51 protein-coding genes (1 of these 51 running past the window's edge) are annotated in these 57,671 nt (G+C 63.1%); 23 read left to right on the plus strand and 28 right to left on the minus strand.

Annotation, left to right across the window (positions count from 1 at the left end):
- The 14 genes from F4Z81_08625 to argG all read right to left on the minus strand — a co-directional run.
- The coding region (locus F4Z81_08625) for a Gfo/Idh/MocA family oxidoreductase (protein ID MXW05112.1) at positions 1–928 on the minus strand (928 nt) is incomplete at its 3' end.
- Between the two features lie 39 nt (positions 929–967).
- Entirely contained in the window at positions 968–1,960 is a 993-nt protein-coding gene (locus tag F4Z81_08630; GenBank protein MXW05113.1) for a hypothetical protein, read from the minus strand.
- Between the two features lie 14 nt (positions 1,961–1,974).
- Entirely contained in the window at positions 1,975–2,373 is a 399-nt protein-coding gene (locus F4Z81_08635) for an amidohydrolase family protein (protein MXW05114.1), read from the minus strand.
- A 12-nt stretch (positions 2,374–2,385) separates the two neighbouring features.
- The gene (locus F4Z81_08640; GenBank protein ID MXW05115.1) at positions 2,386–2,724 is read right to left on the minus strand and encodes an amidohydrolase family protein; all 339 of its coding nucleotides are present in this window, start codon (positions 2,722–2,724) and stop codon (positions 2,386–2,388) included.
- Positions 2,721–3,482, minus strand: coding sequence for an amidohydrolase family protein (locus F4Z81_08645; protein MXW05116.1), 762 nt, complete (start codon positions 3,480–3,482; stop codon positions 2,721–2,723). Before F4Z81_08645 ends, F4Z81_08640 begins: the two co-directional genes overlap by 4 nt.
- An 18-nt stretch (positions 3,483–3,500) precedes the next feature.
- Positions 3,501–4,403, minus strand: a complete 903-nt coding sequence (locus F4Z81_08650; GenBank protein MXW05117.1) for an aldo/keto reductase — start codon at positions 4,401–4,403, stop codon at positions 3,501–3,503.
- 12 nt (positions 4,404–4,415) lie between these two features.
- Complete coding sequence (locus tag F4Z81_08655; GenBank protein ID MXW05118.1) at positions 4,416–5,837, minus strand: cupin domain-containing protein; 1,422 nt, start codon at positions 5,835–5,837, stop codon at positions 4,416–4,418.
- Between the two features lie 21 nt (positions 5,838–5,858).
- Complete coding sequence (locus F4Z81_08660; GenBank protein ID MXW05119.1) at positions 5,859–7,016, minus strand: CoA transferase; 1,158 nt, start codon at positions 7,014–7,016, stop codon at positions 5,859–5,861.
- Positions 7,013–7,660 carry an AMP-binding protein gene (locus F4Z81_08665; GenBank protein MXW05120.1) on the minus strand — a complete coding sequence of 216 codons (648 nt, stop codon included), beginning with the start codon at positions 7,658–7,660 and terminating at the stop codon, positions 7,013–7,015. Before F4Z81_08665 ends, F4Z81_08660 begins: the two co-directional genes overlap by 4 nt.
- A gap of 2 nt (positions 7,661–7,662) precedes the next feature.
- Positions 7,663–8,409, minus strand: coding sequence for an SDR family oxidoreductase (locus tag F4Z81_08670; protein MXW05121.1), 747 nt, complete (start codon positions 8,407–8,409; stop codon positions 7,663–7,665).
- Complete coding sequence (locus F4Z81_08675; GenBank protein ID MXW05122.1) at positions 8,406–9,368, minus strand: nucleoside hydrolase; 963 nt, start codon at positions 9,366–9,368, stop codon at positions 8,406–8,408. Before F4Z81_08675 ends, F4Z81_08670 begins: the two co-directional genes overlap by 4 nt.
- An 84-nt stretch (positions 9,369–9,452) precedes the next feature.
- The gene (locus F4Z81_08680; GenBank protein ID MXW05123.1) at positions 9,453–11,039 is read right to left on the minus strand and encodes a peptidase M14; all 1,587 of its coding nucleotides are present in this window, start codon (positions 11,037–11,039) and stop codon (positions 9,453–9,455) included.
- Positions 11,040–11,059: 20 nt separating this feature from the next.
- A complete protein-coding gene (locus tag F4Z81_08685) occupies positions 11,060–11,482 on the minus strand; it encodes a VOC family protein (protein MXW05124.1) in 423 nt (140 codons plus the stop codon).
- A gap of 54 nt (positions 11,483–11,536) precedes the next feature.
- Positions 11,537–12,781, minus strand: a complete 1,245-nt coding sequence (gene argG / locus F4Z81_08690; GenBank protein MXW05125.1) for an argininosuccinate synthase — start codon at positions 12,779–12,781, stop codon at positions 11,537–11,539.
- A 288-nt stretch (positions 12,782–13,069) separates the two neighbouring features.
- On the opposite strand from argG, the gene F4Z81_08695 reads away from it, so the two are divergent.
- From F4Z81_08695 to F4Z81_08720, 6 genes are all read left to right on the plus strand, one after another.
- A complete protein-coding gene (locus F4Z81_08695) occupies positions 13,070–15,958 on the plus strand; it encodes a 2-oxoglutarate dehydrogenase E1 component (protein MXW05126.1) in 2,889 nt (962 codons plus the stop codon).
- 173 nt (positions 15,959–16,131) lie between these two features.
- Entirely contained in the window at positions 16,132–17,535 is a 1,404-nt protein-coding gene (gene odhB / locus F4Z81_08700; protein ID MXW05127.1) for a 2-oxoglutarate dehydrogenase complex dihydrolipoyllysine-residue succinyltransferase, read from the plus strand.
- Between the two features lie 47 nt (positions 17,536–17,582).
- Positions 17,583–18,017 (plus strand): NfeD family protein, encoded by a 435-nt coding sequence (locus F4Z81_08705; protein ID MXW05128.1) that lies wholly within the window; start codon positions 17,583–17,585, stop codon positions 18,015–18,017.
- Positions 18,018–18,089: 72 nt separating this feature from the next.
- Positions 18,090–19,034, plus strand: a complete 945-nt coding sequence (locus F4Z81_08710; protein ID MXW05129.1) for a paraslipin — start codon at positions 18,090–18,092, stop codon at positions 19,032–19,034.
- A gap of 9 nt (positions 19,035–19,043) precedes the next feature.
- Entirely contained in the window at positions 19,044–20,237 is a 1,194-nt protein-coding gene (locus F4Z81_08715) for a hypothetical protein (protein ID MXW05130.1), read from the plus strand.
- A 1-nt stretch (position 20,238) separates the two neighbouring features.
- On the plus strand, positions 20,239–21,441 hold the full coding sequence (locus tag F4Z81_08720; GenBank protein ID MXW05131.1) for a hypothetical protein: 1,203 nt from the start codon (positions 20,239–20,241) through the stop codon (positions 21,439–21,441).
- Between the two features lie 71 nt (positions 21,442–21,512).
- Here the strand turns inward: F4Z81_08720 and F4Z81_08725 are convergent, their stop codons facing one another.
- The 3 genes from F4Z81_08725 to F4Z81_08735 form a co-directional block, all read right to left on the minus strand.
- Positions 21,513–22,976, minus strand: coding sequence for a radical SAM protein (locus tag F4Z81_08725; protein ID MXW05132.1), 1,464 nt, complete (start codon positions 22,974–22,976; stop codon positions 21,513–21,515).
- Between the two features lie 29 nt (positions 22,977–23,005).
- A complete protein-coding gene (locus F4Z81_08730; GenBank protein ID MXW05133.1) occupies positions 23,006–23,281 on the minus strand; it encodes an oxidative damage protection protein in 276 nt (91 codons plus the stop codon).
- Positions 23,282–23,473: 192 nt separating this feature from the next.
- Positions 23,474–24,994, minus strand: coding sequence for a hypothetical protein (locus F4Z81_08735; GenBank protein MXW05134.1), 1,521 nt, complete (start codon positions 24,992–24,994; stop codon positions 23,474–23,476).
- A gap of 303 nt (positions 24,995–25,297) precedes the next feature.
- Between F4Z81_08735 and F4Z81_08740 the strand changes: the two genes are divergently transcribed.
- The 3 genes from F4Z81_08740 to F4Z81_08750 all read left to right on the plus strand — a co-directional run bounded on the left by F4Z81_08740 (position 25,298) and on the right by F4Z81_08750 (position 27,043).
- On the plus strand, positions 25,298–26,149 hold the full coding sequence (locus tag F4Z81_08740) for a helix-turn-helix transcriptional regulator (protein ID MXW05135.1): 852 nt from the start codon (positions 25,298–25,300) through the stop codon (positions 26,147–26,149).
- Between the two features lie 145 nt (positions 26,150–26,294).
- Positions 26,295–26,720: a VOC family protein gene (locus tag F4Z81_08745; protein ID MXW05136.1), complete on the plus strand. Its 426-nt coding sequence runs from the start codon at positions 26,295–26,297 to the stop codon at positions 26,718–26,720.
- Positions 26,717–27,043 carry a hypothetical protein gene (locus tag F4Z81_08750; GenBank protein MXW05137.1) on the plus strand — a complete coding sequence of 109 codons (327 nt, stop codon included), beginning with the start codon at positions 26,717–26,719 and terminating at the stop codon, positions 27,041–27,043. The genes F4Z81_08745 and F4Z81_08750 overlap by 4 nt, the downstream gene beginning before the upstream one ends.
- Before the next feature lie 66 nt (positions 27,044–27,109).
- Here the strand turns inward: F4Z81_08750 and F4Z81_08755 are convergent, their stop codons facing one another.
- The 5 genes from F4Z81_08755 to F4Z81_08775 all read right to left on the minus strand — a co-directional run bounded on the left by F4Z81_08755 (position 27,110) and on the right by F4Z81_08775 (position 33,542).
- Positions 27,110–28,939, minus strand: a complete 1,830-nt coding sequence (locus F4Z81_08755; protein ID MXW05138.1) for an ankyrin repeat domain-containing protein — start codon at positions 28,937–28,939, stop codon at positions 27,110–27,112.
- 71 nt (positions 28,940–29,010) lie between these two features.
- Positions 29,011–30,234, minus strand: a complete 1,224-nt coding sequence (locus F4Z81_08760) for an ankyrin repeat domain-containing protein (GenBank protein ID MXW05139.1) — start codon at positions 30,232–30,234, stop codon at positions 29,011–29,013.
- A 195-nt stretch (positions 30,235–30,429) separates the two neighbouring features.
- Positions 30,430–32,214 (minus strand): hypothetical protein, encoded by a 1,785-nt coding sequence (locus tag F4Z81_08765; protein ID MXW05140.1) that lies wholly within the window; start codon positions 32,212–32,214, stop codon positions 30,430–30,432.
- A gap of 5 nt (positions 32,215–32,219) precedes the next feature.
- Positions 32,220–33,101 (minus strand): hypothetical protein, encoded by an 882-nt coding sequence (locus F4Z81_08770; GenBank protein MXW05141.1) that lies wholly within the window; start codon positions 33,099–33,101, stop codon positions 32,220–32,222.
- A gap of 30 nt (positions 33,102–33,131) precedes the next feature.
- On the minus strand, positions 33,132–33,542 hold the full coding sequence (locus tag F4Z81_08775) for a hypothetical protein (protein ID MXW05142.1): 411 nt from the start codon (positions 33,540–33,542) through the stop codon (positions 33,132–33,134).
- 338 nt (positions 33,543–33,880) lie between these two features.
- Between F4Z81_08775 and F4Z81_08780 the strand changes: the two genes are divergently transcribed.
- Entirely contained in the window at positions 33,881–34,963 is a 1,083-nt protein-coding gene (locus F4Z81_08780) for an aminotransferase class V-fold PLP-dependent enzyme (GenBank protein MXW05143.1), read from the plus strand.
- 15 nt (positions 34,964–34,978) lie between these two features.
- Positions 34,979–36,079 (plus strand): DNA/RNA nuclease SfsA, encoded by a 1,101-nt coding sequence (gene sfsA, locus F4Z81_08785; GenBank protein MXW05144.1) that lies wholly within the window; start codon positions 34,979–34,981, stop codon positions 36,077–36,079.
- A 35-nt stretch (positions 36,080–36,114) separates the two neighbouring features.
- On the opposite strand, the gene F4Z81_08790 is transcribed toward sfsA, so the two are convergent.
- Positions 36,115–36,726 (minus strand): hypothetical protein, encoded by a 612-nt coding sequence (locus F4Z81_08790; GenBank protein MXW05145.1) that lies wholly within the window; start codon positions 36,724–36,726, stop codon positions 36,115–36,117.
- A gap of 97 nt (positions 36,727–36,823) precedes the next feature.
- Between F4Z81_08790 and F4Z81_08795 the strand changes: the two genes are divergently transcribed.
- The 5 genes from F4Z81_08795 to F4Z81_08815 all read left to right on the plus strand — a co-directional run bounded on the left by F4Z81_08795 (position 36,824) and on the right by F4Z81_08815 (position 41,138).
- Positions 36,824–38,044 carry a DNA polymerase IV gene (locus tag F4Z81_08795; protein ID MXW05146.1) on the plus strand — a complete coding sequence of 407 codons (1,221 nt, stop codon included), beginning with the start codon at positions 36,824–36,826 and terminating at the stop codon, positions 38,042–38,044.
- Between the two features lie 95 nt (positions 38,045–38,139).
- Positions 38,140–38,829, plus strand: coding sequence for a hypothetical protein (locus tag F4Z81_08800; GenBank protein MXW05147.1), 690 nt, complete (start codon positions 38,140–38,142; stop codon positions 38,827–38,829).
- Positions 38,759–39,274: a DUF1761 domain-containing protein gene (locus F4Z81_08805; protein ID MXW05148.1), complete on the plus strand. Its 516-nt coding sequence runs from the start codon at positions 38,759–38,761 to the stop codon at positions 39,272–39,274. Before F4Z81_08800 ends, F4Z81_08805 begins: the two co-directional genes overlap by 71 nt.
- A gap of 113 nt (positions 39,275–39,387) precedes the next feature.
- A complete protein-coding gene (pdxH, locus tag F4Z81_08810; protein MXW05149.1) occupies positions 39,388–40,026 on the plus strand; it encodes a pyridoxamine 5'-phosphate oxidase in 639 nt (212 codons plus the stop codon).
- Between the two features lie 50 nt (positions 40,027–40,076).
- A complete protein-coding gene (locus tag F4Z81_08815; GenBank protein MXW05150.1) occupies positions 40,077–41,138 on the plus strand; it encodes a Gfo/Idh/MocA family oxidoreductase in 1,062 nt (353 codons plus the stop codon).
- Positions 41,139–41,161: 23 nt separating this feature from the next.
- Here F4Z81_08815 and F4Z81_08820 read toward each other — a convergent pair whose 3' ends face one another.
- From F4Z81_08820 to F4Z81_08830, 3 genes are all read right to left on the minus strand, one after another.
- Entirely contained in the window at positions 41,162–42,019 is an 858-nt protein-coding gene (locus F4Z81_08820) for a hypothetical protein (protein ID MXW05151.1), read from the minus strand.
- A gap of 85 nt (positions 42,020–42,104) precedes the next feature.
- Complete coding sequence (locus F4Z81_08825) at positions 42,105–42,854, minus strand: SDR family oxidoreductase (GenBank protein MXW05152.1); 750 nt, start codon at positions 42,852–42,854, stop codon at positions 42,105–42,107.
- Between the two features lie 84 nt (positions 42,855–42,938).
- Positions 42,939–43,733, minus strand: a complete 795-nt coding sequence (locus tag F4Z81_08830) for a hypothetical protein (protein MXW05153.1) — start codon at positions 43,731–43,733, stop codon at positions 42,939–42,941.
- Between the two features lie 161 nt (positions 43,734–43,894).
- Here F4Z81_08830 and F4Z81_08835 point away from each other — a divergent pair, with 161 nt between their 5' ends.
- A complete protein-coding gene (locus tag F4Z81_08835; protein MXW05154.1) occupies positions 43,895–44,404 on the plus strand; it encodes a hypothetical protein in 510 nt (169 codons plus the stop codon).
- The gene (locus F4Z81_08840) at positions 44,401–46,110 is read left to right on the plus strand and encodes an ankyrin repeat domain-containing protein (GenBank protein ID MXW05155.1); all 1,710 of its coding nucleotides are present in this window, start codon (positions 44,401–44,403) and stop codon (positions 46,108–46,110) included. The genes F4Z81_08835 and F4Z81_08840 overlap by 4 nt, the downstream gene beginning before the upstream one ends.
- Positions 46,111–46,155: 45 nt before the next feature.
- Here the strand turns inward: F4Z81_08840 and F4Z81_08845 are convergent, their stop codons facing one another.
- On the minus strand, positions 46,156–47,328 hold the full coding sequence (locus F4Z81_08845; GenBank protein MXW05156.1) for an exo-alpha-sialidase: 1,173 nt from the start codon (positions 47,326–47,328) through the stop codon (positions 46,156–46,158).
- A 660-nt stretch (positions 47,329–47,988) separates the two neighbouring features.
- Between F4Z81_08845 and F4Z81_08850 the strand changes: the two genes are divergently transcribed.
- Positions 47,989–49,221, plus strand: a complete 1,233-nt coding sequence (locus F4Z81_08850) for a hypothetical protein (GenBank protein ID MXW05157.1) — start codon at positions 47,989–47,991, stop codon at positions 49,219–49,221.
- On the opposite strand, the gene F4Z81_08855 is transcribed toward F4Z81_08850, so the two are convergent.
- A complete protein-coding gene (locus tag F4Z81_08855; protein MXW05158.1) occupies positions 49,205–50,773 on the minus strand; it encodes a hypothetical protein in 1,569 nt (522 codons plus the stop codon). The genes F4Z81_08850 and F4Z81_08855 overlap by 17 nt on opposite strands.
- Before the next feature lie 283 nt (positions 50,774–51,056).
- On the opposite strand from F4Z81_08855, the gene F4Z81_08860 reads away from it, so the two are divergent.
- The 4 genes in view from F4Z81_08860 to F4Z81_08875 are tightly spaced (at most 49 nt apart) and all read left to right on the plus strand, a layout consistent with a single transcriptional unit that may run on beyond the window.
- Complete coding sequence (locus tag F4Z81_08860) at positions 51,057–52,013, plus strand: nucleotidyltransferase domain-containing protein (protein ID MXW05159.1); 957 nt, start codon at positions 51,057–51,059, stop codon at positions 52,011–52,013.
- A 49-nt stretch (positions 52,014–52,062) separates the two neighbouring features.
- Positions 52,063–54,984, plus strand: a complete 2,922-nt coding sequence (uvrA, locus tag F4Z81_08865) for an excinuclease ABC subunit UvrA (protein ID MXW05160.1) — start codon at positions 52,063–52,065, stop codon at positions 54,982–54,984.
- The gene (locus F4Z81_08870) at positions 54,962–57,487 is read left to right on the plus strand and encodes a DNA polymerase II (protein MXW05161.1); all 2,526 of its coding nucleotides are present in this window, start codon (positions 54,962–54,964) and stop codon (positions 57,485–57,487) included. The genes uvrA and F4Z81_08870 overlap by 23 nt, the downstream gene beginning before the upstream one ends.
- Positions 57,488–57,512: 25 nt before the next feature.
- On the plus strand, positions 57,513–57,671 hold the start of the coding sequence (locus F4Z81_08875) for a hypothetical protein (protein MXW05162.1). The gene runs 435 nt beyond the window's last position; the window shows 159 of its 594 coding nt (coding positions 1–159); its start codon is at positions 57,513–57,515; the stop codon falls past the right edge of the window.

A 57,671-nucleotide genomic window follows, 5' to 3' on the forward strand; every position in this document is an offset into this window, starting at 1 on the left:
TTTCCACCCCGCGAATGGCATTGATGAATTCCTCTTCCACCCGCCATTCCCCGTGGTCCTCGGGCCGGATCTCGATTTCGGTCAGGGCGTCGTCGCCCCGCTGCGCTCCGTAAAGTTTGCCGTCGCCCATGCGGATGGTGCCTTCGCTGCCGTAGATCGTGGCTTCACTTTCGTCGGCGAGGCCCTGGACGACTGAAATCTTGACATAGGCCGACGCGCCGCAGATCATGTCCATCACGATGTCGATGTGCTCCGGCACCCTGACGGCGCGCATCACGCCCGTTTCGGCGTCGCGGCGCATCTTCGTGAAGGTCTTGCCCTGGGCGAAAACCGAAAGCGGATCCCCGACCCAGCGCCGCATGGCCTCGTACCAGATGCCCATGGTCATGACGTTCATGCCGCTGTAGTCCGTATTGTGCCGCCAGTGCAAAGGGCCGTCGCTGTCGATGAAGTCGCTTCCCGAGGACCGGAGTTCCACGCTGAGGATCTCACCCACGTATCCTTCCGCGATCAGTCGCTGAATGGTCTTGTCCGCCCACAGCGTCATGGGGGAAGGCACGATCTGGGCGACGAGGTCCGGGTTGTTCTGCGCAGCGTCGTGCATGAGCTGGGCCTCTTCGTAGTTCATGGCCATGCGCGCTTCGCACAGGATGTGCTTGCCGTTCGCCAGGGCCGCCATGCTCGTGGCGCAGTGAAGATAGGGCCAGGTCCCCACGACGATGGCGTCCGTGTCTTCGGCCTCGATCAGTTCGGTCCACGTTTCGTAGGTCTTCGGGATGCCGAACTGCTTCGCCACCCGCTCCGACGACGCCCGGCTTCGGTTGCACACGCTGACGATCTTCACGCCTTCAATGGCCTGCAGCTTCGGTATGTGCATGGTCACGGTATTGGTGCCGGCGCCGACCACGCCTACCCGGATGGTATCCATTCGTTTCCCCTTTTGGTCTGCTGGATGAAGTTAAAAAAACTACGTTCTGCGTGCACGGATGATGTCCGCCAGGTTCCGCGCCATCTCCTCGAAACCGGCGGGCGCCGGATGCACGAGGTCCACCGTGAGGCCGGTGTTGGACCGGAGCATGGCGTCTCCCGGAACATGCACGAGCTTCGGGCGGTTCAACTCCAGCACCCGTTCCGCCACGATGGACCGGAAGGTCTGGCATTTTTCGACGCCCGTAAAATCATACCGGCACGGGAATATGTCAATGCAGAAGATCCAGTCGTCGGGATGGGCGTCGGCGATCGTGGTCACGAAGTACGCGACGCGGTTATAAAACTCGTCCACGGTGAAGGACTGCACGACGTTGATACCCATCTCCAGCGTGGCGAAGTGCCAGTCCGTGCGTCCGGCGATGTATTCCGCCATGCCCGCTTCCAGGTGGGCGCCTCCGCCGAATCCCAGGTTGAAGAGATCGGTGCCCAGCAGCTCTGCGGTCCGGGCAGGATATGTGCCCGTGGGCCGGACGGCCGTGCTGCCGTGGGTGATCGACGAACCGTAGGCCAGGTACCGGGTCTGCGGCGCCTGGTCCGGCCTCGGCAGGGACGTGTCGCCTTCAATGGAGAACAGGCGGACCGCAGGCCGCCACGGCAGGACCACCCGGGTGAGGCCGGTATCAAACCGTGCATCGGACGGCGTGACCCGGCGCATGTCCGCTTCGGACTCGGGGCACACAACGGTGATTCGCGTCGGGGTCTCGTCGACGATATGCAGGGCGCTGAAAAAGTCGCCCTGGTACACTTCCGCGAGTGTCGGGCCATCGGGGCTCTGGAGCGTGATAGCCGCCTCCGGTCCCTCCAGGTTGAACCGGATCTCGCACCCGGTGGCCTGCAGGGCGTTGTTCTTCGCCGACTCGTTCAGCGTCACGCGCAGGTCGTTCGGCACGCGGCAGCATATACTTCCCGCGCCGCCGGGGTCGTCCAGCAGTTCGTGTACGTTGTGCAGTTCAGCCTGGCCGAGAATCACGTGAACCTCCTGTCCTAGATATTCAGCAGCCGGGACGCGTTTTCGCCCAGTGCCATGCGTTTCGCTTCGTCGGATATCCGGGCCGTGATGATCTTGCCGATCTGCGGCCTGGGGTCCATCAGGGGCATGTCCGATCCGTAGAGCACGCGGTCGGCCCCGCCCTTTTCCACCAGTTCCTCGATCACGCCGGGCGTCCGGTACGTCGAGCAGGTCTCCAGGTAGACGTTCGGGTACTTCTGCGCGGCGGCGATGGCCTCCGCACGGGCCTCGGGCACGTTGCCGCAGTGGGCGGAGACGAAATTCACCCGGGGGTAGGCCGGCGCGAGGTCTTCGAAGTAACGGGGCCGGCTGTTGATGAAATGGTCCGTGTGGAAGATGATGGCCAGCCCCCGGTCCTGGGCGAACTCGTAGATCGGATGCCAGGGTTACACGTTGAAGCGCCAGGGCGTATAGGGCGGGTAGAGCTTGATGGCCGGAAAACCCAGTTTGTCGATCGCCCTCTCCAGTTCGGGAACCATGCGTTCGGGCATGGTCGGCGAGACATAGGCGAAACCGACGAAGCGGTCCGGGTTCCTGGCGACGAATTTCGCCGTCAGGTCGTTGCCCGTGGTCCCGTCCGGATGAAATATGTGGAACAGGCACGCGATATCGATGCCGACGGCGTCCATGGCCCCCAGGAGGAGTTCCGGATCGTCCACCATGCCGTACCGTTCCCACCGGCCTGTGTGACCGTGGTAGTCGATCACCCTCGTGCCTTCTATCATGACCCCTCCCCGAGTCCGAGCAGCCGCTCGACGTTTCCCGCGCAGATCCGCGCGAGTGCATCCTCGTCCATGCGCGTGTGGTGCAGGTAGAACAGGATCGGCCCCATGGCGTACCGGGGATACCACGAGCCGTAGACGAACCGTTCCGCGCCGAACCGTTCCACGAGGGCCTCTACTTCACCTATGGGTTCGTAGCGGCTGAGTTCCAGCACGGAACGGGAACTCGCTTCCAGCAGCCCGCGAACGACCAGCGCGTGGGTATAGTGCGCGCCGACGAGCACGGCGTGCAGGTCCGGATAGGCCTTGAGCGTCGTGACCAGGTGGTCTGTTTCCACGTCCATCAGCGGGATCCAGATGGGGATCCCGGCGTTTGAAAGAAAGGTCAGGAGATCGTCGTAACCCCATGGGAGAAAGGGAAGTCCGGCGGACTGGCAGTCGTGCAGCCGGACGGAACGCACCCGGCCCCGGCCGTGGAGTTCCGCGATCTGCTCCCGGGAGGTTTCCACCGGCGCGACCGACCACTGGGGGATCAGGCGTCCGTCCTCGTCGAGCCAGTCCTCGAGGTACTCGTTGCCGTCCGTCGGACTGATCTGTTCACCCTGGGCATGGTAGATCACGGCGCGCCCGACCCCGTGGAAATCCATTTCGTCGAGCAGTTGCGCGGGGCTCTGGCAGGGCGATGGTCCGGTATGATGATTGCCCACGCACACATTCGCGTCGATGACGGGCACGCGGGGCGAGAAGGTCAGTGAGGTCACGTGGACGGGTTCCTGTTGCTAAGATGATCCGGCATCCATGCCCGGACGGATGCCGAAAGTACGGTCGAACGCTTCCCAGAGTTCGTCCGGAATCGTCTCGGTGGCGGCCTCGAAGGCGTCGTGGACGTGCCGGATGCTCGCCGGCCCGAACATGACGATGCTGTCCACCGGCGCAGCCAGGCAGAACTGTATGGCCAGGTGGCGGATGTTGACACCGTGCTCGCGGCACCAGGTCCAGATTCGATGGGCGCGCGGCTCGGACCCGGGATGCATGCCCCGCTCGCGATCCGGATCGGGCTCCTGCCCGGTCAGCAGGCCCATGCCCTGCACGCTGGCCAGGATGACGCCCGTTGACCGTCTCCTGGCCGCCGGGAAGATGGTAGCGGCGGCCGTCTGGTTGACCAGGGTGTAGTCCAGGAAGGTCAGGGACACGTCGCTGATGCCTTCGTCGATCAGCCGTACGTGCCAGTCATGGGAACGGGCGCCGAGCCCTATGTTCCTGACCACGCCCTGCGATTTCATCTCGAGCAGCACGTCGAAAACCGCGCCTTCGCGCAGCAATTCCTCCACATCGGCCGGATCGTGCACGAGTACACAGTCGAGGTAGTCTGTCTTCAGGGATCGCAGACTCTGGTCCAGGCTCCACCTGGCGCCTTCCCCGGAGAAGTCCTTCCTGCGTTCGGGATGGGTGCCGATCTTGGCCTGGAGATAGTAGGAGGACCGGGGAACGCCGGAGAGCGCGTCGCCCCATTTCTCTTCGTGGTGGCCCGGATAGGTATCGAAATAGTTGACGCCCAGTTCCAGGGCGGTCTGGATGGCCTCGACCGCCTCGGGGCTTTCGTGCAGAAAGGCGGCTCCCATGGCCAGTGCCGCCGGACGCATGCCGGTTCGCCCGAACGAGCGGGCGGGTAGGTTGTTCACGTACGCTTTCGATTAACGTCTGTCCGCATCAGGGGATTCGTCGTCGTCCTCCCCTGTTTCGTCCTCCACGACGGTTTCATCTTCGTCTTCGATATCGAAGTCCGCATCGTCGTCATCCAGGTCGAATTCGTCGTCGTCCGCTTCGGCTTTTTCTGAGGCTTCGGCCTGGTCCGTTTCGGCCACGTCTTCTGCTTCCGCGTCCTCGGCGTCTTCTGCGACCACGTCTTCTTCTTCCGCTTCCGCGTCCTCGGTGTCTTCTAATGTTGCTTCCGGTTCGCTATCATCGTTCACCTCGGCGACTTCCGCTTCATCTTCCTCCACGTCTTCCCCATCTTCGCCGGCGACTTCCTCCGCAACTTCGATATCCTCGTCGGCTTCGTCAGCTTCATACTCTTCGTCGGCGACTGCCGATTCGGTCTCATCCTCGACTTCTACCGATTCCGTATCTTCATCGGCTGAATCGACAGCCACGGCTTCATCTTCGGCCTCTGCCGACTCCACGTCATCGTCGGCCGCATCGTCTGCCCCGTCCTCCTCGATTTCCTCTTCGGTCTCCACGGTGTCGGCGTCATCCCAGTCGACATCCGCTACCACGGCGGCCTCGGCGACTTCTTCCACACCGTATTGCATAGCCGGCTCCTCGGACTCCTCGACCTCGTCGGATTCGTCCGGCGCTTCGACCTCGCCTACCTCGACGGCAAACGTAACGTACTCGAGCCAGCCCTCGCCCTCGTTGGAAAATCGATGCGCAACCCCGGGCAGCACGTGGGCCGCGGAACCTTCCGTGACCAGTTGGCGGTCCCCGTCCAGATCCTCGACGATGCCATATCCGCTGAGTACGTAGTGGACCAGTTCGATGCCATCCAATTGCTCCCAGGCGGTTCCCTGGCGTCCCTGGACCGCGTAGCGGGTCACGCTTTGCACACGCTGGAGCACGCCGCCTTCTCCGGCCGGGGCATCCTCCTCGCGCCGCAGCAGCGGCCAGGAAACGGTACCGCCTTCCAGTACGACCGGATGGACGTCGCGCCAGTCCCGCACCGCGGGCGTGCCCTCCCGGATTTCTTCGAGCGGGCAACTGACGATCAGGTGCTCCATCCAGCCTTCGCCGTCGTTGAACGCCTGGTGGGGCACGTTGACGGGCATGTAGACGGCCGTGCCGTCCCGGACGTCCACCTTGTCGTCCCCGATCAGCAGCTGGCCGCGCCCACGGAGGATGAAATACAACTGCTCAATGGCGTCGTGCTGGTGGTGGTCCGAGTGTTGATGGCCCTGCAGACCGTGCTTGACGAAGCTGTTGATGCCGTGCAGCCGGTTGATTTCCGGCGGAGAGGTTTCGTCTTTGTCATGGGACTGGTACAGCGTCCAGACCAGCGCGCTGATATGCCCGACATAGGGCGCCTGGTCACGCCAGTTTCGCACGCGGATGCTCATCATATCTCCTTTGGGATTCGGCTGCTACTCCCCGATTCGGAATGCGTGAACTGCGCCAAGTTGTATCAGTCGGTCGATCTCGTCATCGTCGTATCCTGAATCCGATAATACCGATCGCGTATGTTCGCCTTTGACTGGAGGCGGAAGCGGGGCTTCGGACTCCGGCGAATCCGTACGGTACGGCGCCCTGACCTGACGGCTTTCAGAACGGTCGGAAGCGACGAGATGGTAAAACGGGTTTCGATACTGTATATAAGGGTCGTCCGGTAACTCGTCAAGATGGTAAATGGGTGCGCAGGGCACGTCGGCTTCGCGTAGTCTCCGGTCCCATTCCCGGCAGGATGCCGTGGCGAAAACGGCACGGAGTTTCTCCCTGATTTCGGTCGCCCGTTCCAGCCGTTTCTTCGTAGGCCAGCTCCGCCAGCCGTCCAGTCCCATGACGTCGCAGAGACGGACCCAGAAATGGTCCTCGTGGACGATCCCGATGCTGATGCACCGGCCGTCCGAGGTCTCGAAGATACCGTAATGGGGGATGTTCCCGAGGAACTGCCCCCGGGCTGCTTCCGGGTCCTGCGCAGCGGCGGCGATGTCGAGCGCCATCCAGGACAGGACGCAGTCGGTCATGGACAGATCGATGAAACTCCCCTCCCCGGTGGCCGCGCGCCCCAAGAGGGCGGCGGAAACGGCCAGCGCGGCGTACTGACCGGAGGACAGGTCCGATATCAATACGGGAGGGACCGCGGGCGGATCGACGCGTCCGAGCAGGCCGCCAATCGCGAGGTAGTTGATGTCGTGGCCGGTACGGTCCCGGTAGGGACCTTCCTGTCCGAATCCCGAGATAGCGCAGTACACGATGGCGGGGTTCAGACGTTTCGCCGCGGGGTAGTCCACGCCGAGCCGTTCGGCCACACCCGGCCGGAATCCTTCCAATACGACGTCCGCCCGGCCGATCAGGCGGCTCATTACCGCCCTGCCCGCGTCCTTTTTGAGGTCGATCACGATGTTCCGCTTGCCGCGGTTGACGCTGGCGAACGCCGGGGGGAAACCGCGGAGGGGATCCCCGCAGGGCGGTTCCACCTTGATCACTTCGGCGCCGAGATCGGCCAGCAGCATGGCGCAGTAGGGACCCGGCAGTTGCGTGGTCAACTCCACCACCAGGCAGTCGGTCAGCGCGCGTATCATGGTTTCTCTGAGGTTTCGTGCAATGCGATGGCCAACCCGTCGCGCCACGCGTCGAGCTGCTCCAGGTCATATCCATCATCGCCGTGACAGTGCGTGGTTTCGATGGCCGACGATCCCTGGTCGTACACGACGATGCACGGATCGGTCCCTTGCGTTTCCACCGCCGTAAAACCGGACGGAGCGAGGGAGACGCGGCGGTCGAAATCCACCCACCCCTCACGCTCCCAGCCCACGGAAAGCCAGTGGGTGATCCGGCCGCAGTCGCCCATGATCAGGCCGATCACCTCCGCAACGGCGTCGGACGCGATCACCAGCGTGGACCGGGACTGGTTGATCTGGTCCTTCAGCACCTGTGACGTGGACGCGTCCTGGCCCAGTACGGCCACGGCGCCCGCGCGCATGCAGCCGAGTACGGACTCCCACCAGGCCGTGGAGGGCGGCAGCAGGATGAACACCCGCTGTCCCGGGCGCACGCCATGTTGGTGCAGCACGTAGGCGACCTTCTCGGAGCGTATCTTCATGTCCAGAAAGGTCACGTCCGTCGTGACGCCGCCTGCGTATTGCCATCGCAGGGCGATCCGGCCCGGCTCCCGCGCATGCCGGTCCACGATGTCCAGGGCGAAATTGGAAATGGATGCGGTCATGGTCAGTCCATCAACAGGCCGCCGTTGACGTCCAGGATCTCGCCGGTGATATGCCGCGACCTGTCTGATGCCAGGAAAAGCGCCGCCTCGGCCACGTCTCGCGGATCCCCTTTGCTGCCGCCCAGGGGGATCGCGTCGACGAACGCCGGATCGTGATGGGCGGTCAGGGCGGTATCTATAATCCCGGGCGCGATGGCGTTGACCCGGACCCCGTGCGGCGCCAGTTCGCGGGCCAGCGACTTGGTCAGGCACTCGATTCCGGCCTTGGAGACCGAATAGGGCGCGCCGGACACCACGCCGCCGGTCTTTCCCGCAACCGAGGCCAGGTTGATCACAGCGCCGGATTGCTGGGCGATCATGGTGGGCAGCAGGGCCTTTGACAGCAGGAACGGTCCCTTAAGGTTGACCGCCATCACCCGGTCCCATTCTTTCTCCGTGCACGCTTCCACCGACCTGAACAGGGCCAGTCCCGCGTTGTTCACGAGAATGTCCACGCGGCCATACTCCTCGACGACCCCGTCGACCAGGGCGCTTATCTCCGCCGCGACCGAGATGTCGGCCCGGACGGCCCGCGCAGACCGTCCGGCATAACCTTCCAGGTTCAGCTGCCGGGCAGTCTCCTCGGCGGCGGATTCGTTGATGTCCACGACCACGACGGCGGCGCCTTCTTCGGCGAAGATACCGCATATCGCCCGGCCGATGCCCTGCCCGCCACCGGTTACGATGGCCGTACGGTCCTTCAGGATCATGCGAGCACCCTTTCCTCGAACAGCGTGGTGAATGCCTGGACGTCCACCGCGGTGCAGACCCTCGCGTTGGGTTCGTCCCACCGGTCGGAACGGAGATCGGCCACGGTCATCCCCGTGGTGAGATCGCCGGCGGTTTCCACGTCCACCCTGGCCGGCACCGTCGTGACGAGGTCTTCCCGGACGGCGACAGCCACGGCGAGGGGATCGTGGAGAAAGCAGCCGTTGACGCCCCTGTTCTGCCGGTGAAAGGCCACGTAACGGGACGTGCAGTCGCGAACGAAGACGGCCCTGGCGCCCGCCTCAGCGGCGAAACGGTCGATCGTTCCCGCATCCAGGAACGCCTGCCGGGTCACGTCCAGGGGTACGAAGACCAGGGGGATCCCGGAATCGCAGACGATTTGCGCGGCATGGGGATCGGCGTGGATGTTGAATTCCGCCACTGGGGATACGTTTCCGCCGGTCTCGAAGGCGCCGCCCATGATGATGATTGCCCGCAGCCCGCGCATGCGGTCCGGATCCTTCATGACGGCCCGCGCGACGTTGGTGAGCGGCCCCACGGCGATCAGGATAAGCTCACCCGGGTACCGGTCGGCGAGGTCCGTGATCAGATCGACTGCGTGCTCGGTACCCGGCGGCTGGTCGGGATCAGGGTATACGCGGCGCCCGTCCGCGTCCACCTGTCGGGACACGCCGCCCAGTCCGTCCTCGCCGTGTATATCCCCGGCGAAGGCCAATTCGCGGACCAGCGGCCGGTCCTCGCCCGGGGCCACGACCGGTGTTTCACGGGCATCGAGTACGCTCAGTGTAAGGTGAATGTTGCGTACGCAGTTTTCGAGAGACGTGTTTCCGCACACTCCCGTGATGGCCTCGACGCGAAGCTCGGGCGACCGCATGGCCAGCAGGATGGCCAGGGCGTCGTCGACCCCCGTATCGGTGTCCAGGATTACGCGTACGGGCATTCGGGCTCCGTCGGGAGTAGATTCCGGGCCGTCGCAGGCCCTTCCGAACGGCTAAGGTTCGGCTACCGGTCGGCTATCGATCAGCTATCGATCGGCCGGTTCGCGCAGGATGGGGTAGTGCTCCGCGCCTTCGAGCACATCGTCCATCAGTGCCCACGCGACCAGGCCGTCGTCGGACCGGGGTTCCAGCAGGTAGTATACCAGCCTGCCCAGCTTCTGATCCACCGGTACGACCAGCGTGCCGGGTTCCAGCGTTTGGACCACGGGTTCGTAGACGCCCGACAGGGTCCGCTCGTGTCTACCCTGGAAGGGCCGATCGGCGGCCTGCGAAGCGTCTATCCTGAACCGCTCCAGCGCCAAATCGCGCGGACCGGAGAGTTCCTCGTACCAGATGCCGTGGGCGCCAAGCCGTTCGATAACGATGGAGAGGGAGGGGGGTACGAAATATGTCCGGGGCGCGCGCTCCGTCTCCGTCGCGGAGAATGTCCCGTACTCGTACATCGAAGTCGGCTTCAGGACTTCCTTCCGGAGATACATGACCTCGCCCGTGTAGGGGTTGCGCATCTCGTCGACTTCACCCAGCAGGATTTCCACCGGTTCACCGGACCGGGCGAATGCGGAACGGACGGCCAGGTCCAGGCCCACGACCGATTCCAGGTCCACGGTCTCCAGGATCGCGCGTATCGAAGACGCGTTCCGGTGGGCGAAGTGGACGTTCTCCTTCACGAAGGCCAGGGTGGCCATGATGCGATCTTCGAAGGACGCGTAGGCATAGGCTTCACTCAGTATGGCGATACGGTTCCGGAGCCCCACGTAGTTGTTGTTGAACCGGGGCCGGTGATCGAAGGTGTACCATCCCGGCTCACGGGCCGACCCGGCCCGGGGCACGTTGCCGTAGTAGTAGAACTCCCATCCGTAGTTCTCCCGGACGGTGGTTCGCACCTCGGGCAGCCACCGTCCCCGCAGCAGTTCGATAATCCGGCCGTCGGTATTGGGGTTGAGTGGAGGCGAGTAGGTAAGGTGGTAGCCGTGGACGGTACCGTTCGTGGTGTGGAGATCGATCAGCACGTGGGGATCGTATTCGTTCATGAGCCAGACCAGGGACCGCGCCTCGGGGGAGTCCAGCTTCATGTGATCGCGGTTCAGGTCGAAACCCTGGGCGTTCGGCCGCTGCCCCATGCCCCCCACGGGACCATGCTGGCGTGGACGGTTGTACAGGCTGATCCGCTCGTTGCCGTCGGCGTTGTAGATCGGCGCCATCATCAGCACCAGGGAATCGGCCCAGTCCGCATACGCTCCGGAGGCCAGTTCCCGGATCAGCATGAGCAGGGCTTCCTTGCCGCACACCTCTCCGGCGTGGATGTTCGCCTGGACGAACACCCTCGTTTTGCCGGTCCGGGCGATTTCCGCCGCGGATGCGTCCCAGACGTCGCCGTATACGAGCAGGGGCAGGGTCCGGCCTTCCGTCGTATAGCCGAATTCGGTCAGATGAAGCCGGTCGGACGCGAGCACGGCGGCCCGGAGGTAGGACATGACCTCCGCGTACCGGGTCGTCTCGTCGTAATCGGAGAACTCGGCGCGCGTCTGGAGCTCGGATACGTCATATTCCTGGGCGATGGCGGGGCAAGCGGCCGCCATGACCAGGACGAGGGTGGCGAAGATTCGGTACATCGGGTCCCTGCGTTGCTCGGTCAATGTTCCTGGAAGAACTCGATCACCTCGCCGCACGGGCCTTTGAAGAAAGCGACGGTCACTTCCAGTCCACCCAGATTGACGTCCTTCGGTTCGATCGTCACCTCGTATCCATGGGACCGGACGTGTTCGATCGCGGTCCGCGCGTCCGTCGTGGCCAGCGCGATATGGGTGACCGGGTCATTGGGCGAGGGGCCGCCCGGCAAAGGGGTATCGTTCGTGGGCTGGAACAGTTCGATGTGACTGCCGTCCCCGGCGTCGAGGAGCATGATCCTCCGTTCGGCGGGGCCGAATTCCGCCACGGGCTGCATGCCCAGGACCTCCTGGTACAGCCGCAGCGATGCGTTCCAGTCCCTCGTCTGAACGGCCACGTGATGCGTGCCGCATCCGGGAACCAACTGGTTTTTGCTGCCTACCGGCATGAATGTAGTCTCCAGGTTTTCAACGTGCGCTGTCTTCAACGTGCACGGTTCGGCCTACTGTGTACGGCTAGTCTGACCGGATGATTTGAGTGCCCGTGCGCTGACCCCCAGCACGCCCAGGAATCCCTCGGAATCCTTGTGGTCGAAGTCGCCCACGCCCTCCATGGAAGCCGTCGTTTCGGAATAGAGCGAGTTGGGGACGTCCTCGGCCGAAACGAAGGACACGCCGCCCTTGTACAATTCGACCTGGATGGTCCCCGTCGCGACCCGGTTGAACACGTCGACGGATGCTCGCAACGCCTGGGTGGCGGGATCGTACCAGTAGCCCTGGTAGATCTGCTCCGCGATGACTACCGAGGCCTGGTCGAAGGAACGCCGGGCGCGGCGGTCGAGAATGAGCTGCAGCAGGAACTCGTAGCATTGACCGAGGAGCGTCATGGCCGGCGACTCGTAGACGCCCCGGCTCTTGATGCCCACGAAGCGGTTTTCCACCGTGTGGATCCCGATTCCGATGCCGTTTCTGCCGCCGATCCGGTTGGCCGTCTCGATGGCCGACAGCGACGTCACCGGATCTCCGTTTATCCGGACCGGTACACCGTGTTCGAAGCGGACGGCAAACCGTTCGGGCGCATCGGGCGCTTCCCGGGGATGGACGCCCATGCCGGGCGTGATGAAACCGGCCGGGGTTTCGAGCGACTCGAGGCGGCCGGCCTCGTGGGTCAGCCCGAGGATGTTCGCGTCCGTGGAATAGGGTTTCTCGTGGGAAGCCTGTATCGGCAACTCGCGGTCTTCGCAGAAGTCGATCATTTCTTTGCGTCCGGGAAAATCGTCCAGGAAAGCCTGGTCTCTCCACGGGGCGTAGACCTCTACCGAAGGGTCGATCATGTTGGCCACGAGCTGGAACCTGACCTGGTCGTTCCCGCGGCCTGTCGCGCCGTGGGAGAGGATGTCGATGCCGCGCTTCTTGAGCTCGGGCAGCAGGGTCCGCACCGTAATGTGACGGGCTATGCCGGTCGTGTTCCAGTAGTTCCCCTCGTAGGCGGCCTGGCACTGGATGACCTCGATCCCGGCCTGCGCCAGTTCATCCTTCGCGTCTACGATTACGGCGTCTTTCGCGCCGCACCGCATCATACGTTCGGCGACGTAGTCGATGCGTTCTTCATCCGGCTGGCCCAGATCGGCGGTCACGCAGACCACGTCCACGTCGTGATCCGCCAGCCACCGGGTGACGGTACAACTGTCCAGTCCGCCTGATACCGCGGCGCCGACGGTCCTGCCCTTCAACCTACTCAGGTCCATGAGGTCGAAACTCCTCGAAACAACCGGTTAATACGGATTAAGATCGAAATCTGGAAGTAATGCATACGCAAGTCAAAAGTCAAGGCACTAATCGGGGAAGGGGACCTGCATCCGGCGCTTCAGCGCTCACCCGGAACCCCTACAATTCATTTGCCTTTCCCCGGTGGCGCCTCTATCTTCGTATGCGGGTTGAAACGGCGATGAACCGGAGTCTGAGAGGCCTTCGCCAGGCATTGATTCCCCGCCCGCCAGCCACGTCGAATTCAGTCGCCCGTGGGAGGATTCGAGTTGGATCTCTTGCGCGAGTTCCATGGCCCAAACGCCGGATACGTGATCGCGTTATACGAGCAATACCTCGAAGATCCCGAATCTGTCGACGCGGAAACCCGCGCGCTGTTCTCCCGCCATGCAGCTGACCTCGACGGAGATTCAACTGCCAGCACCGACGGCACCTCAAGCGCCGCCAGCCCCGCCAGCACCGACGGCAGCGCCAGTCCGGCCGGTATCGACCAGATCGTCTTCATCGCCAATCTCGCCCAGAACGTCCGCGAGTATGGACATCTCGGCGCCCACCTGGACCCCCTGGCCGATCCCAGGTACTTTCCCTATTCCGTCTTCGCGACCGAGGACGACGCCGCACTGGGCGACCCACTGACCGAGCTGGAACTGGAGGCGCAGGGCGTGACCGAAGTGACCATGCGGCAACTGCCCTCCTCCCTGATCGGCGGTCCGGTGGGCCAGCAGTGCGACAACGCCTCCGAGGCCCTCAAGAAACTCAAGCGCGTCTATTCCTCTACCACCGGTTACGACTACATGCACATCGAGGTGCCTGGAGAGCGGGAATGGCTGCAGGAGGCTGCGGAAACCGGGCGGTTCAGACCCTCGGAAGATGACGAGAGCGCACTGGCCATCCTTGACCGTCTCACCGAGGTGGAGGTTTTCGAGCAGTTCCTGCACCGGACTTTCCCCGGCAAGACCCGGTTCTCTATCGAAGGCCTGGACACCATGATCCTCGTCCTGGACGGGGTGATCGGCGAGGCCGCGGAGAACAACACCTGCAACATCCTCATCGGCATGGCCCACCGGGGCCGGCTCAACGTGCTGGCCCACATCCTGCACAAATCTTACGAACACATCCTGGCCGAATTCCGGGACCCGGTGCAGCGGGTCAACAAGACCGGCAACGACACGGGCTGGACCGGCGACGTGAAGTACCACAGCGGCGCCCAGCGCAGATACCAGGACCGGCAGGGCAAGGAAGTGGACCTGCATATCCACCTCGCACCGAACCCCAGCCACCTGGAAGCGGTCAATCCGGTGCTCGAGGGCATGGCCCGCGCCGCGGGGACGATCGTCAACCTGCCGGGGGACGTCCGGCCCCTGCCCGAGCGGAACCTGCCCATCCTGATCCATGGCGACGCGGCGTTTTCGGGACAGGGCGTCGTCGCGGAGACCTTTACGCTCTACCGCGTCCCGGGTTTCAGGACGGGCGGCACGATCCACCTCATCACCAACAACCAGCTCGGATACACCACCCCGTCGGAACAGTCCCGCAGCACGCTGTACGCCAGCGACATCGCGCGGGGATTCGAAATCCCTATCATCCATGTGAACGCCGACGACCCGGCAGCCTGTCTGGAGGCCGCCCGCATCGCCTACGCCTACCGCGTCAAGTTCCGCAAGGACTTCCTGATCGACCTGATCGGGTATCGCCGGCACGGCCACAACGAGGGAGACGATCCTTCGCTCACCCATCCCAGTCTCTACCGGCGGATCGACGCCCATCCGACGGTAAGGAAGCTGTGGGCCGATCGGCTCGTGGCGGAGGGCCGGCTCGAAGCGGGTAAGCCGGAGGAATTGGTCGCCGGCCGCATGGGGGCCATGCAGACGATGCTGGATGAATTGAAACCGGAAGAAGTGCTCGAGGAACCCTATTACAAACCGCCCAGATCCGGCACCGCGAAGCGCACACGCTCTTCCGTCTCCATGCGGCGTCTGAAGAACCTGAACAAGGCGCTGTGGACGTTCCCGGATGGTTTCAACCTGCATCCCAGGCTCAAGCGGGTGATCGAACGCCGGCGGCGGACACTGGACGACGTGGACGCCAGTAAAATCGACTGGGCCCATGCCGAGACCCTGGCCTTCGCCACCATCATCGAGGACGGCGTGCCGGTCCGCTTAACGGGCCAGGACGTGGAGCGAGGTACCTTCAGCCAGCGGCACAACGTGCTGCACGACTACGAGACCGACCGGGCCTGGACGCCGCTGCGGCGGCTGCCCCAGGCGAACGCCTCCTTCGAGACGCGGAACACGCCGCTGACCGAATACGCCGCGCTGGGGTTCGAATACGGGTACAGCATCCAGGCGCCGGAGCGGTTCGTACTCTGGGAAGCCCAGTACGGCGACTTCGTGGACGGCGCCCAGATCATCATCGACGAATTCCTCGTTTCCGGCCGGGCCAAGTGGGGGCAGACCTCGTCCCTGACCATCCTGCTGCCGCATGGATTTGAAGGGCAGGGGCCGGATCACTCCAGCGGGCTTATGGAGCGATTCCTGTCCTTCGGCGCCGATTTCAACATCCGCATCGCCAACTGCACCACGGCGGCCCAGTACTTCCATCTGCTGAGGCGGCAGTCAAGGCTCCTCGAATCCGACCCGCTGCCCCTCATCATCATGACACCCAAGAGCCTGTTGCGTCATCCCGACGTGGCTTCTTCCGCCCGCGAACTGGCCGAAGGGAAATGGATGCCGATTATCGAAGACGAGCGTGCGGAGGAACATCCGGAGAAGATCAGGAGACTGGTGTTCTGCAGCGGCAAGGTGTACGTCGACCTGATGAACGACGAGCTGTGGGAAAGCGCAACTCATGCCGCGGTCGTTCGCATCGAACAACTCTACCCGGTGGCGGAGGACCAGGTGGCCAGGATCATCGGGCAGTTCCCCCGGCTGGAGGAAGTCGTCTGGCTCCAGGAAGAACCGGAAAACATGGGCGCATGGGACTACATCCGCAAGGTCCTGGAGACGGTCCTGAACGGCCGGTGCCCGATCTACTGCGTATCCCGCCCTCCGAGTGCGGTGCCCTCGGAGGGTTCGACGGCCATTCACAACCAAAACCAGAAAAGTCTCGTTAAAATGGCCTTTGACATGGGCGCGTCGGGAAATATCGAGATGCATTGACAGATCGCCGCATCCGGCGCATTTTGTACGATTCGGGCATGCGTCTGGAAACCGGAACTCGCAGGCTCGAGGCAGCCGCTTCAGTCTGGTCGAAAAGAGTCTGAATCACGGTTGTCCTGATCGGAGCGTGAAGAGAACGTTCGTAGATTGAGGTGAAAACCCGGGGAGTTTGAATGGCCATCGATATCACCGTGCCGCAACTGGGTGAATCCATCGTAGAGGCAACCGTCGTCCAGTGGTTCAAGCAGGAAGGCGACCCGGTCACGACCGGCGAAGCCCTCCTGGAGCTCGAGACGGAGAAAGTCACCCTCGAGGTGAACGCCAACGACAGCGGTATACTTTCCCGTATCGAACGGACCGCTGGCGAGGACGTCCGCATCGGCGACCTGCTCGGTGTACTGGACGAAAGCGGTGAAGCGGCGGGCGCGGACGCTACCGTCGACGACGCTACTGCCACGGAAAGCGCGGATGCTTCAGCAGATGAGCCCGGTTCCGTGGATGACCCTGGTTCCGCGGATGAATCCCCTGAACCCGCCCGGGAAGCGTCAGGACCGTCCGATGCGGTCACCGACGACCGGGTAACGCCTGTGGCGCGGCGCATGGCGGATGAAGCGGGGATTTCCCTGTCGGACGTGGAAGGGACCGGGATGGGTGGCCGGATCCGCAGGGAGGACGTGGAACGGGCGGTGGCGGCGAGAAGAGAACAGGACATGTCCGCGCAGACCGAGACGACCGGCGAAGTATCGGGTGCAGGGGCAGCAGCGGTGTCGCAGGAGGATGCGGCAGGATCCAGCGGAAGTCCGGCATCCGAACGAACGGTTGACCCGACGACGCCCGCGGCCGACCCGACGACGCCCGTGGCCGATCCGGCCGGTGACGACCGGGAGGAAATCGTGCCCATGTCCCGGCGCCGGCGCACCATCGCCAGCCGGCTCGTGGAGGCGCAGCAGACCGCGGCGATGCTGACGACCTTCAACGAGATCGACATGAGCACGGTGATGACGATACGCCGCAGGAACCGGGAGGCCTTCGAGGAACGGCACGGCGTGCGGCTGGGATTCATGTCCTTCTTCGTCAAGGCCGTGATCGGCGCGCTCAGGGATTTCCCCGAACTCAATGGCGAGATCCGCGGGGACGCGATCGTCAGGAAGCACTACTACGACATCGGGATCGCAGTGGGCGCCGAGGACGGACTCGTGGTGCCGGTCCTGCGGGACGCGGACCGCATGTCATTCGCCGAGATCGAAAGCAACATCAGACAGTATGCGGCAAAGGCGGGCGAGGGCAAACTGTCGCTGGAGGACCTGCGCGGCGGCACCTTCACGATCACGAACGGCGGGGTTTTCGGTTCGATGCTGAGCACGCCCATCCTGAACCCGCCGCAGGTCGGCATACTGGGGCTGCACCGAATCGACGACCGTCCCGTGGCCGTCGACGGAGAGGTCGTGATCCGTCCCATGATGTACGTGGCGCTGAGTTACGACCACCGGATCATCGACGGCCGGGAAGCCGTGCGATTTTTAGCCAGGGTCAAGTCCCTGATCGAGGTACCCGCGGCTTTGCTGCTCGAAGTGTGACGTACGGTGTGACGTTCTGTCGGCGATTTACCTGATTCCGGGAGGAAATGATGGCCTGGTGGGTCTGGATTGTTGGCGGCGTGTTGCTCTGCCTGGCCGAGATGGCCACGCCCGGCGCATTCTACCTGCTGTTCTTCGGCGTCGCCGCGCTCGTGGTCGGCGTGCTGGCCTGGTTGGGACTGGTGGAAACGACCTGGGTCCAGTTTCTCCTGTTTTCGATCGTCTCCATCGCCTCGCTCGTCCTGTTCCGCCGGATGCTGACCGAAAGACTGAATCCCGAAGAGCCCGCCACGAAGATCAACACCCTGGAGGGCGAATCAGGAACGGCCCTCGAGGATATCCCTTCCAATGGCACCGGCAAGGTGGAAGTGCGGGGATCGAGCTGGAACGCCGTAAACAAGGGAGATTCGCTTATCGAAAAGGGACAGGCCTGCCTGGTCGAACGTGTTGAAGGCGTCTCGCTCTGGGTAAGGAGCGCGTAAACTCAACCCGGATGGCGACGAGGGATTCGTAAAGGCCTCGTCCGTCGCTAATCACGCTGGAAGGAACTTGTAATGGAAACCTTGATCGTAACCATCGTCGTCGCGATCGCCGCGATTATATTCCTGAGAAACCTGATCATCGTCGTGCCGCAGCAGGAAGCCCGCGTCATCGAAAGGCTGGGGAAGTACAGCAAGACGCTGAACGCCGGTTTCTACATCCTGCTGCCCTTCGTGGACCGGGTGGCCTACCGGCACACGCTGAAGGAACAGTCCATCGACATCCCGGAACAGCTCTGCATCACACGGGACAACGTCCAGGTCGGCGTGGACGGTGTGCTCTACATGCAGGTGCTGGACGCGGAGCGGGCTTCTTACGGTATCGCCGATTACGACCTGGCCATCACGCAACTCGCCCAGACGACCCTGAGGAGCGAGGTCGGCAAGATCGACCTGGACAAGACTTTCGAAGAGCGCGGCGCCATCAACTTTGCCGTCGTCAGTGAACTGGACAAGGCGTCCGATCCCTGGGGCGTTAAGGTCCTGCGGTACGAAATCAGCAACATCAGTCCGCCCCGGGACGTCCTGGAAGCCATGGAGAAGCAGATGCGGGCGGAACGGGAGAAGCGGGCGGCCATCCTGAATTCGGAGGGGCTGCGCGACTCCAACATCAACCAGGCCGAGGGCGAGAAGCAGAAGGTAATCAAGGAGTCCGAGGCCACGAAGCAGCAGCAGATCAACGAGGCCGAGGGCGAAGCCCAGGCCATCCTCACCGTCGCCAACGCCACGGCCGAGGGTGTTCGCGCTATAGGCGGCGCCATCAAGTCGGACGGAGGCGACGAGGCCGTGCAGCTGCGGGTGGCCGAGCAGTACATCGAAACCTTCGGCAACCTGGCCAAGTCGGGCAACAGCCTGATCATTCCGTCTAATCTCAGTGACGTCAGCTCCATCATCGCGTCGGCCATGTCCGTGATCAAGCACGACCGGACCGCGGACAACGGCGATCGGGGGCGCGTCTAGCTTACGACCATGCCCAACCGACCGAAGATCGCCGCGATCACGACCATCTACCATCCCTACGCCCACACCCAACACATCGTGGACCGCTTCCTGGAGGGGTACGGCTGGGCCGGACGGCACCACCACCCTCCCATGGACCTGGTCTCCCTGTACGTGGACCAGGTGCGGGAGAACGATCTAAGCCGGGACCGGGCTGCCCGGTTTCCCGGCATGAAGATATACCCCACGGTTGCCGACGCCCTCACCCTGGGCGGGGATTTGCTGCAGGTGGACGGCGTCCTCCTGGTGGGCGAGCACGGCGAGTATCCGACCAACGAGAAGGGGCAGCGGCTCTATCCGCGCTATGAACTGTTCCGCGAGATCGTGGAGGTCTACGAGGCTAGCGGCCGTTCCGCGCCGATCTTCAACGACAAGCACCTGTCGTGGAACTGGGACTGGGCCCGGGAGATGTACGATACCTCGCGGCGGCTGGGGTTCGCCTTCATGGCGGGGTCCAGCCTGCCGGTGACCTGGCGGACGCCCTCGATCGACATGCCACTGCACGCCGAGGTGGAGGAGGCCGTGTGCGTATGCTACGGCGGGGTCGATAGCTACGACTTCCACGGCCTGGAGACCCTGCAGTGCATGGTCGAGCGGCGCAGCGGAGGCGAGGCGGGCGTAGCCTGGCTCCACGCCCGGCGCGGCGAGGCCTTCTGGGAAGCCTACCACGACGAAGCGTGGTCCCGCGAACTCTTCGAAGCGGCGCTCTGCCGCAGCCACACGCTGAAACCTTCCCGCGACGGATTCAACAACATCTTCCCGACTATCAACGAAATGAAGCGGATGGTGGAAGATCCGGTGGCCTACACCTACGAGCACCACGACGGGCTCCGGTGCACCATGATCCTCTTCAACGGACTGGTGGAGGACTTCAACTTCGCGGCGCGCCTCGCGGGGCGTAGCGAACCGCTGTCGACCCAGATGTACCTTCCCATGCCGCCCGCGCGCACCTCGCTGGCCAACTTCTTCTCGCCGCAGGTCAACAACGTGGAGCAGATGTTCCTTACCGGCGAGGCCGCCTATCCCGTGGAACGTACCCTGCTGACGACGGGCCTCACCGCGGCGGGGGTGGACAGCCTGCACGAGGGACAGGTACGCCTCGAAACGCCTCATCTCGACGTCGCCTACCCGGCGCCCGAGCGCTCCACGTTCTGGAGATACTGACATTATGGCAAAACGGCTCGCCGTCATCAGTTCCATCTACACCTATCTGTCTCACACGCAGCATTTCGCGGACCGCTTCCTCGTGGGCTATCCGCGGTCCGGTCGCTGGCACCGGCCGGACGTGGAAGTGGTGTCGCTCTACGTCGACCAGCGGCCCGAAGGCGACCAGAGTACCGGCCGCGCCCGAGAGTTCGGTTTCGAGGTCTATCCCACTATCGCCGAAGCGCTGCGGTGCGGCGGGGATACGCTGGCGGTGGACGGGATCCTGATCATCTGCGAACACGGCGATTATCCGAACAACGAAAAAGGACAGAAACTCTACCCGCGCTACGAGATGTTCAAGGCCTGCGTCGAGGTGTTCGAACGGGACGGCCGCTCGGTGCCGGTCTACAACGACAAGAACCTGTCCTTCAGCTTCGATCGGGGGCTGGAGATGGTGGCCGATTCGAAGCGACTCGGCTTTCCGGTGCTCGCGGGCTCGAGCCTGCCGGTCACCTGGCGGCTGCCCGACCTGGAACTCCCGCTGGAATGCGACATCGAGGAAGCGTTGATGGTGGGCGTTGGCGGTTCGGACGCCATGGACTACCACGCCCTCGAAGCCATGCAGTGCATGATCGAGCGGCGCAGAGGTGGTGAGACGGGGGTCAAAGCGGTGCAGATGATCGTGGGCGACGCCGTGTGGGAGGCTGGCGAGCAGGGACGCTATTCCGCGGCACTCCTGGAATCGGCGCTGTCCCGCTGCGACAGTCCGAAGGGGCTTACGGACGAGGACGGCCGTACCCAGGACCTGCTGGGCACGGGCGAGTTGCAACGGCTCGCTTCTGAGCCGGCCGCCTACTTCATCGAACACGTGGATGGACTGAAGACCACGCTGCTCATGCTCAACGGCACCATCGGGGACTACTGCTTCGCCGCCCGACTGAAGGACGAACCCGAGCCACAGTCGACCCAGTTCTTCCTGCCGCCCACGCCTCCGGTCACCTATTCCGCCTGCCTGGTGTCGAAGATCGACGAGATGTTCGAGACCGGCGTTTCTCCGATCCCGGTGGAACGGACGCTCACCGTCTGCGGCATCCTCGACCATTGCCTCACGTCGAAGCAGCGGGGCGGCATCCGCCTGGAGACCCCCGATCACCGCGTGCAGTACCGGGCGCCGGTCCGGTCGCAACACTGCGGTCCCGCCCAGGACGGATACACTTCCTGAATCCGATTTACGAAGATTAGATTAAACGAAGATCAGATGAACGAGCCTTTCCGGCTCGCCGTGGGCTCCGCTCAGCAGAACCAGGCCTCGGTCAGCCTGGGGACGCGCCGCCGTTTGAGCGGGATGTCGTGAAATGGCTGCTCCGAAGGCGCCTCGACGCCCGCCATTTCCGCCGCCAGGCACCGGATCCGGTGGAACACACGCCGGTTGTCCCTTTCCTCTCCAGCCGCGTCTGCCTCCTCCACGAGTCGGGAAACCCGTTGATGCAGGCGGTCCATGCGTGCATCGCCATGGCGCCACGTGTAGGTGAAGCCGGCCTCATCCAACGCGCCGATCCATGACCGGGTATCCGGTTCATCCAGCAGGGCCGACCCGGGTGGCACGAGCAGGCGGATGGTGTACTGCACCGGGTCGATGTGGTCGACCAGTTCGTGGACTTCGACGAAATCCAGCAGATCCAGGTAGTCGTCCAGGGTCGTCCAGGGCGTGAAGGCCACCAGCGAGGGCCGCATGGGCAGGTCCGCGTCGCGCAGGATGGCCAGCGCCCGGACGACGTCGGCGCGGGTGTGTCCTTTCCTGAGGCGCTCCAGCACCAGATCGCTGACCGATTCCACGGCCGATACGACGAAGATGCCGCCCAGGTCCCGGGCTTCCGGGAAAAAGGATGGGTGCTGGAGGATGTGTTCGGTCTTGGTGGTGAAATCGAAGGTGAGGCCGGGGTGGGCCTCGCTCATCCTGCGCAAGATACGCAGGACGTGGGTGGGACCGTTCAGGAAATCCGGATCCCCGAAGGTGATGTGCCGGGCCCCCATGCGCACCTGCTGGTCCACGTCGGCGAGCACCACGTCGGCAGGCACGGCAAAGAACCGGCCGTGGTACACCGGCGTGATCGGGCAGTGCAGGCAGGTATGCAGGCAGCCGCGCGTGGTCTCGGCGTAACCGGCGGGAAGCAGTTCAATGCCGTTGTCCAGCTGGGCGTACCGCTTCAAACCGGGCAGCGTATCGCGGTCCGGGACGAGCCACTCCTGGCGCGCGAGATGCGGAGCGGTAGCCGCACTGCCGGCCAAAGCGTTATTCGTGGTGGCAGCCGCACGTCTTGCCAAAGCGGCACCGCCGGTCGATGCGGGACCCCCGGGCGCCGCTGCCGGTTCGTCATCGCACAACCTGCCGACCAGGTCGCAAAGCGGCTGTTCGAATTCGCCGCCAATCACCGAGTCGGCCCCGTGGGACAGGAGATACTCGGCGTTCAGCGTGGCGTAGAGTCCGTAGAAGCAGAGATGCGCGCCGGGATTGAGATTCCGGATACGGCGCGACAGGTCCATCCCGACCCGCATGGCCGTGTGCATGGGCACCGAGATCCCGATGAAGCCGGCCCGGCGGACGACATCCTCCGGGACCGGTTCGATCGCGGCGTCGACGACAGATACTCTATATCCTTCGGATTTCAGGCGGGCGGCGGGGGAGGCCAGGCTGAAGGGCTGATGGCCCAGTTCATAGCAGGAGATGAGCAGGATATCATCGTCACGCTTCATGATGGAACCACGGGACGGCGAAGGCTGCCGGGTTATTTCGTCTGAGGGGGACGGTATCCCGGCGGCATTTCGGCGCCTTCGCCGAAGAAGAACTCTTCCAGGTGCCGGTCGTAGACTTCCTGGCCCTCGGTCGTGGCGAGATTCAGGCGGTACTCGTTGATGACCATGACCGAATAGTTGATCCACATCTGCCAGGCCTGTTTGGATATGTTATCGTAGATGCGCTGTCCGAGTTCGTTGGGAAAGGGGACGAAGTCGAGTCCTTCAAGTTCCTCTTCGAGCTTGGCGCATTGGACCATGCGAGCCATGCCGGGCCTCCTCGTAACGTGCGTATTCCTGGCTGAACATATGCCGGTTGGTGTCGCGTGTGCTACAACACAGGCTATATACCCGCCTGCCTGGTGTTTGTCAAGTTGGCCGTTTGCCGGTGTCGAAGCGAGGCTCCCGGGCGAGGAACCTGCCTTCTCGTCCGGATCCTGCGCATTCCCGCGAAGACCTCCTCAGTCCTCGATGTACTGTGCCAGCACCGCATCCATGGCGGCGTTGCCGCTGGGATAGCGTCCTTCCGGAACGCCGAGACCGTGGTCGAGCAAAAGACCGAGCGCGGCAGGATATCCGCCGTTATCCCGATTCCACTGGCAGTGCATCACGGCATGGACCGGGTCCTGGAAATACCCGCCGATGGGCTCAGTTGAGGCGCCCAGCCGGAGGAGGAAGTCGACCATTTCGGAGTGTCCCTTGCACAGGGCCCAGTAGAGGGGCGTGGCCTCCATCCAGCCACGGGCGTCGATTGGCCAGCCCAGGTCCGCCATGAGACGGACCGCGGCCCAATTGTCCACCTGGGCCGCGTGGCTGATCAGGGTTTTGTCGTCGTCACTCAATTGGTTCAGGTGACGACTTCTAAGTCTCTGCACGACTTCGAGATCCGTGTTCGCACACGCGATCACGAACCGGTCATATTCGGTGGTAGGGGACGGCTCGGCGCCATGCTGCCTGAGGCGTTCGGCCACATCGCGTCGGCCGAGGCGATGGGCAAAGTCGAGCGGCGTCCACCCGACGATTCCGAGCGCCGTGCTCTTCCCGGTCGAGGTGCGCGCATTGGGGTCCGCGCCGGCCTCCAGGAGCGTGCCGATCAATTCTACCGTGTTGTTTCTCTTTACGGCCCAGTGCAGGGACGTTTCCCCGTCGGCGGGATGTATGGCGTTGGGATCGGCGCCCTGGTCGAGAAACCACCGTATGCCCTCGGTCCAGTTCATGTCCATGACATGCTTGATGCAGTAGGAAACCGCTTCCGCGTCCAGCCCGTTCGCCGCGACCGTATCCAGCAGTTCCAGGTTGAACTTCTCGCAGGCGTGGTACAGGGACTCGTTGTCGTTGGGGTCGGCGCCCGCGTCCACCAGCACCCGGGCCGCCGGCACGCAGTTGTTTTCCACACATCCGTAGAGGGCAGACTCCTTCCAGTCGTCATCGTTCACCCAGTAGCTGTCCGGGTCGGCGCCGTGCCGCAGGAGCAGTTCCAGGATGCGGACCATGGCGTCGGCACGTTCGGTCAGATAGCAGGACCATGTCGCATGCAGGATCGGGGTCCAGTCTCTCGGGCCGCCCTTTGTCGTGGCCGCGGTAGGATCAGTCGCCAGCATGTCTGTGACGGCATCCAGGTCCCCGGCGGCGCAGGCAGCGTGAATATCCCCCCGGGTAAGTTCCGGTGACGATTCGAGCACTGCCTCGGCGCGTTTCCGATCGCCCCATAACCAGGCCGAGGACAGGAACATCTCCCGCTTCTCTTCCAGGTTGCCGGCGGCAATTTCGAGGTGGATCTTCAGGTGGGGCCAGGATTTGAACCCATGTTCCCGGGCGATGGCATGATAGGCGTCCGACAGCACGACGCGGTCACGCCGCGCACCGGTGGCCGACTGGATTCTTTCTACGGCGTCTTCTTCGCCGCTGCGCGCGGACTTCAGCAGCGTTTTCGCCTGCAGCCTGAGATGGCGTATATCGGGATGGGATGGCAGGGACGGCATGGAACCTCCTTCGCACGGCCATGAGACCGCCGGAACACCCGTGTGTCCGCCGTACGGGCAGGAAGAAGGTTGCCAGTACAGATAGGAACCGACGCAGGTGAACTTTTGTTCTTTCCGCGGACGGGCGGCGTCCTGCACACGCCGATTATGGATAAATGTACAGGCTTCGCGGGAGCGCGTCAAGAGAAAGCAGCCGGTGGAATCCGGGCGGATCGAGGGCGGAACGACGGCCGGGTTTCAGAGAGGCAGACCCGCGCTCCGGCTTGACGCGGGCGACTATTCCCGTTACCTATCGCATCAGTCATGATCTATCGGGAATTCGAAACGCACGCCGCCCTCGCGCCTTACGTTCAACTCGTATGGATGATGGAATCCGAGCACGAGGACGACCACGCGTCCAGGTCGCTCATCGTTCCGGACGGCATCGTGGAGATCGCCTTCCATTCCGGCGATCCGCGGATCACGACCGTGGCGGGCGTGAAGCGCATGGTCCAGCCGCGGAGCTTCGCGATCTCCCAGATGCGCAAGTATATCGAAATCGAGTCCAACGGCCGGACCGGCTTCGTGTCGGTGCGCTTCTATCCGTGGGGCGCTTATCACTTTTTCGACAAACCCGTCCACAGTTTTCTGGATGATACGGTGAGCACCGCGACCCTATGGCCTGGCCATTACGAGGATTTGATGCAGAGACTCCGTGCGGCAGCGGACGGCGCGGGCGGCGCGGGTGGTGCGAGCGGCGCTGGTGACGCGGACGGGGCGGGCCTCGCCGCTTTCGTTCAGGGGTTCCTGCTGGATCGGTTGAAGGAGCATTACCAGGATGACGTGGCGCTCGACGAGGCGGTCAAGCTCATTCGGTCCACGGGCGGGCAACTGTCCGTCGAAGAGGTCGGTGAACGCGTCGGTCTCTCCAGGAAGCAGCTGGAAAGGAAGTTCGTGGCTACGGTCGGTACGACGCCAAAAACCTTTGCCCGCATCAGCCGGTTCCTGAACATCTGCCATCACCTGGACAGGTACCGGGACAGTACGCTGACCCGGCTGGCCCACGAATGCGGGTATTTCGACCAGGCCCATTTCATCCGGGAATTCAGTGTTTTTACCGGGTTTACCCCGAAGGCGTTCTTCGCGAAAAACAACGTTAAATTCGCGGAACTCTAGACTTGTGTCTCATTTTTACAATTTTAACACACCAAGCGTTGTATCTTTAGTCATGAAAGTGATCTGACATCGACGAATCCGCCATCCGCGCGGCGGCCTGGCGAACTTGCCACCCGCTCGGTGGCTTTCCGTAAGGAGACTTATTATGAAACTGGTACCCTATCTGGCATTCAATGGTCAATGCGAGGAGGCGCTCGAGTTTTACCGGGACTGTCTGGGCGGCTCAGTCGTGAACCTGAGTCACTACAGCAAAGACCAGGACATAGGCATGGAAATCCCCGACCACATGGTGGGAAAGGCCATGCACATGTCCATCCAGTTCGGCGAGAACATGCTCATGGGTTCCGACCATATTGAAACGGTTCCTTCGGACACCAACATCTCGCTCTCGATCGACTTCACGAGCGTGGATGAACAGGAGCAGGCGTTCAACGCCATGTCCGCAGGCGGCGAGGTGACCATGCCGCTGCAGGATACGTTCTGGGGCTCCCGTTTTGGAATGATCACGGACAAATTCGGCATTAACTGGATGTTCAACTGTCACCTGAACACACCGGAGCAATCGTCATGAAGCGCGTACCATTGGGTTTAGTTGCCGGCGGCGTACTCGGCCTGCTGGACGGGCTGTCCGCGTTCCTGATTCCCGAGGCCCAGGGCATGATGACCGAGATCATCATGTGGGGAACGGCGAAGGGCCTGGTCACGGGTCTGCTGGTTGGCATGATAGCGAACAGAATAGAGGGAGTAGGCAAGAACGTGCTGGCCGGCGGCGCGGTGGGTGCGGTCCTTTCACTGCTCGCGGCGGTCTCCACGGGATCCTATGTCGAAATCGTGCCTCCGGGGATCGTCGTCGGGTTGCTGGCGGGCCTCGTCGTTTCGAAATGGGGTAAATAACCCCGGGACACGATTGGGTTTCATTTTGGACGGGACGTGGTTGACTCCGCCACGGTGCGTGCCGGATCAGGAGACCGGGCGGTCCTTTGACGTGTTGGCGGCGTCTGATCCCACGCCCCCGTATCCTCGCAGCAATTCTGCCAGGTCGTCTCTTCGGCTGAAACCGGCGAGACGTTCCAGCCTGTCGAGTGGCGTCAGGCCCTCTTGGTTTCTGGCATTGACTTCGGCTCCGTGCGCTACGAGCAGCTGAAGAATCTCCTCAGTATCTTCCATCCGGTTGTCCACGTCGAGAACGTGCAGCGGCGTGTTCCCCGATTCGTCCCGTTTGCGGGCGTGGGCGGGGTCGTTCTCGAGCAGATCCCGCACGCGGGCCAGCAGATCCGATTTTACGGCCCGGTGTATCCCGGCGAACTGTGCCAGGTATTCGACCACGTGGTCCTGCTGGTAGTGGCTGGCATGACCGATCGCGTCGATGCCGTGTCCCCCGTCCCGGTGCGACGGATCCGCCCCCAGCTCGACCATCAGCTTGATCATGTCCAGGTGGCCGTACCGGGCCGCTTCGTGCATTCCGCAGGCATTCAAGTCGAATCCAAACTGGTCCATCAATCGGACCGCGTCCCGGTTGTCCGATCCAAGGGCGTTCTCCATGAGCGCTTTAACGCGATCTCCGAGTTTTTCGATTAGCATCGGATCAAGGGCCAGCAATGCGCGGGCTCGGTCCCGGTCTCCGCTGATGCATGCACACGCGAACCGGTCCAGGTCGTCCAGCGGGAACGTACGCGCGCCGCAGGCCGCCAGGTACTCGGCGATGGCCTCATTCCCGTGGTAGACGGCTTCGCCGTAAGGGGAGCGTGCACCAGGCCGGTTGGACGGCCGGTTCACGTCTGCCCCGTTCTCGACCAGCAGGCGAACCCGGTCCGGATAGTTCCACCTTGCGGCCCACTGCATTTGATAGGCCAGCATGTCCGCCGGACTACTCACCCAACCCCGCGATTGCTCACCCAGCAACCGGTGCCACGGCCGGTTCCCATCCTTTCCCAGTCCGTGGGCGAACAGGAACCGCAGGTGCTCGTCGTCACGGCTGAACATCCGGTTGTAGAGGGTCTGTGCATCGTTGGGATCGGCGCCGGCCTCGATCAGGATCTCCGCCAGTTCATAGCAGTTCCGGTGCGGCGGGCACCTCGCCGGGCCGTTTTCCCCCTCGCCGAACAGTCCGGTAAGGACGGTGTAAGGACAGGGGAAGCCGGCCCAGAGATAGCCCGCGTTCGGGTCGGCGCCATGGGCAAGCAGCAGCCGAGCTGTTTCGACGGCCGCGTGTTCCGATGTCCCGGCGTCCAGACGGGAAAACGCCACGTAAAGCAGCGGTTCCCAGTCGTGGGGGCCGCCCGGAGTCTTCGCAAGTTCCGGGCTTGCGTTCAGAAAAGCGGACACGGCGGGTATGTCACCGGCTGCGGCTGCGGCGTAAATACTCATCCGGGCAAGTTCCGGGTGGGCATCCAGCATGCTTCTGGCCCTTGCCCGCCTCGACGGGTGGTCCTGGGCACCCTGCGTCAGACAGGCGAGACGGATGAAATCGTCGGCGAATCCGGTGCCGTCACTCGGCTTCGACGGCGTGGGATCCACGTTGGGACTGCGGGAGTGGCTCTCGACCGTGCGGAAGTATCGTTCGACACGGCTCCAGTCCGGGAATCCGTAGCTTCGGGCCACGGCGTCGCGGGTGTCCCGCAGGGTGAGGTTGGGCGGATCCGGGTTGGGCTGGTTCCGGGCCGCCTTGCCCGGTGCTGCTTCCGTCCCGGTCCGGTGTGCCGCGAACAACTCGCGGGCTTCGCCGGCGATATCGCTCAGATCGACCGGATATGGCCATTGCCTGGGTGGGACTCGATCCAAATGCGCCATTCCACATGTTCTCGTGTTCGGTTCAGTCGCCCGCGGCCCCGGTCTAGCCGCTCGCGGTCCTCGGCCTTGGTTCAGCCACCCGCCTCCGTAACGCGACGAAGCGCGTCCTGGTTGACGAGATCTGGATAGACGAACTTCCGGGCGTACTCGGCCGCCGTCACATCTCTCCACGTGTATTCTCCGCCCTCCGTCGTCGGTTTGCGGAGGGATGCGCGCACCGACGGGTCGGCGCCGTGTTCCAGGAGCAGGTCCGCCATGTCCGTGAAGTTGCGCGGTACGTGCAGCGAGGCCATGGCGTGGAATAGCGGCGTCCAGCCCCCGTACCCCTCGTGGTCGGTTCCGGCAGGCGCATTAACGTCGGCGCCTTGTTCAAGCAGCCACCGGGCCATTTCCGCGTCGCAGAACTCGACCGCCATGTGGAGCAGGGTAACGCCGCCCGACAAGGGAGTCACACAAGCGTATGGATTTGGGACTTCAATGCTGTATCCAGGCGGGAAGATGTCTTTTTCCGAGAACAGTCTCGAAGTCATTTGGGAGTCCCTGCGCAGATGCGCTTCCAGCAGGCGAGTGTCCCGCAGATGCAGGGCCAAGGGCGGCGTGTCCGGCAACTCGACACCCGCTTCCACCATGACACGGAGGCAATCGGCCTTATTCCCGGGATTTCGCTCGTTGGTCGCCAGGATCATGCCCGCGTTGTCCGGCAGCAGCCTGCCGCCCTTCGAAGAGAGGTGGCGCAACATCCCGGACGCCAGCGTCATACAGGGGTAATCGATTACCCGGAATGGCCTACCGGACGGCGATAGGGTCGTCGCATTCGGATCGGCGCCATAGAGGAGTAGCAACTCCGCGGCGTCAAGGTTGTGATCGAAGCACGCCGCGGCCCGTAAAGCCCTGTCGCCCCCTTCGTGCACATCCGCGCCGGCGGCGATCAGGACTTCCATAGCCTTCACCTTGCCGAAAAACGCGGCGTATGCGAGCGGCCGGTACCCATTGTGTCGGCGCCGCCTGATCCAGTGCCCTTCCCGGTGAATCAGGCCGGGGTCTTCGGCCAGCAGGTCGTTCAGACGGCCAGCGTCGTCATCGAGGATCGCCTGTTCCAGCGCTCCCATGGATCCGACGGACTCGACGTAGGCCTTCAGTTTCGGCCAACTGGGAAAACCATACCGGTGCGCGACGTGGAACAGCGCATTGGCAAGCGTCGGACAGGAACCGGCGCTCACCAGGTCTTTCGCCTGGTCTTTGAGGTGGCGCAGGTCGGGCTGATCGGGAAGTTGTACTAGGGTGGATTCTGACATGGCTGACCTCCTTGACTGGCTGCCCGGTGTCCGTATTTTCGGGCCAAAGGAAGTACAGCGGTATGATAACTGACCAACAGGTGGGCTTCTACCCTGTCCACGGACCGGAGGCGGCCTGTCCCGCACCGAACTCAGGATAATTCATGCGGGAACGGCGGTCAAGGGTAATTGATGTTGGCGACAGGCGGTTACGATTCAAGGTCCCCCGCGTACGTGTCGCCGAATAACTTCGGCTATGGCCGTGTTGCCGGATTCATCCGCAATCGAAAGCGGCAGGGTCCAGGGCCAGTCGGCCAGACCAGGTTCGGCGCCGTGTTTCAGTAACAGGCGAACCATGCCGGCCTGGTCGTGCTCGACCGCGACGGCCAGGGGCGTGCGGCCTTCTTTTTCATCCAGCACGTTCACCGCCGCGCCTATTTCGATCAGGGACCGGGCGGTGGATGCCCAGCCATGCCGGGCGCAGACGTGTAGGTAGGTCTGACCCTCGAAGGTGCGGCGGTTCGGATCCAGGCCCGCCGCGACCAGTTTGCGGGTGATCGCGGCGTTGTCGCCCCATCCCGGCAGGTATTGAAGATCAACCAGGCGTCCGGGCGCTCCGGGATCCTCGGCCAGCAGTGTATCGATCAGCCGCTCGTCTTCCGAACCGATCACTTCGGCGGCCACGTAAGGATCCCGGACCCGGTGCGACTTGCCGTCCACCAGGTTCCGGAGCGATTCGCGGTCCAGGCTCCAGGACGGTGGGTACACCGCGCCGTGACGTACGAGCAGATCCCTTATGGATTGATCGTTCGTGCCCGCGGCGCATCCGCAGGAGTCCAGTTCCACGTTGGGATTGGCGCCGCTTTCCAGCAGCAGGGCGACCAGATCCGCCTGCTTGTGCCACACGGCCACGAAGAGCGCTTCGTCCACCGCGTGTCCGTCGGTGCCCGCTTCAAGCAGCAGCCGAACGATGCGTTCGTGTCCTGCGCGCACCGCATAGGACAGGGGGGACCTCATGGCGGCATCGCGGTGCTTTTCGGCGGGTTGCGCTTCGAGGATCGACGCTGCCCTTTCGAAGTCGCCCAGGTGGCAGGCCGCCGTGATGGCGTAATGCGCACCGTTCTCCAGCAGGTACACCGTGAGGCCGAGTTTCGGATCGGGCGGATCGAGTCCGAATCCGACATCGAAGGACAGGGTCAGCGGGGTCTTGCCGTCCGCGCGCCGGGAATCGATGGGTACGCCGCGGTCCAGAAACAGCTCGATCAGGTCTTTCCGGCCGTTCAGTACGCCCAGGTGAAGTCCGCTGTTGCCGTCTTCGTCCGTTCGCCGGGCCAATTCGGGCTGTTCGTGCAATACCGATGCAACACGCTCGAATGCAACGCGCTCGAAGCCGCCTGCCTTTATGAGATCGGCGATCTCCCTGAACGCGGGATCGTAGCCGAACCGGGCGTTCATCGCGTTTTCGAGAACGTCCACCACGTCGTCGAAGCCGCGTTCCCGGGTGCTTTCGAGGAGACTCGCCCAGGTCGAATTGAATATATTGAGTCCAGGATCGGCGCCCCGGTCGAGCAGCAGTTGCACAGCGTCGGCATGTCCGTGGCGCGCGGCCAAATGGACCGGCTGGGCGTACCAGTGCAGGGCATTCACGAGTCGCGGATCGTCATCGAGTAGCGCCTCTATGGCCACCCGATCGCCGGCAGCGCCGGCCTTGAACAGGGACCAGGCGGCTTCTCCGTCGATCCAGTCAGTCTCGTCGCCCCAACGGTCGTCGTAGTAGGGCCGCCCGTATTCGGGACCCAGGCCCGGGCTGATCATGAACCCGGTCCGGCAGGCATCCAGGTGCACGCGCCCCCGGAACTTTCCGGGAAACGCCATGCGCGCGGCGCGGTCGGGGTACTTTCCTTTGATTTCCACCGTGTTGCTCCGAACCGATTTCTGATCGACGTCAGTCGGCCGATCGACACCGGACCGTTCGTTGATCGTCTCGTTCCGCCCGATCATAATTTTCAACCGGTGTGAGCACCAAGTTCAACCAGCGCGTGGAACGCCGTCCGGCTCCTTGCGGAAGCGGCACAGTCCAGCGGCGTTCTGCCTCCGTGGTCCCGCGCGTCCGGGTCGGCGCCGGCTTCGATCAAGGCGCGGACCGTATCGGTTCCCGTTCCTCTCGCGCAGACCAGGTGCAGCCCGGTACGGCCTTCACCATCCTGGAGGTTGGGATCGGCCCCGAGTTCCAGGAGCAGGCGGACCCGCTTGCCATGGCCGTGATTGGCGTCGTGGTGCAGGAGGGCGCGTCCGTCCACCCGCTCGTTGATGTCCCATCCGTGCCCGACCAGCAACTGGAGTCCCTCGGCCATCGACGCGCTCGGCGTATGCTTGAGTCCACCCCGGTTCGGTTCCGCGCCGTTTTCCAGCAGGAATCGCACGCCATCCAGGGTGCCGAATCGCAGTTGCATCATAAGCGGGGTTTCCCCGGCGCACCCCACGGTAGTCAGGGCGTTCACGTCGGCCCCAGCATCCAGCAGCAACCTGCCGACGGGGACGGACCGCCAGTGATGCATCGCCCGGGCGATCCCCCGGCCTCCGGTGAATTCGGCATGTACGAGTTCAGGATCGTCCGTCAGCCCGGACCGGACTGCTTCGATCCGGTCCGCCATCACGGCATCCCTGAAGGCGCGCACCCGGTCGGGAATCAGCAGGTCCGCGATCGCCCGGTGGACCGGCTTATAGCAGTGGCCGCAATTCCGGCGGACGAACTCCCGCAGCAGAGGGTGGACCGCGATCCCGTCGTAGCCTGCGAGCCGTGGCCGGCTTTCGACAGCGGTCTGCGCGGCTTTCAGATCCCCTCGTGCAAACGTCGCAAGGAAGGCTTCGTCAGATTCGGACTCCATACCGGTTGGACCCTCCGGTTACGTCATGTCTCAATCCCTGGCCGCCAACCGCCCGCCGATCCATGCCATGGGCAGATACCCGCCGACCAGGTCCACCGCGATGAACCAGCCCGGCGCGGGCAGCATCATGGCGTTGGCGATGCCGCCGAGGAGGAACAGCGATCCGATGAGCATGGATAGCTTCAGCCGGTGCCCCGACGCAATCTTCACGGCCAGGTACGCACCTGCCAGGGTGCCGGCCGCATGGGCCAGAAAGGGAAATACGAAATGCCGGAACTGAAACAGGTGCATGGACGACGCCAGGGATTCCATATCCGTTACGTCGACGCCGGACGGCGGCGGAATGACCATGGGGCCCAACAAAACCAGGCCCATGTTGACCGCGCCGCCGACCACCATACCCAGAACCACTGCAAGGATGATTCTGATCGTTTTACCCATGGTGTGCCCTTCTGGTCAGGTGAGGAAAATGGCTGCCTATAGAAATCTTATAGACACGAATTGACACGTATATACATCGTATAGACTTCTATACCTGAAATCGCTTGTTCCACCCACAGTCCACAACCGGCCGGGTTCCGACCGGATCCACGCCTGGCGCGAATTCCGGTTGCTGAGAAATCTATCCCCAACTGGACGTGCAGGCAAAGCAAATCACCGGCAGATAATGGCCTTGTCCGGCTTTCGTCCCGGAAGTACGTTGGTTTTCGTCGTCCGAATCCAGTCGGACCACAGCGTGCCATCCGCGTAAGACAGATGAAGCTTGCAAGGGAGCATACATGGGAGTTTACGAGGAACTGGGCATCCGGCCGTTCATCAACGCCGCGGACCACTACACGCGGTACGGCGGGTCGATCATGTGGCCCTGCGCGGTGGAAGCCATGGTCGAGGCGTCTCGACAGTACGTCAACCTGTTCGAGATGCAGACCCGGGTCGGCGAGGCCATCGCCGAGTTGACGGGGAACGAAGCAGCCTACGTGAGCTGCGGCGCCACGGGCGGAATCGCGCTGGCAGTCGCGGCCTGCATGGCCGGCACGGATCCGGAAAGGATCGAACAACTGTCCGATACGACGGGCATGAAGAACGAGGTGATCGTGCACCGGTGCGCGCGGTTCTACGAAGATATCGCCATCCAGGTTCCCGGGGCGACGATCGTGGAAATGGGCGACGAGCGCGGCGCAACCGAAGAACAGCTTGCCGCCTGCATCAATGAACGCACGGCCGCGGTGTTGACCCTGTCGCCGTGGGGCCGCATGCTGCCCATTGACCGGATCGTCCACATCGCCCACGGACACGGGGTACCGGTACTCGTGGACGCGGCGTTCAGTATCCCGCCCAAGGCCAATTTCCGGTACTTCACCAGCGAGTTGGGTGTCGATGCCATCATCGCCAGCGGCGGCAAAGCCATCCGCGGCCCTCAGACCACCGGACTAGTCATCGGTAAGAAACCCATCGTGGAAGCATGCGCCGCACACGGCAATCCCAACCGGGCCATCGGCCGCACGATGAAGGTCGGAAAGGATGAACTGGCCGGCATCTACGCGACGGTGAAGTACATCATGGAACGGGACGAGGACGTGGTCCGCAGGGAAGTCAACCGGATGGGACTGGATATCCGAAAGGGATTGTCCCCGTCATCCCTGGTGAAGTCGGTCAAGCGAAGCGGCGACGTGGTCTCAATCGAAATCGACCTCGCACGGCCGGGGTGGTCGGACCAGGAGTTCGAACGGCGGCTGCTCGACGGCGAGCCCTCGATCGTGACCTGGTGCAGAAACGGCCGCTTCCGGGTGAAACTCGGTACGCTGCAACCGGGCGAGGTGGACCGGGTGATCCGGCGGCTGCGGGAACTGTTATGCGATTGAGCGCGCAGGGTCGGCATGCCACCTGAACCTTCGTTCTACCCGCCCATTACTTCCCTCTCCCTCGTCGAGGGGATGTATCTGTCCCGGCCCAATCGATTCAGCGTAGAGTGCCTGATCGACGGCATGGAGGAGTACGTCTTCATGCCGAATCCCGGCAGGATGAGAGAACTGCTTCTGCCGGGTGTAAAGTTGATCCTGGCCGATCACGGCTTGCATGCAAACCGAAGGACGCGGTATACGGTAATGGCCGTGCGCTACCGGGAACGAATCGTGTTCGTCCACACCCACCTGAACAACCTCGCGGCACGCATCCTGGTCGAAGGCAGGGCGGTCCCCGGATTGAGGAGCTACGCGGTCGTGGGATCGGAGGTGGCCTTTGGCCCCCACCGGTACGACCTCCTCCTGCGGGACAACGCGGCAGACCTGTACCTGGAAGTGAAATCCTGTACCCTGTCCGCGAACGGGATCGCCATGTTTCCCGACGCGGTCACGGAACGGGGGCGCAGGCATCTGCTGGCACTGGCACAGATGCACGCGGAGGGAAAGCGGGGCGCCCTGCTGTTCCTGGTTCACCACGAAAACGCCAGGGCATTTCTGCCGGATTATCACACGGACTTCGCATTCGCAAGGGCATTCTGCGAAGTGGAGGACCGGCTGCCCGTCTTCGCGGTTGCGCTGGAGTGGACGTCGGACCTGCGCTTCCGTGTCTCGAATCCGCGGTTAGTCATCCCGTGGGACGTTATTCGCAAAGAATGCGTGGACCGGGGCCACCTGGTCTGCGTCGCGCGTGGTGGGACGGGATACCGGGTGTCGCTGACACGCTATATGGGCGAACTGTCGCGGATGGCGGGGATGCGTGCAGCCCACGCAACTCGCGCAGGTCACGCAGGCCGCCCAGGCCGCCCAGGCCGTGCAGGTGCGGTATACCCCGTTCGGTCCTCCAACGACGCATCGGAGGGTATGACGGGCGTGCTGTCAGGGCTTTATGGAAACCCGTCAGAAGACTTCGACGGCTGGACGTTCAGGTGTGCAACCGACCCGGCACCTACGCCCGAGTTTCAAGAGGCGCTATTGAACTTTCGCATGCCGCGCCGGCTGCTGCCGGATCCGCACTGAAACACCTGTCATCGAAGTCGCCGCGTACTAAAGGCTCAACTGAGCAACTGCTGCACGTCCGGCGACCGGCCGTTTCGGACCGCGTAGTCCAGCGGCGTTTCTCTTCGGGAGGATTTCGCCGACCGGTCCGCGCCGTGGACCAGGAGCGTTTCGATGATTACCCGGTCGGCCCCCGCGGCGGCGAAATGCAGGGCCGTCTCACCGTATACGTGTCCGGGATCGGTTGTCGGCGCGTCATCGTGGCAGGCCTGGTCGACGTTGGCGCCGTTCTCGAGGAAGAAACGCACGACGTCCGGGAGGTTGTGCTGGACCGCCACGTGCAATCCCGTGACGCCGTTCATGGGCTGGGCGAGATTGATGTCGGCGCCCGCTTCCAGGTAGAGACGCAGGTACCGCAGCTGGCCGCGGTAAGCCGAAAACGTCATGAGGATGCCCTCGTCGAACCCCGCGAAGTTCACGTCAGTACCCACGGAAAAAAGGTATCTCATGATCACGTAGTGTTCATCGGTTTCCTGCTGAGGCGGAATATGCGCCGGGGTAATGCAGGCCGGATCGGCGCCCTGTTCTACCGCCCTGTACACCATCGCCGTGTCGCCGTTCTCCACGGCGTCGATCAAGGTAGCGTTCAGGTCTTTCTTGTCGGACACGATTACCTCACTTCCATCGGCAGCCCGTGTAAAAGACGCCCTGAACCCGCCGGTCAACAAAGCCCTTGTATGCCAGCCGTGCGTTTAGTTTAATTGAATGTACAGTATTCAGTCAACGTATTCACATCCACAGTGTTTTGCATCTGCCGTGAATCGTCCACGCACCATCCTGCACGCGGATATGGATGCCTTCTTCGCGGCCGTCGAACAGCGGGACCGTCCCGAGTTGCGCGGCAAACCGGTCATCGTCGGAGGCGACGGACCGCGGTCCGTTGTGTCCACCTGTTCCTACGAGGCACGCAAATTCGGCGTACATTCCGCCATGCCGGGCACGACGGCGCGGAAGCTGTGTCCACAGGGGATCTTCCTGCCCGTCAGATCGGAGGCCTACGGAGCGGTTTCACGGCACGTCCAGGAGATCTTCCACCGGTATACGCCTCTCGTCGAGCCGTTGTCGCTCGACGAGGCGTTCCTGGACGTCACCGGTTCGTCGCAGCTGTTCGGAGACGGCGAAGCGATCGCCCGGTCGATCAAGGCGGACGTGCTGAAGGAAACGCGCCTCACCATATCCGTCGGCGTGTCGCCGTGCAAATTCGTGGCCAAAGTGGCCTCCGACCTGGACAAGCCCGATGGCCTGGTGATCGTCCCTCCGGACCGCGTACCGGATTTTCTGGCGCCTCTGCCCGTTTCTTGCCTATGGGGCGCGGGCAGGGACATGCAGGAGCGCATGGTCCGTCTCGGACTCCGGACGATAGGGGACGTGCAGCGGCGGTCATCGGAGGAGCTGCAACGGCTGCTCGGCAGCGCCGCCGGCGCTCATTTCGCACAGATCTCCCGGGGGCAGGACGACCGGCCCGTGGTGACCGGGCATCCGGCGAAGTCGGTCGGCCACGAAAACACGTTCGGCACGGACCTGGTGGACCGGGAGGAATGTCACGGCGTGCTGGTGGACCAGAGCGACAAGGTGGGACGCCGGCTGCGGAAAGCGGGGCGGCTGGGCAGGACGGTCCGGGTCAAGGTCCGGTTCGGGGATTTCAAGACCCTCACCCGGCAGGCGGCCGTGGCGCCGACCGACAACGATTTCGTCATCGGCAAGGCGGCCGTGGAATTGTTCGACGGTGTATGGGACGGCAAGACGGGCATTCGGCTGCTCGGCGTGGCCGTCGGCAACCTGGTAAGGCCAGCGGAGCCCGTGCAAACCGATCTCTTCACGGAAGGCGACGGGCAGTCGGATCGTCTCGTGCGCGCGCTCGACACGATCAGGGACCGTTACGGCCGCAGCGCCATACGGCACGGCGCATCCGCGATGAAAGCCTGATCCGCGATGAAAGCCTTATTGTACGTGATGAATGTCTTATCTGCGATGAAGCCTGATCCGCGTTCGGACGCGCGAATAACGGAGATGGGAGGACTATGATAAAAAAACTGTTGCTGGTCTTTGTCGTCGCGGTCGTGGCCGGTGTGTCCGTGATGGGTTATTACCTGTGGAAGGGCCCCGACCTTTCCTCCTATGGCCATCTCGTCGAACCTGCGATTTCAACCATGCCGCCTCAGCGGATGATCGTGGTCGAGGTCAGGGGCGACCCGGACCATGTGGCATCCGAAGCTTACGAAATGTTGTACGATCTGTACTACAGTGTCGGTGGCGTGGATTACTGGCCCCTTCCGGCGCCCAGGGCCCGCTGGCCGATCTCACCCGATCTCCCCAGGGCAGAATGGGTCGGTATCTATGGCATCCCCGTTCCCGATTCGGTGGCGGAACTGCCGGAGTACGTCCACATACCGGGCATGACGGTTTCTCTCACGACCTGGGATTACGGAGAAGTCGCGGAACTGCTCTATATCGGTCCCTATGAAGAAGAAACCCCCTCCATTGAAAGACTGCGGAACTTCGCGGCTGAAAAAGGATATGCGTTCGCCGGTCCCCACGAGGAAGAGTACTTGAAGGGACCCGGCATGATTTTCAGGGGGAACCCCGAGGAATACGTCACCATCCTGCGATACGTGATCAAACCGATGACGGAACCTCCGGATGGCGGAACCACCTCGGACCCTGCCGGAAGTACCGAAAGTGAAGGATCGGAAGGAACGGTCGTACCATAATAAACCCATGCTGAAAACCCTGCTGAACCAAGGAGGCGTCATGCTTGAGTTTACCGGACTGAACTGGCTGGCCATTCTCGTGGCAACGGTAGCTGGATTCGCGCTAGGCGCGATCTGGTACGGCCCGATTTTCGGAGAAGCGTGGTTGACCGCGATAGGCAAGACGGCGGACCAGATTCAACCGTCCGCCGCCCCGTTCGTCATCAGTTTCTTCACCGCCCTGATTACGGCGGTCGTACTCGCGATGTTAATCAGCGCTCTGGACATATCGACGCTGGGCGGAGGGGTGTCGATCGGGCTCCTCGTGGGCATCGGCTTCATCGCCACCGCGATGGCTTCGGATGCCGCGTTCGGCGACACCGGGCTGAAACTGTGGTTGATCCAGTCCGGATACCGCGTGCTCTACAGCGTGCTGATGGGCGCGATTCTCGCCGTGTGGCGTTAAGCGGTCAGCACGGACGGCACGGTCAGCACGGACGGCTCGGTCAGCACAGACGGCTGGGTATGCACAGACGGCTCGGTCTGCACAGACAGCATGGACAGCACAGAAAGCACCTCATGGACACGGACGCACTCCGAAGGGAATACGTATTCGGCAGTCTGGATGAAAGGGATCTGAACGCAGACCCGTTCAAGCAGTTCGACACCTGGTTCGGGAACGCGGTCGACGCAGGGATCGAGCTGGCGGACGTGATGACGGTCGCCACGGCTTCGCAGGCCGGCGTGCCGTCGGCCAGGATCGTCGTTCTGCGGGGGGTTGACGAGCGGGGGTTCGTGTTTTACACGGACTACCGTAGCGCGAAGAGCCGGGACCTGGATGAGAATCCCAGGGCTGCGCTGGTGTTCTACTGGCGGGAGCTCGGACGCCAGGTCCGGATTGCGGGCGCGGTTCAACGGGTAGCTGCAGAAGAATCCACCCGTTACTTCCGGTCCAGACCCCTGGAAAGCCGCCTGGCGGCCCTGGCCTCGAACCAGAGCGAGGTCATTTCCGATCGGAAGGTGCTGGAAGACCGCTACGAGGCGCTTAAGGCGGAGCACCCCTCAGGTGACGTCCCCTGTCCCGACGACTGGGGCGGGTATCGCGTTTCGCCCGATGAGTTCGAATTCTGGCAGGGACGGGAACTCCGCCTGCACGATCGTATACGTTACCGGCGCGGCGCAGACGGCAATTGGGAGATCGAACGGCTGTCGCCCTAGATCCCGTTGCCGCCCTGGATCCTGCCGTCCCTGACACGGGGAAACAAGCGATGACTGAAAATCAAGCAATGACACAGAAGGAAAATGCGATTCGGTTCGGCGTAGTGGGCTGCGGAGGGGCCGGTCATGCCGCCATCCGATCGGCCTGTGCCAGCACGCTGCTCGACGTCGTCGCGATCAGCGACCTGATCGAGGAGCGACTGAGCCGGGTGGGCCGTGAGGAGGGCATCCCGCGTCTGTACGGACCTTACCAGGATCTGCTCGCCGACAAGGACGTGGAAGCCGTCCTCCTGGCGGTGAATCCGCCCGCCCGCTATCCCATGGTCCTCGACGCGATCGCCGCAGGCAAGCACGTGCTGGTACAGAAACCACATGCCACCCGCGCCGAACACATCCTGACGTTCAAGGAAGCGGCCGAGCGCGCCGGTGTAACGATGCAGTTCTGCTTCTTCATGCGTCACGATCCGGTGAACCGCAGGACGCGCGTCGCATTAAGCCGCGGTCGTATCGGCGAGCCCTATCATGCCCGCATCTTTCTGAAATACAACTACAGGGCGCCGTTGGACAGTCCCCAAGGCTGGACCCACGTGTTCGGCCAGAAGGGCGGCGCTTTGGGCCAGCACGCGTCCCACGAACTGGATCTGGCCTGGTGGTGGATGGGCTGTCCGGATCCCCAGTGGACCTTTGCCGCCAAGCACGTCGTCGAGGCACTGTATGACGGACCGGAAGGACCGGCCGAAGACTATTTCTCGGGGATAGCCGGCTTCGAAGGAGGCAAGACGATCCAGATCGACTGCTCCCGCTGGGTGCACTGCGATACGCCCACCGTGGTGGAGGTCTACGGTAGTGAGGGCGCCTATTCCCACGGTCAACTGTGGCAGATGGAGGACGGCGTTTTCACCTCCCGGGAGATCGATGACGAATCCGACGTGCCCCATTCCGATCCGCCGAAAGACGGCCTGCCCTTCTTCCATGAAGTCGAACACTTCGCCCGGGCGGTCGCCGGCCGCGTAAAGCCCGATGTCGATGCGAATGACGCCTACCGGTACATGCAACTGCTCGACGCGATGTACGACAGCGCGAAGACCGGCGAAAAGGTGCATATCGGCTGAGTGAGCGGGCCGTTTGCCGCCGGTCAGTGGGCGTGTGCCCATTCCACCAGCAGCGCCATCAGTCCGATACCCAGGATGACCAGGGCGAATTTGATCACGCGGTCGTGGTCCCGGGTGGGCATGGGCTGGTCGTCTTCGCCGGCGAGCACGCTCATGACGAATTTCGCCACGCGTACATTGCGCCTCGAAAGTTCCGCGTCGATGATGTCGATGATCGCCACGTAAATGAATGTTCCCGCCGCAAGGGCGTTGAAACTTCCCTCGATCACGGTCGTGACGGTCTCGTTTTCATGCAGGGTCATGGCTGCCCCCATTCCGATCAGAATGCCCAATGGCGTCATCGATACGAAAACCGCCAGGATGGGCCTATGGCGGCGCTGTTCGATGCCGGCCCGAAGGACGCTGATCATCAGGGCGAAGGCGGCCGATCCCTTGTGGCAGAGGATCCCGAGCAATATGATGGCCAGCCCGGTAAAGTGGGATTCGATGCCGAGGGATATGCCCGCAATGACGGAATGCACCGACAGCAGCACCAGCAGCACGTACGGGTAGATACAGTGTTGCTCTCCGTCTTCGGCATGCCCGGTGTCGTGATGCTCCCCATAAACGACACGATCAATGAGCAGCAGTGCCACCAGGCCGATCGCGGCCAGCAGCACGGCCAGGGGATAATCCGTGACCCCCTCGAGCTTTTCTATTCCCTCCGGCAACAGGTGGATAAACCCGACGCCCAGAAACAGTCCGCCCGCGAAAGCGTTTCCCAGCGAGAAAAACCGCCGGCTGTTTTCGTGTCTGGCGGCGTATAGGGGGATCAGCCCGCCGATCACCGCGATGGCCAGGATCGCGGCCGCGGAAAGTAGCTTGAAGGTCAATAGGGACATCAGTTGAATACTCCGGTCGTCGGCGACATCGACGATCCCCAAAGCGGCTAGTCTCGGAATTCAGTGTCCTGTAGTAGTACATCTTTCAGCGCGCCGCCCATCCGCCGTCTACGGCCAGCGCGTGGCCCGTCGTGAAGGATGACCGGTCCGAACAAAGCCAGAGAATCGCGTCCGCCACTTCCTCGCCCTTGCACCAACGTCCCATGGGGTGACGTCCGTCATCCTCCTTGACCTCGGTGAAGACGCGGGGAAAGCGAAGGGACGGTCGGGCCAGGCTGCCGGGGCATACCGCGTTGATTCGGATGCCTTCCCGGGCGTATTCCAGCGCCGCGGATTTCGTCAGGCCGATCACGCCGTGCTTGCTCGCGGCGTAGCCGGACATGCCGCCTATGCCCACAAGGCCGGCGACGGACGAAACGTTCACGATAGCCCCGCCACCCTGATCGAGCATGGCGGGAATCTCGTATTTCATGGAGAGCCAGACGCCCTTGAGGTTGACGTCGATCATGTCATCCCACCGGTCTTCTCTCCACTTGTGCGTCAGTGCCTCGTACCTGTAGACGCCCGCGTTGTTTACCGCGAAATCCAGCCGTCCGAAGCGTTTTCGGGTCTGCCGTACCGTTGCCCGGACCTGTGCGGCGTCGGTTACATCGGCGCGAATGAAGTGCACCTTCTCGCTGCGTGTCCTGAAAAGCTCCAGGCTGCGTGGACAGGGGGCCAAGTCCGCCGCGGTCACCGAAGCGCCGGCCTCCAGCATCGCTATCGTCGTGAATCGCCCGATTCCATTGCACGCACCGGTTACCAGGGCGGCTTTGCCGGAAAAATCGTAGGCCATGGCCTGCTCCACCGTTCTCCGTAACCCGGTCTGGAGCGCTGGACGCCGGGTGCGTTCCCATACCGGGCACATCCCCGCGTCGGCCTACAGCAGACGGACGATGTCCTCGCCTCGCCCGACCCTTAAGGCTGTTTCGCGCGGCGTTTCATCGGCGACGTTGGCCTGGGTACGGCTGCAGCCGGCGGCAATCAGCGCTTCGATCACTTCGGGCCTGTTCAACTGGGCAGCCATGTGCAGCGGAGAATCGCCCTGGTAGACGGGGCCCCAGTCCGACTGAACGCCGACACCCGCACGGTGGTTCGGATCCAGGCCGGATTCCCTTAGAATGTGTATGTTCTCGAGGTGATCGGCAACCTGTTCGTCGCCGGGTCTGACTTCCGCGGCGGAATGAAAGGCGGAGGATCCGTTGTGGGGATTGATCTGTCCGGGATCGGCGCCCAGCCCGACCAGCATCTTCAACCGATCGGGATCGATCTGCCACACTGCGAAATACACCGGCGCGCCGCCGTTGTAGTGCCACTGGTTGACATCGCCTCCTTGATCGATCAGGTACCGGGCCATGCTTTCGTCCCGGCAAAGACAGAGGGGCCGGCCGTGCACGTTTTCGATATTGGGGTCGGCGCCCGCTTCGACGAGCAGCTTCACCATGTCGAAGTTTATCCTGCGCTCCACCTGGCGCCAGTCGATCTGCTGTTGAGGAGGACCGTTGAGGGCAAAGGAAAGTGTATATACCGGGAAGCGGCCCTCCCGGTAAGGATCGTCGAAGGCTTCGTGGCAGAAATTGGCCAGAGACGAGTCTTCGGACAGCATTTCGGCCATGAGGGCAAGGTCTTCGGCGTACACGGCGCCGATCCACTGTTTTTCCTTGTCAAATCGCATCGAGCGCTCCCATAATATCGACAAAATATGGTTAGTGCCGCCGGGCTGCACTGTCAATACAAACCTCGATATGCCCCGGCAGTGAGGAGAGTCGGCTGATTTTTTTTATTTGTAACGCCGACCGTTCTAACTGACACTAATACAATAGCGCAGTGATCACTATGGCAGAACCTCTGGCCAGGATAACGCCGGAATACTGTATCGACATCGTACGGGAGTACCCCTTCCCGGTCGACCGTGTCTGGGCGGCTGTTACGACGGCGGAGGGGATCACGGCCTGGATGAAGTACGAAGCCACGTTGGACCGCCGCCTGGGTGGCAGGATCTTCGTGGACTTCAAGTCGGAAGGTAACCTGGAAGGCACGGTCTGCGAATGGGTTCCGGAACGGGTGTTTGCCTACACCTGGGGGCTTTCCGTGGTACGATGGGTGCTCGAGCCCTGCGAGGGCGGCACGCGGCTGCACTTCACGAATTCCCACGTCACCCCGGAAATCCTGATGGGATTTGCCGCCGGCTGGCACGCCTTCATCGACCACCTGGGACCGTACCTGGCCGGGACCACCGTGGAAGACCGGTATGACGATCTCATGGAGGCCTATGCGGATCGATATGGCCACCTGATCGCGGACAACGACGCGGACAACGACGTCACCAAGGAGAACCAGACATGACGAACGATTCGACCTCCGGCGCCTTCACCGTAGCCGAGCTTTGTGAGGCGTCGGCCGATGGGGACTTGAAGCGCATCCATTCCATTCTGGCCGTTGCACCCCACCTGGTGGGTGTGGACACGGCGTCCTACGACGAACACCGCGCCCTGCACCACGCGGTGATGAACCGCCGGATCGACGCGGTTTCCGCGCTCATGGCCGCGGGGGCAGACCCGAACCAGGGCGTCTATCCCCACCGGGATGCCTCCACGCCCCTGGTCATGGCCCGCGACCGCGGTTTTGAAGACGTCGTTGAAACGATCAACGAGGAAATGGAGCGGCGGCGGGAAGCGAACCTTTGCCCGAATCTGACCGTTGCGCCAGAAGTGGTGCGCCTCGCGAAAAAAGTCGCCGATGGCGACGTATCCGGCGCGATGCGGGAAATCCACGCCGCGCCCGAACTCGCGGAAGCCTGCGACGAAGACGGGAATACGGTCCTGCACCATGCGGCCAGCCACGGCCATCCCGGACTCGTTCAGGCGCTGCTATCGCTCAAGGCCGACACGGGCAAGACCAATCTCGAAGGCTTGACGCCGCTCGAGCTGGCCGTAGATCAAACTTCCGCAACGGACCGGCGGCGGTCGGAAGGATGTTTCATGGCCGCCGGCATCCTCATGAGCGCGGGCGCCCCCAGGAGCCTGCGCACGAACGTGATGCTGGGGGACGAGGAAGCCGTGCGACAGGTCGCGGCGAGCCACCCCGGTCTGTTCGAACCGGATGTTGATACCGAAACCCACTTGCTCGGGGACGCCGTCCGCCACAATCGGTACGAGATGGTGAAGCTGCTGCTGGATCTCGGCATGGATCCCAACCAGCGTTACCGCATCCAGTCACTGGAGGAAGAGACCTACAACTGGGGCGAACCGCTGTGGATCGCGGCCGGCGACGGCCAGCACGACATCGCGCAGTTGCTGCTCGAACGGGGCGCCGACGCCAACGCCGCCGTGTATGCCTCTGGCAATCCCATGAGCCGCGCCTACAATAACCGGGACGACCGGATGAAACGGCTGCTATACCGGTACGGTGGAACGATGACTCCGGACGGCGCGGCCCTGGAATGTGATACCTCAGCGGCCGTCATGGCACTGAACCTGCAGCCCGACCTGGTCGAGCAGATCTTGTGGGGCGCCGCCTGCGGAGGCGATCCCAGCGTGGTCGGCGTGTGCCTGCGCAAACTGGACTGGGCGCTGGACGATCATCGGTGGTACAGACTCCTCATCCAGCCCATCGGCATCTGGCCCTGCGGTCCACATCGCAAGTACCGGGATTTCGATCGTTCCGTATTTCCGGAGATCCTGCGCATGTTCCTCGATCACGGGGTGGACCCGAACGTGAAGGGCCGGCGCGACACATCACTTCCGCACTATATCGCAGCTACCGGGAAAGTCTGGGGTCAGCCGAATCTGAAAGAGGACGAACGGATCGAGTTCGCGCGCCTGCTCCTCGAATACGGCGCCTCGCTCGACGGCAGGGATACGCTGCTTCATTCCACGCCCCTGGCCTGGGCGGCCCGCTGGGGCCGCAATTCGCTGGTCGACCTCTATCTCGAGCACGGCGCCGATCCGCAACCCGAAGGGGAATCCTGGACCACGCCGCTCGCCTGGGCCGAACGGTACGGGCATGCCACCATAACGGACCGGCTGCGGGAAGCCGGCGCCGTTTCCTGAGCGACTGATGCATGGAGCCGGCGCCGTTTCCTGAGCGACTGTTGTTTACCCAACTCGAGAGCCAGTTGGCCTGTCCCGGTCAGGATGCCAGTGGGTGGCGGCGACATGGGTGGTTTCATCTTCCGTCGTGATGTAATAGACGGTCAGGATGGTACCGTCATCCAATTCCGCCGAGATCGGATATCCCACGTCCGCACCGCCCATCCGGGGTCGCTTCTCCGGCGGCCACAAACTCGAAATACCACCGCCGTCATCCCGAAGCACGTATTCGTGGTCCGTGTCCCACGTGCGTCCGCCGTCCTCGCTGATCAAGGCCCGTATACCCATCGGGGCGCGGCGATAGCCGTAGGTACACAGAATGCGTCCGTCACGCAGTTTGAGCAAGTGGTTCGGATAGCCCTCGAATGACGTCTCAACCGGGCGGGTCCAGGTCTTGCCGCCGTCTTCGGACCAGACTTCCAGGGTGTAGAACCGGTCCTTGTGGTAGGTACGCTCAACGGCAGCCGGGTCCCAGTAACACGTCGAGCGGATATGGCCCAGGACACGGTTCGGCTCCGTCTCCACCAGGGCCCATTCGCTGCCGATACGCGGCACCGCCTCATGGAGACGCCAGGTCTCTCCGTCGTCGCTGGACCGGAACAGGAGGCAATCGCTCTCGCTCCCGGCGCGCAGGGTGTATATGGGAAACAGCCACGTACCGTCTTCGAGTACGGTCCCGCGCGGAAATCCGACCGCGCATTCATAACCCGGCACGGTCCAGGAGCGCCGATCCCAGGTTTGTCCCCCATCCCGGGAACGTATCGCCGCCAGTCGATTCCCCGTGATGATCAACTTTCCTGGAAAATGGGATGTGTACGTTTCATCCTCTACGAAACGCAGGCCGCGGGCCTCGGCTTCCTCCCGGCGGTCCATCGTCCAGATCTCCTGTCCCACCGAGCCCACCGCCATCAAGGTGCCGTCGGGCAAAACGCCGGAAAGCCGGTCGTAGCGCTCCCGTGGCGATGCACCCGGCCAGTTGGGCGGCAGCAGTGGATCGTCCGACGGCGTCCAGGTTCGTCCGTTGTCGTGGGACTCAAGCGTCAGCCAGCCGGCGAGACCATAGTGGTCCCCGAAAGGCGAAGAAATGCAGCCGACCGCAAGCCGCCCGTCCGGAAGTTGATTCAATACGGGGAACGCGTTGTAGCGTCCCTTTTCTTTCACAACGATTCGGTGTTGCATGGTTAACCTCGATGGTGCGTGGATCCTGTGGGAAAGTGCCTGAAGCGAGGATGATTTTCTGGCGTAAGGCCTTTATTGTCAATATAATAATGTCCATGGGCAGCATTCCCCATCCCCACAGCCTCTCCATTACGCTGGACCGCATCAACGAACGGCACATCCTCGGCGAGTCGTTCGACCGGACCGAGGCGGAACGCACCGTGGACTGGCTGGCCGGTCGTTTCGGCGCGGATTCCGCCTATGCGGGGACGTTCGGCATTACGGAACAGGATCGCCAGTCCAAAATCTATACCTTCACCGGTGAACGGCTTCAGTCGGCGTCACTGCGACATATCCAGGCCGAAGAAACCTGCCGGGCGATCATCCTGCTGAACCGACGCGTCGGGCGGGACCGGCTGCCCGAACTCGAGGCGTCAACGTCCATCCTGCTCGGGTGTTTCGAGGTAGCGCACGCGAAGGGCAGACCGCGGGGAACATTCTGCTGCGGTCCTTGCACCGTCTCGCTCTGGCGTCACATGGCCATCGGCGGCCTGGGCGACTACGCCCGACACCTGGACGAAGGCATCGGCGTACTGACGAGCCACGAAGACGGGGCGGGGACGTGGCGCCGGTTCCCGTTCTACTACACCCTGCTTGCCCTGTCAGAGGTAGACACGCCGAATGCCCGACGGGCCGTGTCGTACGCGCTTCCCGAGTGTAAACGCCGTCTTCACTCACTCAGAAGGAATGCTCGATTCGGTGAGCGGAGACATGCGCTGCTTTCGCGTATCATCGAAAAGTACGCATAGAAAACACGATCATGGAATCACGATGTTTGTCGAATGGATAGACAACTTCATACGGAGTTCCGGCATGAATTCTGGTTCAGAAGACAGCGCGTCATCGGAGCAGTCAGTCTCGCGTAGCGAAGCGGCGATGCAGGAACTGCGATCAGCCATCTGGGAAGTCGATCCACCTGCCGTCGAGGAAGTCCTGGACCGGGAGCCTGGCATAGTCAATGAACCGGTGAACCACCCGCGCTGGGGAGGCCGTCCCGTGCCGATACAACTGGCGGCGGAACGCGGGAACACGAAGGTCATGGAGATACTGTTGCGCAACGGTGCGGACCCGGACCACGGCACCGATGCCTACGGAGGCTGGACCGCCCTCCATCTCGCTGCCCATTGGGGTCACAAGGACGCGGCCGAATTGTTGCGGTCTCACGGCGCGAACGTGGATCTGCACGCCGCGTGCCTGCTGGATGATGTCACCGCCGTCCGGGCAATACTGGCGGAAAATCCCGGCGCGGCATCCCGTCCGGCACTGGGAGGAGAGCCGCCCCTCCATGTGGCGGTGTCCGAGGAAACGGCCGGGATCCTGCTTGACCACGGAGCGCGGCTGGATACGACCGACGGCGACAGCAACACGCCGCTGGGTGCGGCGCTGTCCCGCGGAGACCGTTGTCGCCGGCTGGCGGAGTTCCTGATCGCCCGGGGCGCGCCGGCGGATCCCTGCCAGCTCGCTGCCCTCGGAAGGACAGACCAACTCGGCCGGCTTTTCGAGACCGATGCGGGCATGATTGCATTCGAAGGGAAGATCGGGGTGCACGCCGTGGTGGGGACGCCCCTGCACGCTGCGGTGCAACACGGATGGGAGGAAACAGTCAGAGCACTGCTGGAACTGAGCGCAGATGTGAACGCCCGGGCGGACTCCGGGCAGACGCCCCTGCATCTGTGCGGAAATCCCGGGATCGCGAAGATACTCGTCGATGCCGGCGCCGATCCGGGTGCGATAGACGATGAACACGGCACGACGCCGCTGGTATGGGCGGAAGTGGGGATTGAAATCCACGGCTCGACGCCGGAGCGCGAGGCCCTGGTCTCGTACTTGCAGGGAATCACGCCCGCACGGTAGGACTGGCGGCTTCGAACATCGAGACGATGCGTTCCTTTTCGGGACGCTTCATCCGGCGGGCGATCCCCAGGGGGGACTTGCCCAGTCTGTCTTCAAGGGTCGGGTCCGCTCCTCGGGCCAGCAGCAGTGCCGCCGATTTTACGATGTCCGCCCGGGGACCAGCCTTCAGGGCGTAAAACAGGGGGGTCTCGCCCGTCTCGCTCCGCGCGTCGACTGGAGCGCCGTTGTCCAGCAGCACCTCCATAACCCCCGTGAATCCGGCCTTGGCGGCAAAGTGCAGGGCGCTGGCGCCGCGCAGTACCGTGTCGATCCGGGCCCCCTTGTCCAGCAGGGCCTGCACGTACCGGGGATCGTCCCGCTGGCTGTTGTTCCCCGTACATGCCGTCCAGATCCAGTCTCCTTCCGGGTAGTTGACGTCGGCGCCGCGGGCGATAAGCAGGGCCGACTCTTCTTCGTCGAGTACCCATCTGCCGCAGCCGATCCGGGTGGCATCCGCGCCCTGCTCCAGCACCAGCCGAAGCAGACCGGGCCGCCCCCGGCCAGCTGCATAACTGACCAGGGCCGTGCTGTTTACGCCGACGTTGGCGCCCCGGTCGAACAGCATCCTCGCGACCTCTTCGTGTCCGCCGTACACCGCGTGATGTAGCGGCGTAACGGGCAGCAGGTCGCAGGCGGGGTCGTGGGCGTCGACCAGGCCGGGCGCGGCATCCAGCAGTTCGGCTACTCGGTGCCGGTCACCCAGAAAGCAGGCGCTGAAGACATCGTAGACGGCACCCCGCTCCAGCAGGAACGCGGCCGTCTCGTCCTTCTTCTTGCTCCGCGCGGCACAGTGGGCGGTCAACATGACGTCGCTCGAATGGGCCGACGGAAGGTTCACGTCCACCCCCCGGTCGAGCAGCAGGGCCGCTACCTGCGTATGGCCCCTCAATGCCGCCTCCGCGAGGATGATCGCGCCGTGACGGGGATCGTCCAGCACCGCAGGATCCTCGTCCAGGCATCGCGCAAGGGCTTCCGCCTGCCCCCGGGCCGCCAACCGGGCAGGTTCTCTCCACAGCTTCTCGCGGTGACATCTCATCTCCCACCCGTGCCGGGCGGGTTTCCGCTCGTTGACGAGGCCGTGGGCAAGGGGCCGGAGCACGTGCAGCACTTCGGCAACGAGCGATTCTTCACCGATGTGATCCCGCAGCGAAGCGTTCATGTGCGACAGCCACCGGTCGGCGGATGCCCGGGTGATGTGTATGTGACCGTGCCGGTTTTTTATTCCGCCGTAGGCGTGGTGCCGCGTGTAGTCCGGTTCGCCGCCCATCCACTCCTCCATGAACGCCTTCTGCTTCATGCGTTCGGGAGCCAGCGTACGGGTGAACATGGGACGCAGTTCGGCGTCCTTTTCGATCCGGTCGTACAGGCCGTCGATGACGTCCGCGACCACGGATCGGCCGCCGATCCGTTCGAACAGGGTCTGATCCGGCCGCAACACGGTGGCGAGCCCGCCCCGGTGGGCCAGCAGGGCTTGAATCCGGGACGAATCGCTGGTTGTTGGTGATGCCGGCATTGCACCATCCTCGGGCCATGGAATCCGGCCGTACGTGACTGGAGATTCTCGCAACGTCGGAATGTGGGACCTGGAGATTCCTTAGCGATTGGGATTCTGGATCTGGTGCAAAGTAGCCGCCGGCAAGCTTTCCGATCAAGGGGTTTCATCGCCTTGCGACCCGCAATTGTGCGTTGACGACGGCACAGGCGCATGTTATATAGAAACGGGCGCATCCACGGACCGGTCGCGGTTTTGCGGAATGCGCTTTATCCTTTTGGATGCCTTTTCCGGGGATACCCAGATGGAAACCACACCCTCGACGGTTGAACGGAAATTCGAGTCGGCCCTCGCGTCTTTCGTGAGCAAGGCGCGGGAAGACCGGCACATCCTGGCGGCGATTCTCTTCGGCAGCCTATCCGCCGACCGGGTATGGGAGAAATCCGATATCGACCTGATCGTCGTCACCCGGGACGACAAGGACCTGTTCCGTCGGGATAGCAGGGATGACGACGAGGTGTCCGAAGGCGCCGCGCTCCTGGAGAACGACGTGTATATCCACGTGTTCATGCAGCCGCGCTCGGCGTTCAGGAAGATGATCGAAGGTGGACTGCAAAGCTCGTTCATGCACTCGGCCCTGGCCAGAAGCCGCCTGCTCTTCACCCACGACGAGACGATCCGCGAACTGTACGACGGCATTCAGGCGTTGCATGCGAGAGACCGACAGGTCCAGCTCATGCACGCGGCATCGCACGTGATACCCACCCTGTACAAGGCGGAGAAATGGTTTCACGTCCGGCACGATCTGCACTATGCGTTTCTCTATATCATGTTGTGCGTGAGCAGTCTCGCGAAGATCGAGGTTTTCATGCACGGCCAGCTTGCCGGTCGCGAAGTCATCCAGCAGGCAATGGAACTCAATCCGGGGTTTTTCAAGACGGTGTATTCGGACCTGATCGACCAGCCGAAGACCGAGGTGCTGGTGGGTGAAGCGCTCGGACTGATCGATGCCTATCTCGTGGAACGGCTGCCGTCCCTGTTCCAGCCCATTCTCGATTACCTCGCAGAGGAAGGATCGGCCCGGTCGGTCACGGAGATCGAGACTTATTTCGACAACCAGATGAATCTCAGGGGCGTTACGACCGTGTGTGAATGGCTCGCGGACAAGGACGTCATTTCCCGGGTATCCAGTCCGCTGCGGCTTACTTTGAAGAGCAACGTAGAGTACGAGGAACTCGGGTTCTACTACTACCGCGGGTGATTTTATGCTGCCGTGGGCGAACAGCCGCACGGTGACGCTGGAGCATGGCATGTCTGAAATCCCGGTCCGGCCGCGAACATCCGCCGGACCCCGCACGACGATCCTGGTCCAGGGCGCCCGGGAGCATAACCTCCGGGACATCACCGTAGAACTGCCGCGCAACCGGTTGATCGTAGTAACGGGGCTTTCCGGATCGGGGAAATCGTCCCTGGCCTTCGATACCATCTACGCGGAAGGCCAGCGGCGATACATGGAGTCGCTTTCCTCCTATGCCCGCCGGTTCATCCAGCAGGTGGGCAAGCCGGACGTGGATTATCTCTTCGGTCTTTCTCCCGTCATTTCCATCGAGCAGAAGACCGTCGCGCGCAACCCGCGCTCCACCGTGGGCACCATGACCGATGTCAGCAGTTACCTGAACCTGCTGTTCGCCACGATCAGCCGCGCCGGTTGTCCCTATTGCGGCCGCGACCTTCCGATCAAGACCGCCGTGCAGATCCTCGACGAGTTGCTGTCGCTGCCCGAAGGCACCGAAGTGGAACTGCGCGCGCCGGTATCCCGGATCTATGGCGAGGACCTCGACTTTCTCTTCGCGGAAATCCGGAAGAAGGGGTACCGCCGCATGGTGATCAACGATACGACCGTGGACATCAGCGGCGAGGTCGATGTCGATGAATCCGGTGACCTGCGCATGGAGGTGATCGTCGACCGGTTCGTCCTGAAGCCCGGCGTAGAGAAACAGCTGGTCAAGGGGATACAGGACGCCCTGGTCGCCGGGGACCAGTTCCTCAGGATCCACGTGGCGGCCTGCGGCAGGAAGCGCGACGCCGAACGGTTTTACGCGTCCTTCGGTTGCCGGGAACATCACATCGCGGTAGGCGACCTGGCGCCGGACTACTTCCAGTTCAACAATCCGACCAGCGCGTGCCGGACCTGTCTCGGACTCGGCACGTACATGGTCGTGCACCGGGACCTGCTGGTACCGGACAAGTCGCTGAGCATCCGGGACGGCTGTTTCGTCAAGGACGCCTTCAATTACAAGCCGGATACCTGGTCCGGGCGGGTCATGTACAGCCTTTCGGTGCACATGGGATTCAGCCTCGATACACCTTTTCGTGCACTACCTACACCTGTCCAGGATGTGCTGTTCGACGGCACGCCGGAGAAATTCCCCCTGCTGGCGCCGCCCGACGCGAAGGAGCCCGATCACAAGCTGCTCGGGAAGCCATGGGGATTCGGCGGGATCGGCAAGGGCATCGAGCGGAACTACAAGCGGTACCGGCAGAAGCAGGTCGCCAGTTCGGGCATGGAAGCCTGGCTCGAAAAGGTCATGGTGGAGCGGGTGTGCCCCGACTGCAAGGGATCCCGGCTCAAGGAAACGCGCCACCTGTTCCGGATCAACGGCCGTACGGTCCACGATTTCGGGGAGGTTAATTTCGACGAACTCCGCGCCGAGTTGGAAGCCATCGAACCCACGGGACGACAGGAACTGGCCGGCCGGCAGGTGATCCGGGAGATTACCGGCCGGCTCGACCTGCTGCTGGGCATCGGCCTGGACTACCTCAACTTCAACCGCCGCGCCGGCACCCTTTCGGGCGGCGAAGCGCAGCGCATCCGGCTTTCCACGCAGATTGGGTCGGGCCTGATGGGCATGTTGTACGTGCTGGACGAACCGAGCATCGGGCTCCATCCCCGCGACAATGTGAAGATGATCCGCACGCTCAGGCAGCTTCGCGATCTCGGCAACACGGTCATCGTGGTGGAACACGACGAGGAGACCATCCGGGCGGCCGACCACATCGTGGAAATGGGGCCGGGACCGGGCGTGCACGGCGGAGAGGTGGTGGTGCAGGGCAATCTCGACGATATCCTGCACTGTGCCGCGTCGCCTACCGGCCAGTATCTCTCGGGCGCGCGGACCATCGAGACCCCGCAGGCACGACGCGGGCCTACCGGAAAGAAACTGCGCATCATGGGCGCGCGGGAGAACAACCTCAACGATATCGACGTCGAGATTCCCCTGGGACAGTTCGTCTGCGTGACCGGTGCATCCGGATCCGGGAAAAGTACACTGATCAACGAAGTGCTGTTCAAGAAGCTGTACAACCAGCTGTACGACAGCCGCGTGCTCGCGGGGGACCACGACCTGCTGGAAGGTGTCGAGCACATCAAGCACGTTATCAACATTGACCAGTCGCCCATCGGCCGGAACGCCCGTTCGAACCCGGCCACCTACATCGGGTTCTACGACCAGATCAGAACGCTCTTTTCGAAAACGGACGAGGCGGTATCGCGCGGATACCGGCCCGGCCGGTTCAGCTTCAACGTGGCCGAGGGACGCTGCGCCGAATGCAACGGAGAGGGCACGATCACCACCCAGCTTTACTTCATGCCGGACGTGGAGGTGCCTTGCGAGGCCTGCAAGGGCGCCCGGTACAACTCGGAAACGCTGGAAGTGACCTACCGGGGCAAGACCATCGCCGACGTGTTGAACATGTCTGTCGAAGAGGGGGTCACCTTCTTCGAGGAAAGGCCTTCCATCGCGAAGAAGATCGGGACGCTGGATCAACTGGGCCTGGGTTACCTCACACTGGGCCAGTCCGCCACCACCCTCTCCGGGGGCGAAGCCCAGCGCATCAAGCTGGCGAGCGAACTGGGGAAGCTTCGACGAGGCAGCCATATCCTGTACATCCTGGACGAACCCACCACCGGGCTGCACCTGGCCGACATTGTCCATCTGCTTTCCAGCCTGAACCGGCTGATTGAAGCCGGACACAGCGTCGTGGTGATCGAGCACCATCTCGACGTGATCAAAACGGCCGACCACATCATCGACCTGGGGCCCGAAGGCGGCCACAGCGGCGGTGAAGTCATCGCCACCGGCACGCCAGAAGAGGTGGCGGGTATCGACGCATCCTACACCGGCCGGTTTCTCCGGGACCATTTGAGCCATGTCCAACGCGCAACCGCATAACAGCGCCGGCGGCGCAGCAGCCGATCCCGCCAAGGCAGCATCCGCTCCCGGCGGGGAGGCCGCCGCACCCGCCAGGGAGACCGCGGCGGATGAGGTGGGGTACCTGCTCCACGTGTTCCATCGGGCGGAGAACGGCCGGGATGTGATCTGCGGGGTCGGAAAACTCCATAACGGCCAGACATTCCAGTTCATGGACGACCGGGTTTCGCCCACGCTCTATGTCCGGGTGTCGGAACAATCGGAGTTCGACGCCCGGCTCCGCTCCGACGGGATTTCCGCCCGGGTGGTCCCATCGGAATACACCACGATGGACGGCGAACCCGTGGCGGGCATCCAGTTCGGGCGCGTGCGCGATCAGCGCAACCTGGTCAAGAGTCTGGAGGTCCAACAGACGCGGACTTACGAAGGCGATATCCCCTTCGCCAGGCAGTACCTGATCGGACGAGGCCTTCGGGGCGGGGTGAGGATCAGTGGCGCCTGGACATCCGGCGACCTGGTCGACCGGGTCTATGCCAACCCCGAACTTGAGCCGGAGTACTGGGAACCCGCTTTCAGCGTGCTGGCCCTGGATATCGAAACGGACCCCGAAGCGACCACCATCTACGCCGTGGGCCTGGTACTGTCGGGTACAGACGGCGGGATGGATTCGGAAGAAATACACATGGTCGGCGAACCGGCCGCCGGGGACCCCTCGCACCTGGTCTGCTGGCCCGACGAGGCGTCGATGCTGCGCGGCCTGTCGTCCCGCGTACTCGAAATGGATCCCGACCTGATCACGGGATGGAACCTGGTCGACTTCGACCTGCAGGTCCTGCAGCGACGCTTCAGGGACCTGAACGTGCCGTTTCAACTGGGGCGGACCGATGACACGTCCTGGTACCGGTCCGGGGAGGTGTGGGGCGGAAGCACCATGGTGATCCACGGCCGGCAGATCCTGGACGCCCTGCACCTGCTTCGCGGCACGCTGCAGCGGTTCGAGGACTACCGGCTGGACACCGTGGCCAACGCCATCCTGGGCAGGGGCAAGCTGCTGGAGGACGATGAGGGTAGTTCGCGGGCGGAAAAGATCACGGAGGTCTATCGCGAGGACCGGGCGACCTTCTGCGCCTACTGTCTCGAGGACGCGAGGCTGGTACTCGACATCCTGGAGGCGGAAGGACTGATCAACCTGACCCTGCGCAGGGGCCTGCTGACGGGCCTGCCGCTGGAACGGGCGTGGGTAAGCGTGGCCGCCTTCGACAACATCTACATCAACGCCCTGCACCAACGGGGCATGGTGGCGCCGACGACCGGCGTGGACCGCACTCCGGGGGCCGGTGCGCCGGGCGGTTTGATCATCCCCGCGAAAGCTGGGCTTTACCGAAACGTCTTCGTCTTCGACTTCAAGAGTCTTTACCCGTCCATCATCCGCACCTTCAACATCGATCCCCTGGCGCATATCGAGGGCCAGGAAGGGGGATTCCTCGAAGCCCCCAATGGCGCGCGGTTTTCCCGTACCCCGGGCATACTGCCTTCCATGCTGGAACAGTTTTTCAAGCGCCGCGAGGAGGCCAGGACTACCGGGGACGAACTCGCATCCTTTACCTACAAGATCGTCATGAATTCCTTCTACGGCGTACTGGCATCCGCTTCCTGCCGCTTCGCCGCGCCTCAACTGGCCGGTGCGATCACGGAATTCGGACACTACATCCTGAAGTGGTGTCGGGATGAGTTGGAGAAAGACGGTTACGAAGTGCTATACGGGGACACGGATTCGGTGTTCGTGGATCTCGACCCGGCGGACAGTTCGGAATCGGACCGGGCTACGGATATGGGGCGGAAGGTATGCGACCGGATCAATGCCCGTTTGGCCGCGCACGTGAGGGAACGGTACGGCGTGGCGTCTTACCTCGAACTGGAACTCGAAAAGTGCTACCACCGGTTCCTGCTGCCTTCCATGCGGGGCGACATCGAGCGCGGCAGGGCCAAGGGTTACGCGGGCCTGCGGCACGAGACCGATGGCGACCGCGTGGAAATCGTGGGCATGGAAGCCGTACGGCGGGACTGGACCGACCTGGCCCACCGGCTGCAGGGCGTGCTGCTCGACCGGGTATTTCACGACGTGCCCGGCGCCGAGATTGAAGAAGAGATCTACCACTGGGTCCAGGAGGTCCGCTCGGGCCGCCGGGACGAATTGCTCGTCTACCGGAAGAACCTGCGCAAGCCTGTCGAATCCTATACCCGTTCGGTGCCTCCCCACGTCAAGGCGGCGCGGCTCATGGACAATCCGACGGGTGTCATCCGGTACGTGATCACCCTTGACGGTCCGCAACCGGAGGGCCGGATCACCGCCCCCATAGACTACGGGCATTACGTCGAGAAGCAAATCCGGCCCATCGTCACGACGGTCGCCCACGCGTACGAACTGGACGTGGAGGCCGCCCTGTCCGGTCGGCTCAGTCTCTTCGGAAATGCCCTGAACACTCCGCAGTACGAATCGGGACGGCCTGAAGTCCCGTCCTAAGCCGAATTCATGGAAAGGATGGATCGTGCAACGGTATAGATCGGTCGAAGATTACCTGGATGGCCACGTGGAATGGCGCTCCCTGCTTGAAAGACTGCGCGCCATCATGAACGCTTGCAAGGTCGAAGAGACCGTCAAGTGGGGTCAGCCCTGCTATACCCATGACGGCAAGAACGTGGTGGGT

The organism is Gemmatimonadota bacterium (assembly GCA_009835325.1).
Lineage (GTDB): Bacteria > JAAXHH01 > JAAXHH01 > JAAXHH01 > JAAXHH01 > JAAXHH01.

Bases quoted from the DNA above. Each gene is read 5' to 3' on its own strand.
- F4Z81_08750 (MXW05137.1), top strand. From the start codon at position 26,717: ATGAAGCGCGTACCATTGGGTTTAGTTGCCGGCGGCGTACTCGGCCTG.
- F4Z81_08795 (MXW05146.1), top strand. From the start codon at position 36,824: ATGTACAGTATTCAGTCAACGTATTCACATCCACAGTGTTTTGCATCT.
- F4Z81_08780 (MXW05143.1), top strand. From the start codon at position 33,881: ATGGGAGTTTACGAGGAACTGGGCATCCGGCCGTTCATCAACGCCGCG.
- F4Z81_08740 (MXW05135.1), top strand. From the start codon at position 25,298: ATGATCTATCGGGAATTCGAAACGCACGCCGCCCTCGCGCCTTACGTT.
- F4Z81_08705 (MXW05128.1), top strand. From the start codon at position 17,583: ATGATGGCCTGGTGGGTCTGGATTGTTGGCGGCGTGTTGCTCTGCCTG.
- F4Z81_08675 (MXW05122.1), bottom strand. From the start codon at position 9,368: ATGCCCGTACGCGTAATCCTGGACACCGATACGGGGGTCGACGACGCC.
- F4Z81_08835 (MXW05154.1), top strand. From the start codon at position 43,895: ATGGCAGAACCTCTGGCCAGGATAACGCCGGAATACTGTATCGACATC.
- F4Z81_08730 (MXW05133.1), bottom strand. From the start codon at position 23,281: ATGGCTCGCATGGTCCAATGCGCCAAGCTCGAAGAGGAACTTGAAGGA.
- F4Z81_08775 (MXW05142.1), bottom strand. From the start codon at position 33,542: ATGGGTAAAACGATCAGAATCATCCTTGCAGTGGTTCTGGGTATGGTG.
- F4Z81_08665 (MXW05120.1), bottom strand. From the start codon at position 7,660: ATGACCGCATCCATTTCCAATTTCGCCCTGGACATCGTGGACCGGCAT.
- pdxH (MXW05149.1), top strand. From the start codon at position 39,388: ATGGACACGGACGCACTCCGAAGGGAATACGTATTCGGCAGTCTGGAT.
- uvrA (MXW05160.1), top strand. From the start codon at position 52,063: ATGTCTGAAATCCCGGTCCGGCCGCGAACATCCGCCGGACCCCGCACG.
- F4Z81_08655 (MXW05118.1), bottom strand. From the start codon at position 5,837: ATGATGAGCATCCGCGTGCGAAACTGGCGTGACCAGGCGCCCTATGTC.
- F4Z81_08755 (MXW05138.1), bottom strand. From the start codon at position 28,939: ATGGCGCATTTGGATCGAGTCCCACCCAGGCAATGGCCATATCCGGTC.
- F4Z81_08820 (MXW05151.1), bottom strand. From the start codon at position 42,019: ATGTCCCTATTGACCTTCAAGCTACTTTCCGCGGCCGCGATCCTGGCC.
- F4Z81_08840 (MXW05155.1), top strand. From the start codon at position 44,401: ATGACGAACGATTCGACCTCCGGCGCCTTCACCGTAGCCGAGCTTTGT.
- F4Z81_08685 (MXW05124.1), bottom strand. From the start codon at position 11,482: ATGCCGGTAGGCAGCAAAAACCAGTTGGTTCCCGGATGCGGCACGCAT.
- F4Z81_08770 (MXW05141.1), bottom strand. From the start codon at position 33,101: ATGGAGTCCGAATCTGACGAAGCCTTCCTTGCGACGTTTGCACGAGGG.
- F4Z81_08850 (MXW05157.1), top strand. From the start codon at position 47,989: ATGCCCGACGGGCCGTGTCGTACGCGCTTCCCGAGTGTAAACGCCGTC.
- F4Z81_08670 (MXW05121.1), bottom strand. From the start codon at position 8,409: ATGATCCTGAAGGACCGTACGGCCATCGTAACCGGTGGCGGGCAGGGC.
- F4Z81_08735 (MXW05134.1), bottom strand. From the start codon at position 24,994: ATGCCGTCCCTGCCATCCCATCCCGATATACGCCATCTCAGGCTGCAG.
- sfsA (MXW05144.1), top strand. From the start codon at position 34,979: ATGCCACCTGAACCTTCGTTCTACCCGCCCATTACTTCCCTCTCCCTC.
- F4Z81_08870 (MXW05161.1), top strand. From the start codon at position 54,962: ATGTCCAACGCGCAACCGCATAACAGCGCCGGCGGCGCAGCAGCCGAT.
- F4Z81_08640 (MXW05115.1), bottom strand. From the start codon at position 2,724: ATGATAGAAGGCACGAGGGTGATCGACTACCACGGTCACACAGGCCGG.
- F4Z81_08765 (MXW05140.1), bottom strand. From the start codon at position 32,214: ATGATCGGGCGGAACGAGACGATCAACGAACGGTCCGGTGTCGATCGG.
- F4Z81_08680 (MXW05123.1), bottom strand. From the start codon at position 11,039: ATGTACCGAATCTTCGCCACCCTCGTCCTGGTCATGGCGGCCGCTTGC.
- F4Z81_08845 (MXW05156.1), bottom strand. From the start codon at position 47,328: ATGCAACACCGAATCGTTGTGAAAGAAAAGGGACGCTACAACGCGTTC.
- F4Z81_08855 (MXW05158.1), bottom strand. From the start codon at position 50,773: ATGCCGGCATCACCAACAACCAGCGATTCGTCCCGGATTCAAGCCCTG.
- F4Z81_08815 (MXW05150.1), top strand. From the start codon at position 40,077: ATGACTGAAAATCAAGCAATGACACAGAAGGAAAATGCGATTCGGTTC.
- F4Z81_08830 (MXW05153.1), bottom strand. From the start codon at position 43,733: ATGCGATTTGACAAGGAAAAACAGTGGATCGGCGCCGTGTACGCCGAA.
- argG (MXW05125.1), bottom strand. From the start codon at position 12,781: ATGGACCTGAGTAGGTTGAAGGGCAGGACCGTCGGCGCCGCGGTATCA.
- F4Z81_08800 (MXW05147.1), top strand. From the start codon at position 38,140: ATGATAAAAAAACTGTTGCTGGTCTTTGTCGTCGCGGTCGTGGCCGGT.
- F4Z81_08760 (MXW05139.1), bottom strand. From the start codon at position 30,234: ATGTCAGAATCCACCCTAGTACAACTTCCCGATCAGCCCGACCTGCGC.
- odhB (MXW05127.1), top strand. From the start codon at position 16,132: ATGGCCATCGATATCACCGTGCCGCAACTGGGTGAATCCATCGTAGAG.
- F4Z81_08710 (MXW05129.1), top strand. From the start codon at position 18,090: ATGGAAACCTTGATCGTAACCATCGTCGTCGCGATCGCCGCGATTATA.
- F4Z81_08825 (MXW05152.1), bottom strand. From the start codon at position 42,854: ATGGCCTACGATTTTTCCGGCAAAGCCGCCCTGGTAACCGGTGCGTGC.
- F4Z81_08805 (MXW05148.1), top strand. From the start codon at position 38,759: ATGGCGGAACCACCTCGGACCCTGCCGGAAGTACCGAAAGTGAAGGAT.
- F4Z81_08660 (MXW05119.1), bottom strand. From the start codon at position 7,016: ATGATACGCGCGCTGACCGACTGCCTGGTGGTGGAGTTGACCACGCAA.
- F4Z81_08745 (MXW05136.1), top strand. From the start codon at position 26,295: ATGAAACTGGTACCCTATCTGGCATTCAATGGTCAATGCGAGGAGGCG.
- F4Z81_08860 (MXW05159.1), top strand. From the start codon at position 51,057: ATGGAAACCACACCCTCGACGGTTGAACGGAAATTCGAGTCGGCCCTC.
- F4Z81_08715 (MXW05130.1), top strand. From the start codon at position 19,044: ATGCCCAACCGACCGAAGATCGCCGCGATCACGACCATCTACCATCCC.